Source organism: Salinimicrobium sp. WS361 (assembly GCF_050750585.1).
Taxonomy (GTDB): domain Bacteria; phylum Bacteroidota; class Bacteroidia; order Flavobacteriales; family Flavobacteriaceae; genus Salinimicrobium.
Window position 1 is genome coordinate 57,672 of sequence record NZ_JBOJLM010000007.1, and the last position, 53,683, is coordinate 111,354.

Consider the following 53,683-nt stretch of genomic DNA (forward strand, 5'->3'; position numbering starts at 1 on the left):
ACCTGAATTACTGGAAATAAAAAAAGTCATGAAAAAGATCATTTTTGGAATACTGGTACTGACCGTTGCGGGCGTTGGTTATTTCTCTTTTAAAGAAAAACCTTCTGGAGAATACAGTGAAGAAAATTACACGATACTTCAAAAGTGGGATCTGCCCGAAGTTCTTAATGAAATTTCCGGCATAGCATGGATTGGAAATAACCGTGTAGCCTGTGTGCAGGATGAAGATGGTATTATCTTCATTTACAATCTTAAAACTTCAGAAATAGAAGGTCAAACCTCTTTTGGCAATGGGGGAGATTATGAGGGTATAGCCGTGATCAAAGACGATGCTTATGTACTGCGAAGTGACGGGGTGCTTTTTGAGGTCAATGGTTTTACAGGAAAAAATCCACAGGTGCAGAAGCATGTGACCGAAGTCAATAACTTCAGCAAAATTAACCTGGAAGGTTTGTGTGCCGATCCCGAAAATAATCGTCTTCTACTGGCCGTAAAAGAAGGTAAAGACTTTGATGAACAAAAAGGCGTTTACGTGTTCGACCTGCACAAAAAAGATTCAGGTAAAGATCCATTGTTTATGCTTCGGCTTTCAGATCCTGTTTTTAAAACGGTAAAGACAAAGCTGAAGGAAAAATTCTCTCCCGGGGAGATTGGGCTACACCCCAAAACGGGCGAATATTACATTCTTGACGGCACCAGGCCCAAGCTTCTCATCACCGAAAAAGACGGTACTCCAAAAAAACTGTTCTTGTTCCAGCCACGGGATTTCGGCAATCCTGAAGGGCTGACATTTAGCCCCGACGGAGATCTTTATATCTCAAATGAAGCGGAAGATGCTCCTGCCAATATTCTTCAAGTTTCCCTTAACCACAAAAATAAATAAGAGACTAATGGTAACCTTCCTGTAAAACAGGACGACCAGAGTCTTTAATGAAATAAGCCTCCCCAACACTATGGAAAACCAATCAATTAAAACTTCATCGGTAAAGCAGAGTAAATTACCGCTTTACATTTCGGCTGCTATCGTAATATCTTTTGTTCTTGCTTATTTTTTTATTCCGGGCGTGCAGTCCTGGCTTTCTGAAGCCTGGAATGTGCTTACCAGCGACGATAATGAGAGGATAAAGGCCTGGGTGGGGAATTTTCGCTGGTTTGGCCCGGTGGTTTTGGTCTTAACGATGATCGCGCAAATGTTTCTCCTGGTGATTCCCACTATTGCTTTGATGGTAGTTTCCGTTTTAGCTTACGGCCCTATTTGGGGAAGCGCGATTATACTTGTTTCGGTATTTTCGGCCTCGTCGGTAGGTTATTTTATTGGAAGGTACTTTGGTCCTGTGATCGTGGAAAAACTCATTGGGCACAAAAATGAAAAAAAGATAAGGGACTTCATTGATGATTACGGGTTTTGGGCAGTGATCGTAACCCGTCTCAATCCATTTCTTTCCAATGATGCCATTAGCTTTGTAGCAGGTATTCTCAAAATGGGATACTGGAAATTCATTGGGGCCACTATGGTAGGGATTGCACCACTCACCCTTTTTATTGCCATTATTGGTAAAAGTACCGATGCTCTAAAATCGGGATTATTATATGGTTCAATTATCAGTTTAATCCTGTTTGGTTTGTATGTTTACTGGGACAAAAGAAAAAGAAATTCCACAAATAAATCTCACGCCTAAGCCATGAAAACACTAAGTGGAAGCAGAATAATCGCTCTTGTTCTTTTCTTTTTTTCAGGTTTAAACCTGATGTATGCGCAAGATCCTCAATCCTGGTTGTATGAAAATGAATTTGAAGTGTCTATTCCTGTACAGGAGAGATGGTCTATGGAAGTGGGCTTCGGAAACCGCGGGTTGCTTCAGGAGCGGGCCGATGGGAAAAAGACATCAGGCTATGCTCACCAGCATGTAGAACTGAATTATTTCAATAACTACAAGCTTCAGGAAGCTACTGTTCTAAGCCTTGGCCTGAGGTACCGCTTTAAAGAACTCTTTGATGCTGATGAAACAAATGAATTCCGAATTATTGAACAACTGGAGCTAAAGCCTCTTAATTCAGCCTTATCTCACCGGTTTCGGCTGGAGCAGCGGTTTAGGGAAGAAGTGACCCACAGGGCACGTTATAAAATGGAATTTTCACGAGCCCTGAATAATATTTTCTCTTTTGAAACCGCTACAGAAGCTATTTATGCAATTACTGTTCATGAAAAACCTGAAGCAGAACAGCGGTTCTCCATCGGGATTGAAAACAGCTCCTTCAACAATCTGGATCTTGGCCTTACCCTGGAATACAGAATGGAAGATTATGCAAGAAACCTGGCCCACGAATTCTTTATTGCCACAGGATTATCGCTGTCACTTTAATTTCCGGCGATTAAGTATACCTAAGTTATTCTGCTTCGTTCTTTTATAAAAACGAAATCCTATAGAAATACTAAACTTTCACGATCATTTCTTCACTTTAACAGCTATGCTTACATTAGTATAGCGGTCATATTTATTCAGGGAACGTATTGATCCTGTACCTTTTTGATTCCGCAGTAAAAAGATCCGGAAATGAAGGTAGACAAAGAAACCGAAGAAAAAGAGATAGAAGAAATTCTTGAAGATGAGAAGGTGCAAAAAGCCCTTTCTGAAACTGATAAGCCAACAAAAAAAACTCCGGGTCAGCGGAAGGAAATCTTCCTCCTAATTGGGTACACCATCCTGATAGTCGTTGTAGCAGGACTGCTTAACTTCCTGCTCGAAGCAGGTTACCTGCCAATTTCTGAGAAGTATTTTCCTTTGGTGAAAAAATTGATCTTAGGTACCATTCTGGTCACTGCTGTATTATTCCTGAATAGTCTTCTCCGAAAAATAGTAAACAGAAAAGTAGATGACAGGGCTAGCGCCTACAATTTTAAAAGCCTTATCAATTTTATAAGCTTTGCGCTTATCACTCTGGTGATCATCTCGCTGGTCTTTTCCAATTGGTACGCTACCTTAGTCTCTTTTGGAGTTGTATCATTGATTCTGGGTTTGGCTTTACAAAATCCGTTAACAAGCCTGTTTGGCTGGGTTTACCTTCTTCTGCGGAAACCTTATGAAGTTGGTGACAGGATAAAAATTGGCAATGTGTATGGCGATGTGATGAATGTGGGTTATTTTGACACAACCCTGTGGGAATTTAGAGGCGATTATCTCTCTGGCGATCACCCCAGCGGAAGGATAATTAAATATGCTAATTCCAAAATTTTTAGCGAATACGTGGTCAATTACTCCTGGCCACTATTCCCGTTTATATGGAATGAGGTTAAATTTTATGTTTCCTACGATAGTGATTTCGACTTTATATCTCGCATAGTGACCAATATTGCCGAAAATGAAATAGGAGAAGCAATGATGAGACGGGTGAAGAGACTGAAAAAAATCCTTGCAGATTCTATGATCCAGGAACTGGAAATCAAAGAGAGACCTTCAGTAATCTTTAATGCCCATACCAATACATGGATCGAAGTGACCGTGAGGTTCCTGGTGCAGCCAAAGCATTCGGGCCCCACTAAATCCTTGTTGTTCACACATATCATGAAGGAGTTAAAACAGCATCCGGAGAAAGTGATTTTTCCAAATACTAAAAGATAACCGGGAAAATACCTTTCAAAGATGGCATTTTTGACACCTTAGTTATGAAAGCGTTTAAAGCACATTCAGACCCCAAAGAAAACCGCTTTGCCGACTAAATTACCTTCCGTTTTTCTCCTTCCCTTCTCCTGCACAAAATTTTCTTTATCTTTTCTCTTCTAAACCTGTCTTTATGACCTTTGTTCAAATCGTCAGCATTCTGGGAATGATCCCGTTGTTCTCCATGAGGACTTTCCTCCCGGCATTTCTTGCTGCGCTTTTTCTAAGATATCCCGAATACTTTCCCGGCATGGGCGATATCGTAGCGCCTGCACAAGATGCCTATATCACCAAAGATTGGGTTCTATTTACTTTGGGAGGATTAAGTCTGCTTGAGATCGTAGGAGATAAAAGCACCGAAATAAGAAATTTTATAAAAGATGCTGAAACTTACCTTAAACCCCTCATCTTTTTTATCATTAACCTTAATTTACTGGACGAATCTTCTGTAGAAGTGCTTGAAGAAGTGCAGTGGGCCGCATTTGATCCCCTGTGGATTCTTTTACTTTTCGGAAGTCTTTCAGTTTACTGGCTTGCCGGATTAAGGCGCGATTTTATCACATTTTTGGAAGATATTGATGAAGATGACAATTTCTATCTAAGCCGCATAAGCAGCTGGCTGGAAGACAGCCTGGTGCTCTTCGGATTTTTACTGCTTATCTGGCTCGGCCTGGTCATGGTCGTAATTTATGTGGCAGCCATAGTGCTGTTCATTTTTGTGAAGAAAAGAACCGAACGCAAACTGGAAAAACAAAAACACCCCTGTCCTAATTGCGGAGAAATGAACCTGCCTTTTGCTGTAAAGTGCTACAACTGCAAAACGCCGCAGCCTAAGGTGCACAAAATTGGTATTTTTGGTCAGCGAAAAGAGGACCTGGTCTCCAACCTTGAAAAACATCGGCTCCACCTTGCTTCCCATCGCAAATGCCCAGATTGTGGCAACAAATTGAACAGCATCAAACTTTTTCAGGAATGCGAGAGCTGTGGTTCCACCCTGTTCGATTCTCCAACTCCGGCAGAATACATCAAATACCAGGATAAAAGTTTCTATAAACTCACGGGACTTTCCTTTCTCCTGGGATTTATTCCCATTATCGGTTTTGTGGTAAGCGCAGTGCTCGCAAATGTTTATTTATTCTCCCCATACAGGAGGTATATTCCAAAAAGCAAATCTTTTTTCACCAAACTCTGGATCAAGTTTCTCACTTTGCTGTTTTTTATCTTCGGAATTGCCCTGGGGTTCATTGCCGCACCAGTTTACATCATTTTGAGATACTTCATCTGGAAAAGGCGTTTTGTTGGGAGAACTTCCGAAAGTGCGAGGAGCTAAGGAAGAGATAAAATATTTACTTCAGAAATACCTTGGTCTGGTTCAGAAAAATTCAGATCCAAAATGCCATTTTTGACACCCTAACAAACCCTGTCTGTTTCCGAAGGAAACATTTGCTTCAATCTCTATTTTGAAGTATATTATGAACTTAAGAAACTGACTTAAATTTTAATCATTTATTCTCATGCAAAGAACTCTTACGATACTCTTATTTCTCATCACCCATGGCATGATTGCCCAGCAAAATGTGCTTACCCCAGAGGATGTAGCCAAACTGGAATACGTCACAAATGCGGTTATGGCTCCAAATGGCGACAAAATCATCTACCAAAAAGTTGTTCCCGAAGATCCTCTTCAAAAGAACGCGGCAGCCAGCACACATCTATACGTTTATAACGTAAAATCGGAAACTTCTACGCCTTTGGTGACAGAATACAGCACCTCAAATTTGAGGTACAGGCCGGGACAGAACAGCATTACTTTTTTGACCCGTCAAAAAGGGGATTCTGCCTCCTCCCTTTACGAGATCCCGGTTGGAGGCGGAACACCACAAAAGATCTTTGAATTTGAATCTTCTATTTCATCATACGACTGGCACCCACAGGGGCAAAAAATGGTTTTTACATCCCGGGTTTCGGGAGATGATAATACCTCAAAACTACCTTATCAACCCGAGATATACGAAACCAATCTCACTAATTCTTCTGCTTTTGTAGCCGATGTAACCGGGGGAAGCCCAAATAAACTGGAAGTAGAAGGAAATGTAACCGGTGCACAATGGAGCCCCGACGGAAAGCATCTGGCCGTTAGTGCAGCTCCGTCTTCGCTGGTAGACGATTTTTATACAAGCCAAAAGATCTATATAGTAAATCCGCAAACGCTAAAAGTCTCTGCTGAGGTTACCCATAAGGCCAAATTAGGCGGACTCAAATGGAGCCCGAATTCAGAAAAAATCGCATTTATTGCCGGAAAGGACGAGAACGATCCAATTGACGGGCGAATTTTTGTTGTTGACGCTACAGGCGGCACTCCGCAGATCCTGCAACAGGATTTTGAAGGCATGTTTCACGACTTACACTGGATCGACAATAAAATCCTTGGTTTTCTTGCCAGTGAAGGCGTTTACAGCAGCATTGGTACGCTAAAACTAGACGGTAAAATGAAGAAGGTTTACAGTGACAACAACGTAAATATCACCACCTTTTCACAGAATGAGAAAAATGAGATAGCTTTTGTTGGGAATACAGCTCAACACCCCGGAGAACTCTTTCTTCTGAAAAAAGGGAATTCTGATGCCAAAAAACTTACTGATTCAAATCCGTGGTTAAAAGATGAAACATTTGGAGCGCAGGAGGTTGTTACTTACCGCGCCTCTGATGGTTTGGAAATACAGGGAATTCTTATTCATCCTGTAAATAATTCTGAAAAAAATCCCTTGATCACTGTGGTTCACGGTGGGCCCGAAGCTCATTATGACAATGGCTGGCTTACCAATTACAGCATGCCGGGGCAGGTAGGTGCCGGTGAGGGCTATGCAGTATTTTATCCTAACTACAGAGGAAGTACCGGCCGCGGAGTAGATTTTGCTATTTCCAGCCAGGGAGACCCAGGCGGAAAAGAATTTGATGATATTATTGATGGAATAGATTACCTCATTGAAAATAAAAATGTAGATGGAGACAGAGTTGGCGTCACCGGCGGATCGTACGGTGGATACGCTACGGCCTGGATGTCTACCCGTCATACCGACAGGTTTGCTGCAGGCGTAATGTCGGTAGGAATAAGTAACAATATTTCAAAGTGGGGCACCAGTGATATTCCGGAAGAGATGTTTTTGGTGCACAGCCGAAAAAGGATTTGGGATGACTACCAGTTCTTTTTAGAACGCAGCCCTATCTTTTATGCAGACCAGGCCCACACTCCTCTTTTGATCCTGCACGGGAAAGAAGATACGCGTGTAGACCCGGGGCAGTCTTATGAGCTGTATCGCCACATCAAGACCAGGACCGACACTCCCGTAAGGCTTGTACTTTACCCCGGAGAAGGTCATGGAAACCGAAAAGCTACCGCGAGGTATGACTTCAATCTCAGAATGATGCGTTGGTTTGAGACATTTTTGAAAGAGAAGGGCAACGAAATGCCTGACACACAACTGGATCCGTCCAACAGATAGGGATAAAAGCATTGGAAGGTGGTGTAAAAAAAGAACCTGCTTAAATGCCGGGACTTTATGCCTAATGTGTCAAAAATGGCATTTTCAGCAAATGTTTTTGACTGGGATCTTCGCTTCCCCTCCAGTCTTTCAACTAAAAAAGAGGCTGTCTAAAATGTACATTTTAGACAGCCTCTTTTTTATATCGCCGTTTCAGTGATATTAACCTGTAAGAAAGCCTGGCTTTTGATATTTCAATAACCTCCTCCCACATCACATAAATTTAAAATTACCAACTTAACTCAAAAGGCATCTTTATCTTTGGATAAAATTGTGCCCGTGGAGCTTGTGAAGAAAATAGAGAGTAATAGAACCCTGCAGTACACTATTGGCCTGGGGTGCATTTTTCTTGTTTCCCTGGTCTGCTTTTTATTTATCAACATCATTGGTTATCATGTTGTAGCTCTTATTTTACTTTTGGCGGTTTCAGTTCTCGCAATGTTCCTGGAGACTTTCCCCATAGTGATCGTAGCTGTTGTGAGTGCATTGATTTGGAATTTCCTGTTTATTCAGCCCCGATCTACCTTCAGCATTACCACTCCCGAAGATGCCCTGCTCTTTCTTATGTATTTTGTTATTGCGGTGATGAATGGCGTATTTACATCCAGAATAAGAAAGGTTGAAGCTGTGGCAAGGCAGCGAAAGGAAAAAGAAAAGACGCTACAGCTTTACAGTACCATGCTAAATTCTTTATCGCATGAATTGAAGACTCCCATCGCAACAGTTATTGGCGCTGTGGATACTCTGAAAATGAATTCCGGCGAAATTTCGGAAGACAGTAAAACCGAATTGTACAGCGAAATTGACGTAGCCGGTAACAGGCTTCACAGGCAGGTAAACAACCTTCTAAGCATGAGCCGCCTGGAATCGGACATTTTCAGGCTTCAGCTGGACTGGTACGACATTCAGGATATAATTCACACCGTAATGCTCAATAACCGGAAAGACACTCATGAAATTAACCTGTTAGCTTCCGAAGAAATTCCTTTATTCAAGATTGACGGCCCATTAATTGAACAGGTGGCACACAATATTGTTCACAATGCACTGGAGTACACCCCTGCCGGCTCTGTAATAAATATTTCAGTTACTTTTGAAGGTGGACATTTAATCATTAAAATTTGCGATAATGGCCCCGGATTCCCCGAAGATAAACTCGAGCAGGTGTTCGAGAAGTTTTACAGGCTTCCAAAGACCGCAACGGGAGGTACAGGGTTAGGGCTTTCTATTGCAAAAGGTTTTACTAAGGCGCATAACGGAACAATAAAACTGGAAAATTTACCTTCGGGCGGTGCAAAATTCACCATTACGATACCTGCTGAAACTTCGAGATTAACAACGATGCATGATGAATAAAAGCGAAATCCTGATTATTGATGATGAGCCGCAAATACGGAAGCTGCTTAAAATTATTCTTGAAAGTAACGATTACAAAGTCATACAGGCAGCAGATGGAATGGAAGGTCTGCATCTGGCTGCTAATCATTCTCCAGGACTTATCATCTTGGACCTTGGCCTTCCCGACAGGAGCGGTCATGAAATTTTACAGGATCTAAGAAATTGGTACGAAAAACCTGTGATCATTCTTTCTGTGCTAGATTCTGAAGAAGATATTGTTAAAGCCCTGGATAATGGTGCGACAGACTATCTTACCAAGCCTTTTAGAACGGGTGAACTCTTAGCGAGAATAAGGTCTTCTTTGCGACTTAACCAAAATATTGAACTGCAACAGAAAATTTGTGCCGACGATTTGGAAATTGATTTAACTACACGAAATGTTTATAAAGACCGGGAGATGGTGAAGCTTACATCTACCGAATACAATCTTTTAACGCTGCTGGCAAAAAACCAGGGCAGGGTACTTACTCACCAGTACCTGCTAAAAAGTATTTGGGGACCAGGAGCTCAAACAGAAACCCAGTATTTGCGGGTGTTTATAGCACAATTGCGAAAAAAACTTGAAAAGAACCCCAATCTCCCCAAACACTTTATCACCGAAAGTGGCGTAGGCTACAGGTTTTTATAATCTTTATAAAATCTTTATACCTATCTCTTAATCTTTACACTCTCCTTATAATATCCAATTTACCTTTGTTGTCTTTTATGGACAACAGAACCCCGGCATATCCAAACAGTAAGATCAACATTCTTCATAGAACACAAGTGACCATGGTTAATCTCGATTTTCAAGGCGATACTACGGGTGACATTGAGGAATTAGTCCATCAAAACCGGAAAAACCTAACACGTTAGATTTGAATTTTTCAAACCTTCAAAAACGGGACAATATTGAAAGACGACTCGGAGTTTTAAAGAAGTTCTCCTTCGCATTAAGTCTCTTCACTGTCTGCTTAATTGTGTTTGACCTGGGTTTCACCCATAGATCTGAAACAGAGCTTTATCTTACCGATTTTTATCTGGTAGCCCTGCTCATTGGAAGTACAACAATTCTGGTGAGGTATGGAATTTCACGAAAGAAATTTCCTCTAAAGGTTCGGTTTTTTGATGGCGCAATCTTCTTGCTAAACATTTTCCTGATCTTTGTGAAGTTCGATCTTTCCCTAAGGCTTCTTCCGTTCCTGGAGTTCTTCAATAACATGGGCTGGCTATATCTTGCCCTGTTCATTTACTTTATTAGGGAATTTTCAGCTATCAGTATAAACTTCAACCGAAAGTTACTCAACCCGGCGCAGCTGTTCATGGCAAGTTTCCTGGGTATGATATTCCTGGGGACTTTACTCTTAATGCTCCCCAAAGCTACCTATGAAGGAATTTCGGCTGTAGACGCTCTTTTTACAGCTACGAGTGCAGTTTGTGTTACCGGTTTGATTGTAGTTGACACCGGCACCTATTTCACCAGCCTGGGGCAAACCATTATTCTTATCCTAATCCAGTTCGGGGGCCTGGGCATTATGACCTTCGCAAGTTATTTCTCCTATTTTTTCCGCGGAAAAAGTTCCTATGAGCACCAGATCATGCTGAAGGATATGACTAATTCTGAAAAGATCGGGGAGGTTTTTAGTGTCTTGAAAAAAATTGTTCTGCTCACCCTGGCTATTGAAGCTATTGGGGCGCTACTGGTTTTTATAAATCTAGACCCAAACACTGTAAAGGGATTTGTAGATCAGGTTTTCTTTTCCATATTCCACAGTATTTCAGCTTTTTGTAACGCCGGATTTTCAACACTGGAGAACAGCCTGTATGAACCTGAATTTAAATTTAATTACTCGCTTCAGCTAGTAATGGTTACGCTGTTCATTTTAGGAGGAATAGGATTTCCTATTCTTTTTAATTTGTATAAATATTTTATCTATTATTTCAAGAACCAGTACGTCAAAATTCAACATCCGGCTAACTCAGTTTATGTTCCCTGGGTAATTAATATTAATACCCGCATCGTGCTTGTCACTACTTCAGTATTGCTGGTGGCAGGAACTGTTTTATTTTACTTTTTTGAATACGATAACACCCTCGAGGAACATTCGGGATTTGGCAAACTGGTAGTTTCCTTTTTTGGAGCCGCTACTCCCAGAACAGCCGGGTTTAATTCGGTGGACATGACTGCTCTCAACTTCTCTACACTAATGATCATTCTTATTCTCATGTGGATAGGGGCATCTCCAAGTTCTACCGGGGGTGGAATTAAAACCAGCACTTTTGCGCTTGCTACGCTCAACTTTATGAGCCTGGCACGAGGCAAGGACAGGGTAGAAGTTTTTAGAAGGCAGATATCGGACATATCTATAAGACGGGCTTTTGCTATTATTTCCCTTTCCCATTTGGTCATAGGAACAGCCATTTTTCTAATTGCATCTTTTGATCAGGAAAAAACGCTGTTAAGCATTGCCTTTGAGTGTTTCTCGGCGTACAGTACTGTGGGTTTAAGCATTGGAATAACCTCGCAGTTGAGCGAGGCCTCAAAAATGGTAATAATTGCTACCATGTTTATTGGGCGGGTGAGTATGTTAACCATCTTAATTGCCCTTTTAAGAAGGGTGAAATATCTAAATTATAAATATCCGCAGGAGGATATACTAATGAACTAAACTTATGAAGTATATAATAGTTGGATTGGGAAATTTTGGAGCCTCCCTTGCCGAAAAGCTTACCAAAATGGGCAATGAGGTAATTGGTGTAGACATGAACATGAGCAAGGTTGAAGCTATTAAAGACAAGATCACTCATGCTGTTAATCTGGACTCTACAGATATTACTGCAGTCTCGAGTCTACCCCTTAGTGATACTGATATTGTAATTGTAGGAATTGGTGAAGATAAAGGTTCAAATATCATGGCTACTGCCTTGATGAAGCAATTACGTGTGAAAAGATTAATAAGCAGGGCAGTCTCCCCGCTTCAGGAAATGGTGCTCGAAGCTATGGGCGTAGATGAAATCATACACCCCGAAGAAGAAACCGCTGAAAGGTGGGCAAAAAAACTCAATCTACATGGGGTGGTAGATTCATTTGAAGTCAACCGCGACTACAGTATTATAGAAACTGAGATCCCTGCCGAATTTGATGGAAGAACTCTCGAGGAAATAGGCCTTAAGAGAAAATATGATATTATTGTTCTAACTACAATCAAAATCACCCGAGAGAAGAACGAGATAGGAACAAACCGGGATGTCTCGAATGTACAGGGAGTAGCTTCGGCAAAAACTGTTTTGCACAAACACGATATCATGGTGCTCTACGGACACAATAAGAATTTGAAAAAATTACTTAAAGACCAGGAAAAGTACTAATAAAAACAGTAAGGCCGGAAACTCTGTGTTCCCGGCATTCCTGTTTAAAGCATTTTATTTACTCTATTATTCCCAATCTGGCATAGCCGCGTTTTCTATAAGCACCTCCCTATCGTCATCATCCCCTGTACTACTACCAGTATTTACAGGCATGGTGTATATATCTTTGGGTGATAAATCATCGTTTGAGGTATTTACAAAAATTACTTCAGCTTCATTAGGAGAAAATCTTGGATCAAGGTCATTAGTTCCATCGGGTTTTTCTACTGAAAGATTTTGAAATTGCCTGGTGGAAAAATCATATATAAACAAGTCTGAATCAAGTCTCCGGTAGGAATCGTTTCTATAACCTGAACTGTCATAGGTATATAGTAACTTATTCCCCTGCAAAGAAAGATCCAAACCTCCCAGAGCCCCTTCAACATTATTCAAGATCATCTCCTGAATTTCCCCTTCGAAATTAATAGTAAATAGATCTGCATCATAGCCATTACTTTTGTTGGTAATCAAGGCTATCGTTCCATTATCTTCACTTACATCTACTTCTGTTATAAAATCGCCATTTTGTGTTTCATATATTAAAGTGGTACCTCCACCCGCAGAATTTATCTTGTAGAGCTTTCCAAAATTTGGGTAAACCAGTGCTGCTCCATCATCGGCCCAGGAGAAATCAATCAGATTTAGATTAAAACCATTCACCGGAATATTTGAAGTGATACGTTTTTGTTGAGAACCATCGGGATTCATGGTAAATAGATGGGTCTGCCCGTTAACAACCCTTAAAAAGGCAATTTTATTCACGGAATTATTTTTACGAGGTCTAAAGCTGTTTTGATCTGATGAAGTTAAACGAAATTCCTCTCCTTCAGAATTCAAGGAAAAGATCACGTTATTACCATTGATAAGGCGTGTAAACAGAACCCTGCTTTCAGGTACATTTCTGGTTTTAAAGGAATACAATGAACTTAGAACTGGGTCGTTTATACTATCAGAAACTTTTACCTGCCAAAAATACCTGTAGCCAGAATTAAGGCCTTCCACGGTATAGGTAGTATCTTTAATATTTGAATATGTCAACACTTCATCATTCACGTTATTCCACAACTCCAGCTCGTAAGTCAATTCATCATCTTCAGGGTCTGAGGAGTTCCACACAAATTCTGCGGTCATGTCAACTTCTTCAGCATTATCTTCGGGAGAAAGCAGTTGTGGCGTGGATGGTTGTTTATTATTTGCACCCGATTTCAATAATTCGAAAGCTACATTTGAAGTAGCACCTTCGGTTACCGTAACTGCTTCAAAAGTAGTAGTGTAATCTTCAACTTCAGCCTTGACAGAATATTGATCAACAAGAACATCTTCAATAACAAATTCTCCATTTTCATCTGTAAAGACTGTACTTGAAGCAGGGCTGGTCGTAATTTTGACATTTTCGAGAGGTTCATTACTAATACGTTCAACTACTTTCCCAGATATACTACCTGTTAAAGATTCCCCGACTGTATCTTCAGAACAACCTATTAGGAAGAATAAACCTGCAATTGTAATATATTTTAAGAATGTCTTCATAAGTTCTACAAGTTCAAATCAATTAAAAGTAAATATTTAGGCCTAAACCAAAATTGAAGTAGTGATCATCTCTTTTTCCATGGACAAAATTATCCAGCTTATCATTTGTAATAAGATTATGTTCAGCAAAAATTTGTGCACCCAACCTGGAATTAAATAAGTATCGCAATCCGCCCCCATATTGAAATTTAAAAAAGTTGGATTCAAGGTTCTCCTCATCAGTGGCTAGATCCGGATTCCCCAGCTCCATAAGAAATCCGGGGCCTCCGTATACAAAAGGAGCAAAATCATCTTTTGGCAAAAAGTTAAATCTCGCATTAATATCTACTCCCGCAAACTCTCCTTTAAATTGCCTGCCATTATCGAGGCTGATGTAATTTAAATTTCCACCTATACTTAGGTTCGGAAAAAGCCTTTTTTGATACCCAATCCGTGCAAAATAACCAGGTTCTTTATTTGAATAGTCGCCATCCATTAAAGATAAACCACCTGAAAAACTTAAGTTATTCTCTGGCACATCTTCAATAAGTAACCTGTCATACAAGCCCATGTCTTCCTCTGCCTTTTTTTCGGCCACGTAATTATCTACCAGTTGCTGGTTTACCTCCCTACCTCCCTGGGCAGCCCACAAGCGATCTTTAACCCCTTCAAGAATAAGATCTCTTACAGCTTTTTCTATTGCGTCCTGTACTGCTAATTGTACTGGCTCGTTCTGAGTTATTCCTGTTTCTGCTTCAAGCAATCTCTGGAACTTCACAAATCTAAAGAAACTACCATCCAGGCCTTGAGAAAGTATGGTCTTTGAAACATATACAGTTTTGAGGATTTCTCCTGTATTTGTTGAAACAGCTCTTAAGTAAACTGTAATTCTATCCTGCCTGTATTTAGCTGAACCTCCCAGACCAAAATATCTTGCTCCTATTCCACCGGTAAGAATGTTTGTATCATAGGAAATGATACCTCCTTCAAGAATAAGACCTGCATAAAGTAAAGCTGGTAAAGGTGGTTCATTAGGATTCAGGTTTTTAATATATTCCTGCTTGGTATTTCTTATAATATTTCTTTCGGTAGAAAGGTTACTTAAATTCTCTCTCTCAATAGGAATAAACCATCCGGAATCTTCCAGAGCTTTGATTAAAATAGTAGTCGCGCCCTGGGTTACGGCTGTACTAAAAGTAGAGCCATTTTCTACGGCTTTGTATTGCCCCGTTTGGTCACTAAAGTTATAAACAGCTACTTCAACAGGATCATTAGCCGGAGGCAGGCTGGTTAAAAGATGTGAATTTGTAGATTTCTCCCCCGGTCGGGCCGGGTCATTATTAAATGGTTGATTGAAGTATGCCCCGCAAGAGCTTAGAGTGCTAATTGCAAGAAATAGCACTACCTGGTAGGTCTTGTTCATAAAGCTTAATTATTTGGGATAACTATTTGTGATTCTTCCCCCGTCGAGGTGTCTAAAATATTTATTACCAACCCCTCCAGGGTTTCATATATTTCGATACTTAAAGATCCATAAGTAAAGGTTCCCTCCTCATCAAACTGAAACCCGTCTAACTGTTCCCGTAAGAGGGATCGTGAAATTTGTGTTAGGATCTGTCGGTTTATATCTTTTCCTAACCTGTCGAGTTCAGATTCCTGTTGAGCCTGATTTCCGGGAGCTTTTAATTGATTTTGCGCGGTAGCAGATGCCAGCATCCAACTATAGTTAAGATAATTACCCCCAAACGCAGGATTGGTAGGTTGATAAGTGAGTTGTTGACATTGAACGTTTAAGCCGAAAAAAAATAAACAGCTGAGTAAAAGTAATTTTTTCATCAAATTTAATAGTGTTTAAAATTATTGGCCTGCTGTTCCAGTCTCTGTATTTGAGCTAATACACGAGCCAGTGTTACGTTGGCCATTTGCTTGAGGTATTCTTTTTTAGGTTGGGCGAAGAACCGCATCACAAGTTGATCTCCCACATTCACAGAAATACGCGTCATTCTACCCCTTCCCGGCACTTCTTCAATTTCAATATTCTGGGGACTCACAATTTCCCGGTTATAGTATTCTGAATAAAAATAACGGTAAAAGTCGCGTCCTGCCTTAGTAATTGTATTTTCTATCACAAGGCCGTTAATAATTACTCCGTCCTGTGGTTTGGCCTGATCTTTTGGAAGCGCTATTACCTGCTTTTCCTGTTCCTTTATCTCCTGAATAGATTCTTCTGTTATTTTAAACTCCAGCCTGTCTTTCCCAACTGGTTTATCATCCTGATCGTAAATCATAAGAAGAAGAATAATTCCCCCTTCATCACTCCTGTTGACTTGTGTTGAGGAAAGAATAACTTTTTGATTTGGCTCTAAATAGAAGCGGTTTCCCTGGTTGGATTTCGTAACGTTTCCAGCCCCATCCTTTTTGAAGAGCGTGAAATCATACCTTAAATTATGTCCCGCAGGAGTCACATTCTCGGCAGTTGCACTAAAATTTAAAAATTCACCTCTGTCTTCTACTTTAATTTTAGCTACAATCTCTTTATTGTAAAACTGCGAAAAACAACTACCGGAAAGAAGAAGCGCCACAGACACTATAAACATCTTTACAATATTTGTTTTCCTAATTCTCATATTAATTATAGCTTCTAATTATTAGTGAAGGCGTGGCATCGGTTTGTATGAACTTTAAGGATTGGGTAAGATCGTTAGCCCCATTTCTCTCAAAAACCTTGTCGTCACCCCTTTGCTCAAGTTCAAGTGAGATATTTGTTCCTGCATCGTTCACATAATCCCTAATTTGATTATTATCACCTTCCTGAAGAAGCTTAGCTATAGCTGTATTAGCTATATAATCAAGTTTAGTATAATTATACCTGCCATTCTGAGTTAGTGTAATTTCACTTGAAGTTGTTTGAGTTCGAATCTCAGCTTGATTATACTCCCCTATTTGTTTTAAAGCTACCGCATTTCCCTGTACCGTACTAAAATTAGGTTGAGTTATAGATATCCCGCCTATCAAACCATTTAAATTGGCCTCCAGTACCTTCTGATCGACTTCTTCTTCATTAATGTAAGTCTGCGCTAAAACTCCAGAGCTCATAGACAGCAGAAAGCAGGACAAAATCATTTTTATAAAAACATGAACTCTCATAATAATAAATTTATCAAATTTTATGAAAAAAGTAAACAGAAGGAATGTTTTTCCTTCTGTTTACATATAAAACACAATTATTAGTTACAGTTTCCTGTTGCACAAGGATCACTAACAGTGATAGGATCAACATAATCAGGGTTAGGAATATCCAATTGAGGTCCAAAAGAACAACCAAGGAAAGAACCTCCACCTGGACCAGCCTGGAATATATTTGCAGAGTTACCATTACCATTTTGGTAAAGATCAGCATACTGACCGTCAGTTTGGTTGATTAACCCATGGTTCTCACTTCCTGTTTGTTGAGTGATAGCATAGTTATCATCTCCCCATTGGTAGGCAGCTAAATTGTTGCTATGACCATCCTGTTCCGAAGTTATATAGTTATCATTACCCCATTGCTTCTGGTAAGCTTTATTCCCTTCTCCATCCTGGTCTATAATGGCTTCGTTGCCGTCACCATTTTGATATTGCTTAGCATAGTTATCTGACTCTGCAGGAGGCCAAGGACCATTATTACTATCAAAATCTTGTGTGATGGAAGCTGTATTGTTATCTCCATCCTGCCATTGTTCAGCATAGTTAGAATCATAATCAGGATACCATTCACCTCCTTCTTGTGAAATAGTAGCATTATTGCCTTCACCATCCTGGGATTGATAGGCGTCTGCATTATAAGAATCCAATTGCTCAATGGTTGCTACGTTAACAGCACTGCCAGCACCTTCTGCAGTTTGAGTTTGGTAAGCATCGTTATATGCTCCTTCCTGGGTAGTATAGGCCTCATTACTTCCACCATCACCATTTTGTTCAACTTTAGCCTCATTGGCATACCCATCTTGCTCTACATCAGCTAGATGACCATCTGCCGCAAATAACCTATTAGAAGTTTGAGTAATTTGTACTGCGTTTTCATCACCATCTTGATCAGAATCCGCTTCATTTTTGTCATGATCCTGGCTAATCATTGCACTGTTGTCATCACCATTTTGTAATGCATAAGCAAAATTGTCAGAACTTAAAGAACCTACAGGTGGAAATTCTAGAAGAAAATCTCCTGCTCCCTGAGTGATATTAACCCTGTTCCCTTCAGAATTTCCAGAACCTGTGCCCTGCTCACTCATGGCATTGTTACGTAAACCACTTTGAATTAAGCTAGTCTCATTTTGCCGTCCTTGTTGAATTGCCTCTGCGACATTATCGTCGGCATAACTCTGACCAAACCAATATCCATTTGGTCCCGCCTGCTGGATAAAAGCTTCATTATTGTCGTATCCCAGATCATTATACTGGGTAGCTCTAGCTGAGTTTCTTTCACCCACCTGTATAATTTGAAGTCTTTGATCTGTTCCCCACTGATCAGATTCCGCTACGTTAGCATTCACCGGTGAACCTGTTACCGGTGTAACTGCTGATGCCGCCGGCCCGGTTTGTGCAAATCCAATTGCCCCAATCATTAGCGCTGCTGCGCTTAACATAACTTTTTTCATAATAAAAATAATTTAAGGTTAAAAATTTAGTTTACACATCCTTGTTTGGGGCAAAGACATTTTCGGCACCATCAATACAGCATCTAATAATAAAAGGGGGAAATGATTGGAACTCAAAAATTGAATTCCCCTGAAAGAAGTAGTAGGGTAAATTTTTTTAATCTTTATCTCTTTCACTATGCTAATTTACTTAAAATGAATTCCCTGCCAACAGTCAGATCGACGAATCGATGAACTACAATACCTACTTCTAGGTAGTTTCAATTCAAAACAACCATTCTCCCAAGAATATCTTAAAAAGTTAAACTTATGTTAAAGAGGAAAGCGTAATTTGTTATGAGGAAAAAACTTACAAATATATAAGGTTATTAATATCTTATTCCACAAAAAGAGGCTGATTTCCACACTTTTATTGAAAAAATCCTCAGTTATCATCATACCAAAGTGAAATTTATTATTCCTCACACAGGAGAAGCAGCAAGTCAATTTTATAAATTTTAAGAAGTTATATCAAAAAGAACTATTAAAAAGATAAACAGCTATTTATCAGCACAATATAACTTTTGAAGAAGAATCGACATCTCTACATTTGATCTGTTAATCTGTATAAGAGAGAACAACATAAAAAAAGCCTGTAGAATTCATCTACAGGCTTTTACAATATTTAAAAGTGACCCCGGAGGGATTCAGCACAGCTAGTAAACACGGGGTTTAGCGGCGGCTTTGTGTCATTTTTGTGCCAAAAGCGCCTTCAATTCTTTTAAATCTCCTTCAATATTGGAGATGACGGTCTCCGGAGTTTTGGGTACCGAGTACACCGGTTTTTCTTCATGCGAGGGGTGAAGGCCCGAAGCATCATCCCTAAAGAGCCAGTTCAAATCGGCTTCAGGAAAAAAGTCAATTAGCTTCCAAATGAATTCTACCCTGGGCTTCCGGTTTCCATTGAGGTAGCTGGTCACCGAAGTAGGATTTTCTTCCATTTGCGCAGCCATCTCCTTAATCTTAAGGTTACGCTGCTTCATTAATACTCTTACTCTCTCCCCGAAATTCATTATTTAGAACAATTATAAATTAATGCACTTTTGCATTAATTTCTTTTTTTAATGCAAATATGTATTTACATTTGAAAACACATTCAAACACGCATGAACACAAAAGTAAATAAGTTAACGCAGCTATACAAAATGCAATCGCACAAAGCAGAGCGGATTGTGGAATTAATTGAAAACCACATCCCCAGGCTTTACACAGATGTGATCATAGAACGCTGCAAAAAGAATGGAATCATTGTCTCAGACAATGTTGTGAAGGATGTAAAACTATTCCGAACAAAAAACGTCCAGGTCCTTAACGTGATTCTCGAATTCGCACGCGAGAATCGAAAAGCGCAAAGGAAGCTGGAGCAACTGGCAACAGGAAATTAAATCAAATCATTATGACTTCAACAACCACATCAACAACCGCAGGCTTACGGGTGTACCCCGGCCTCCTCTGCAACTCGATCGAATTTTTTAACGGGCCCCACGGGAAATTTAAAGTGATGAGTGCCGGCAAGGTGAAGGAGTTCAAGGATGCTCCTTATTCTCACCACCTTATTCTTGACGAGGCTATTCAAAAAGAGCCCGAAACTTTTAAGATTCTCAATGAATGGTACCCGCATTCTGAACTCAAGCGGCGAATCCAATTTGGCAGCTGCAGGTTTGGTGGCCTGGACTTCACTCCAGATGTGACCGATTTCCAATTACAAGAAGGAGAATACAGTGAATGTGAGGCGCGGGATTATTGTCCCGGTGCAGGGATCTTGTGCCATGCCCCCCGGTACAAGAATGAGGAGATCTCCTTTTTTGAAGTGAAGATCCTCAAATTACTGGCCACTCATGACACCAATGAATATATCGCTTACCAGCTTAACATGCCACTGGGATCCTTTCACCTGGCAAAGAAAAACCTGTATCAAAAATTAGGAATACAAACAAAACCGGAAGCGGCCCTCATAAGCCGTGATCTCAACCTCATTTAGCCGCGGCTAAATACTACGTTCTTTCAATTACCATCACCTTTTAATAGGTGTTGTTGCTAACCTGGCCCGTTCCCCCTACGGCGGGCCTTTTTTTAAAGAGTATTAATTCAAAATCAAATATTATGACTTCAACAACTGTAAGAAAATCAACCCCTGTTTTCCCTGGAAAACCCATGGCCAAAGATGTACAGTTTCTACAGGATCTGGAGAAGATCCTTGAACCCGGCTTTGGTGCCAGGATCTATCCCGACTCTACCGGGAATGTGGTAGAAGCTAAAGTGAATACAGACCAGGCTCTTGACCAGGAGGTAATCAAAAAGCTAATCTCCCATACAGCCAAGTGGAACCTTCATATGGTACTGTCAAGATCTGGTGCCGGCCTAAAAGTTTTGTTCACCAAAGAAAATAATTAATCCCCCCGGCAATTGTTGCTGAATCCCCGTCTCCCCCTACGGCGGGGATTATAAAAAACTACAGATATGAATTTTTACAAATCAAACGTCAATCAAATTCCTAACGGCCCTGGTGGCAAGGATCTCAACTTCCTTTCAGGGGAAGAAGAAATCACCAAAGAAGAAGCTGAGAAGATCTTCAATGACTTCTTTAATAGTGACGCCGATAATTCAGCCAGGATGAAGGTAAAAGCCTGGAAGTATCTCGAGACAGGTGTTGACGTAACTCTTGGAGATGTTTGCATCTCTACAAAAAAGAAATAGTTCGAATGGTTTTGCTCCGGGTGCTTTTTGAGAAAGTAGATAAAGGGCAGGTTTGTAAGGTTAACTGTCCAAAAATGGGAAAACCACTGTAAGAAAAAGAAAAAACTCCGAACCCGGTCCACAGGAGTTTTTTACCAACAAAGGAAATTATAAAGCCAAATATATGTCAGTACAAATACGCTTACTGAAGTCCAAAATACACTTCCTGAATGCACAGATAGCGGGCTTTCATGATAGCGGCCTCTTTTCCCCCGAAGAGATTGCCGCCATGCAAGCCCCTATTCTCCCCCAAATTCAGGATCTGCAGGAAGAAATAATACGATTACAACAAAATGAAGATGAGAATGCCGGTGCCGAAGCTTTAACCCCCGAAAAGCAAGAATTATAAATGCCCTTTATCAAACCCGAAATAGTAGAAAAAGTTTTTGAAGCTTCCGATCTTGTTGAAGTGATCAAAGATTTTGTGGAGCTGAAGAAATCAGGCTCCACATGGAAAGGCCTAAGCCCCTTTGTGAGTGAAAACTCGGGTTCCTTTATGGTTTCCCCGGCCAAAAGTATCTGGAAGTGTTTCTCTTCAGGGAAGGGTGGTGGCCATGCAGTTTCTTTCTTAAAGGCAAAAGAAGGAATGTCTTATATCCAGGCAATTGAGTGGCTGGCAAAAAAGTATTCGATAGAAATTGAATATGATGACAGTCAGTATGCCAAAGAACACCTGGAGAAAGAAGAAAAGCGGGAAGAGCTGCGGCCTTTGCTGGAGTCGGTGATCAGGAAGTATGAAAAAGAATTTGAGAAGCTGCCGGCAGATCATCCTGCGAAGATCGAGGTATTTGAAAAAAGAAAGTACACGCCAGAGATTGTTGACCGGTACCGCATAGGCTACGCACCAGGGCGCAAGTTCATTTATGATTTGTGCGTCCAGAGCGGAAGGAAGGCAGACGCCATGGATCTCGGTCTTATAAGTGAGAACAATGACAAGTGGTATGACCGGGTGATCTATCCGCTTATTGATCGCAAAGGCAATTCACTTTTTCCTGTAGGTCTTGCCGGCAGGAGATTGTCTGAAGATAAGAAGTACGCCAAGTGGATGAACTCCGCCGACAGTGAGCTGTACAAAAAAGACCTTTTTTGGTACGGGATGGACAAAGCCCGTGACGAGATCTCGAAGCGTGGCGAAGCCTGGCTCGTGGAAGGTTATAATGATGTGATTGCATGGCAGGAGAATGGGATCCCCAATACCATAGCTTCCTGCGGAACTGCGATTGCCAGGAAACAAATGCGCATGCTCAAGAAGCTGTGTGATAAAATTGTTTTTTGCTTTGATCCCGACGGTGCCGGAAAGAAAGCCATGCTCAAGTACATTCCCGAATTTATTAGAATGGGCTTCCGGGTGCAAATGGTATTCTTATCCCCTAGCCTTGATCCCGATGATTTCGTTCGGTTTTGGGCTGCTTCCGTAGAAAAATATACGCTGGCAGATCTTGGTACCAATGCAGATTACCGTGACGATGGTTTTAAATTCCTGATGCAGGAGAACTTTAAAGGCAAGGATGAAGTTGACGTAGCCAAGGAAGCAAAAGAACTGGCAGGAGTTATAGCCAGGATTGAAGATGAAGCCATGCGATGGTTATATACTGAATGGCTGGCGAAAGAAAGTGGCGTAAAGATCACCCAGGTAAAGTCGTACCTGAAGATGAGTGCCGAATCAACTAAAAAAATAGTTCTTTCCCCCGAAGAGGATGAATTTTACCGTCTCCCCCCGACGGTAAAAGAACCTCTGGACAAATTACGCCCAACAATTGAAAAATATCAGCTGTTCATGGCGAACAACCAGATATGGATCCAGGGCAAAGACGGTCCGCCGTATTCCTTCAAATCGGTCAGCAATTTTTCCATAGAGATCATTCAGCACATGCAGGACGAAAAGTTTCCCATGAAGCTCGTCCGCATAAAGAATGTTCACGGCCTGCAGCGCATTTTTGACATGCAGTCCAGCGACATGAACTCTCCTATGGCTTTTGAGAATGCTGTTACCGCCCACGGAAACTTCCGCTGGAAAGGTGGCCGTAATGAACATGAATTACTGAAGACTTTTTTATTCGACGGAATGGGCACCGGTCGTAAGATCGATGTATTAGGCTGGCAGCCTGAAGGTTTTTGGGTTTGGAACAACAAGATCTCGGTTCCTTCTGGAGAAGTGATCAAGCTGGACGAGAATGGTGTATTTGAAAAAGATGAAGTGTCATACTACATCCCTTCGGCCAACACGATTTACAGATCCAACCTTTACAAGTACGAAGCGCAGAAGAAAGTAGTGAGCCTGGAGCCGAAGGTTAATTTCGAAAATTACACTTCCCAGGTATTAAAGGTTCACCGTAAGCACGGGATGACGGGAATTCTCTTTGCAGTGGCCTCTATGTTCCAGGACATCGTGGTGAGCGAGCTCAATTTCTTCCCTATGCTGTTCCTGTTTGGACCGGCATCATCAGGAAAGGATCAGCTGGCCGATGTATGCCAGAGCTTTTTCGGATTTCCGCAAACGGCGATCAACCTTGAAGGAGGTGTGAGTACCATCAAAGCCCAGGTGCGGGAATTTGCACAGTTCAGCAATACGATTTCGCAGCTTTCAGAATATAAGAACGGTGATCCAAAGCTCGACGGTGTTCTCAAAGGACTTTGGGACAGGAGGGGATATAAGCGCGGAAACATCGACAGCCACGTAGGAACCGAATCTATTCCGATTCTTTCTGCAGTACTCATGACAGGAAACTATGCGCCCGACCAGGAAGCATTGATCACCCGGTTCATTTGGGAATTCATGGACAAGACTACGTTCAATGACGAGGAGATCAAGGACTACGAGAAGTTGAGCGACATGACGAAGAAAGGGATCTCTGCTTTTACAGATGAATTTTTGAAGCACAGGGCGGCCGTAAAAAATAATTTCAAATATAAATTCCGGGAATTTAAAGCTACGCTGGGGCAAAGACGGCCAGATGCAGTGAGCAGGATGGTGGCCAACCTCTCTGTACTGGGAACATTCTACCAAATGTTTGCCAACATCATGCCCTTCACCTTTACTCACCAGGATATGATGGTGCATTTTGAGAAGACCATCGACATGCAAATGAATAAGATGGACAGCGCGAGCACGATCAACCGCTGGTGGGATTGCTTCCTTGCTTCTATGCGTGGAACTCTAGCCGATCAAATTCGGGTGGGGCGTGACTTTAAGATCTCGGGCGATAAGCTGTATTTCAATTTCACCAGCTGCTATAACAGGGTATCGAGACAGTGGTATACGCAGTACAGGGATAACGCACCGGCAAAAGGAGTGATGATGGATAGCCTCAAGAAAGACAGCTCCTGGATAGAAGATGTAAAAGGTACCAGGATGGCACCAGGGAAAGATTCGAAGAGCACCAGCGCCTATGTGGTGAACATACAGGAGATCCCAATTAAGGACGAGATCAAGTTCGCAATTGACTTCCAGCTCAACGAGAATAGCCTTTTCGCTAACCCTCAGGATGAAGATCAAGAGAAAATGTCTTTCTCCCCTGCCACCCCTGGAAACAAAAATATTAATAAGGATGGTGACGAATTGCCCTTTTGAGTTTCAAACGTTTCAACACCTTTTGTAAAGTATTAAGAATGAAAAAGTTAAGTATTAAAAAAGGGTGTTGAAAAGGTGTTGGAAGTGTTTGAACCTGTTTGAACCTGTTTTGAGTTTCAAACACAATCAACACCTTTTTCGAGATAAAACACTGAAAATCAACGCTGTTGAAGTGTTGAAACACAAAACACGATTTCACTATAACGCGCGAGCACTTAAAAAAAAATCCATGGCAGTATTAAAACTGGTTGAATTTAGAAAAGCGGTACCGGCAGATCTTAAAAGCGACAGCCGAAACCTGAAGATTGGGCAAACCTACGCGGTTACCCAGGACAACGGCCAAACCGTTGACGGCATTTTCTCAATAAGAGGAGATGAAGATCCATTCATTCTTAAACATTACCTGGAGAATGAAATGCTGCTGGTTCCAATGAACGATCCCAGCTTTTCTGAATGGATCAATAATAAGCAGGAGCAGGAATCTGTGGACAATGAACATTTTTCAACTAGCAAATAACAGTAACAATGAAAAGAAAATTTACAAGAAACGGCGAAACTCCATCCAAATTCCAATGCACAAAAAGGAAATGTAAGTGGGAAGGCAAAGAGGAAGAAAAAGGAAAGAAGCAAGATGGCGACTGGACGGTAATGGTCTGTCCAAAATGCGGTAACGAAGAATTTTACGGCCTTATCTAAATACTCAATTCTAAAATCTAATATCTATTAATTATGAAAAAAATCTTCACCCTCGTTTCCCGCATTGAAGTCGGCGCCCTTGGAACCCTTTTACTTGGTCTCATCTTCCTGGCTGTTCACGTGATCTACTTTGCCTTTAAAGTGTATGGCCTCCTGCCAATGTTCTACGGAATTATTTTCCTGGTGATCATCGCCAACATGGTTTTAAGTTGGCGTGCCAGGCACCGGTGAAGGAACTGCCGGCAGCATGAATAATAATCTAACAACCAACTAATGAAGCAGCATAACGTGACGCCTGCAGGCGGAAACGTATCACATGAAGACAATATGAGAATGATGAAGAGATACATCCGGGAACAAAAAGCCATGAAAGAACCGGCGCCGGAAAAACTTAAAAAAGCAGTTTAATCATGAAATACAACCCAATAGAAATCGCACTTATCATTGGATCGTGTCACACCCGGGAGGAAGTTTGGGAAGCCTGTTCCCGTTTTTGTTATCTCATTCTTAATGCAGGTCAAAAACACATGTACCTAATCTCTAAACTGGCCAAAAAGAGAGAGCAGCAATTAAATGAAAAACTCAATTGATATGATAGAACTTTTTACAGAAAGATACTTTGAGATCTTAATAGGAATTGGGGTTGGAGCTACAATTTATGGCGCCATGTACTATGTGGCCAGCCGCTGCTTCGATGACGATGATCCTGATATGCACTGGAGGGATGGCCAACAATAAATAATTATTAATAATCAAATTTTAAAACTATGACTACATCAAATTCAATGCGAGAAATTGGCAGGCAGATAAAGAAGCTTCTGCCTCCAGATCATCAATTCACAGTGGTGATATTTCCAAAATCAGGGAAAGGTTTTGGCACATACATCTCCTCGGCCCCCATGGAAGAATCTGCCATGGCCATGAGGGAAACAGCCGGCAAGCTTGAGCGCCGGGAACTATTACCAACTCTTGAAAATAACTAATCTATGGCAATCAAACCTATATTATTCAGCACTCCTATGGTACAGGCCATAATGGAAGATCGAAAAACTCAAACCAGAAGAATTAAAGGTTTGGAATCCAAAAATGAATTTCCGGATGCATGGAACCGAAAGGGAGATCCCAGGAAAACCACAAACAGATTTTGGGATCATACTAAAGAAAAAAATCCAAACCCTATTGCAGTGGAATTTGGATTTCATCATAATGATTTTCCAGAAGGTGATATTGCTTATATGAAGGCAAAAGTTAAACCTGGAGATATCCTTTGGGTTAGGGAAACGTGGGTTCCAACCAGGTTCGACTATATGGATATGCTTAAGCGAGGCATTACTCATTTTATCAAGTATAAAGCTGACAATGATTTTGATCCTAAAAAAGAATTGGTTGGCCGTCCCTGGAAGCCTTCCATCCACATGCCTAAAGCCGCCTGCAGGATCTTTCTGGAAGTTACAAATGTGAGAGTGGAAAGACTGCAGGATATTTCTGAAGTGGATGCTATTGCTGAAGGATTAGAAAGGCATAGTACAGCTTTCAAGAATTATATGGTTGATCTGAAAGACGAATTTCCCATTTACAATTTTCACGATCCCGTAAATTCATTTAACTCCCTCTGGCAATCCATCAACGGAAAAGATTCCTGGAAATCAAACCCGTGGGTATGGGTCTACGATTTCAAGCGAACCGAGAAACCCGCAAATTTCCTGAAATGAGAAAGACCCTTTTGATATTGATATTGTTACCGGGTTTCTGTTTTGCCCAGGTGAACTGGTTTGAAAAGGAAACTTTCTTTTTTGCCTCCACAGAAATAGATGTCAAAAATGCCTTTTTTGAAGGGACAGTAAATCCCCGGGCATACGATGGCATGTTCAATTTTGGATATAGAAATCGCAGTTTCCAGGCACAGGCCACTTATGAGAATTTCAAGGCTATAGATTTTTATTCTTTCGGGATCAAAGTTGGTCATGTTTTTAATCATGAGCGGGTTTGGAACTACCTCCTGCTTGGCGGCTTTGAATTGATACAGCGCAATGTTCCCTGGTTACATGAGGTGCTGCACTTCTCTGCAAGTGTCTCTGGCCAGCTGGAGTACCACTACAAGAACTTTTTTGTCCTCCTGCGGCTGGAAGGCCGCCTAAGATCAGATATCGATAAGCTTAAGGGATCGGGATCTGGAGGAATAGGATATAAATTTTAATCACCTAAAAAATTAAATCATGAAAAAACTGACTTCAAAATGTTGTGGTACCGCGGTGACATCTGTTGGGCGCACAACGCAGCATGCTGTTTGCCTTAACTGCCATAAGCCTTGTGATGTGGTTGTGTCAATTGACAGTGGCGGCGGTTCCATTGGCGGTACAGATCCTAACCTTAATATCCATTAGCCATGCCTAAAATTCAAAGCCATACCGTAATAGATGTTACTCCGGAGAAATTCCTCAATGCCTGTGACAGTACAGAGCTTCATGAAGTGGAGCTCCTGTTGTTTTCTCCCAGGTATCGGGATAAAATGGATAAGTGGGATAGTGGAGATCCAGGCGAGGAGTATGATGAACAATCAGGTCTGCCCATGGCCGGCCCGATTCCCCGGGAGTTGATCGATAGTTTTAAAGAGCGAACCTGTCACCAGTGCGGCTGTACAGATGATAACTGCCTGCAGTGTATGGAGAAGACCGGCGAACCCTGTCACTGGGTTGCCGAGAACCTATGCAGCGCCTGCGCTGAAAATGCTAATCCTGTAAAAGAGTAATTATGGCGTATTTCTCAAATGGTTCAGAAGGGATGGTATTCGATGGAGAATGCAGTTCCTGTAAATACGGTGACAAGGCTTGCCCCATAGCTCTTGTGCAAATGGTGCACAATTATTCAGCGTGCAACAATGAGGAGGCTAGTAAGATTTTGGACAGTTTAGTTTCCAATGATGGTAAATGCTCTATGAAGCAAGAGTTTAAAGAGGATTTTGAAGTAGTAGAGGATCCTAATCAACTTAAATTATTTGAAGTATAAATTTAAAACCTTCCAAAAATGCCAAAAAAGTATATGACCTCAGGAAATTTAATGCGTAAGATGATGGGAAAATGCAAAGCCATTCTTCCTCCGGGATTTGGTTGTACAATCCTGGTTTATCCTCATTATGATAAAGGGATTGCCAATTACATCAGTGATTCTGAAAGAAGCGACATGATCAAGCATTTGCGCAGTACAGCCGATAGGCTTGAAAAGAATCAGGATTTCCCAACTCCGGAAAATAATTAGAAGACATGAGCTCACCATTACACGTAGTACTCTCCACAGGATCTGCTGAAGCGAAATTATTCTTCGGTGTTGCTCAGCACGCTGCAGAATTCGTGGAAAGCAACTATGAACGCCGCCGTCGCTTTAGGCCCAGCTTTATCATATACCAGGAAACTTTATACACTCATCCCCTGGTTAGGTTTAAGGTAGGTGATGCGGAGGACTGTTTTTTTCGCTGCTATGAAGAATTAAGTAATGAAGAATTCGACTGCCTCTTCTACATGATCCTGGAGGAGAACGAGGCATTTGAAAAAACAAAGGACCTGGCAAAAAAAGCTGCTGATTCTTCAGATCATATGGCAGATGCTATGGCTTATACTATTCGCGCACACATGCAAAATCCTCTTGCAGTGAGTGGTCTCGAGAAGCGGCTTATCGATAATCTAAATATTCCAGGACTGGAGACTGCTTTACGGGAAGCCGTAAAAAGGGAAAATTTTGAAGCTGCAGCGTATATAAGAGATCGGGTTATGGAACAGGGACATATCATCTTTGATGATGGTGGCCGGCTGATTGTTCGGCTACCACAGAGCGCCGCACGCCAGACTCATTAAATTTTAGTAAAAGATGTATTATTTAGCCAATCAAAAATACAGTTATGGGATTATTCAGTAACCCAAAATGCCCGCGATGCGGAGGTAAAACAGTAAAAACAAACGCGTCCTTTCCTTATCCTCAATACAGATGTAATAGTTGTGTTCGAGAAAACAACCAGAAACGAAAGGATGAAAAAAGAATTAAAGAACTCGAAGATCGCCTGAGGCGTTTAGAAGGTAATTTGCGCTAACGAACGTCTGTAAATGTCCGTTTTAATGGCATTTACAAGATGTTAGCAAATCGGTTTAACTATAACTTAGAAAAAATATGAAAATACATTTAAGAAAAAATAGATTACCCGCTTGTTCCTCACCAAACTTTGAAGGTGTGGATTATAGGCCGATTTATACTGAATATGAATTTTCGAAGATAAATGAAACCTTGAGGTGTAAAAAATGTACAAAAATATTCAAAAGTAAAAACCTTATGACTAGATATAAGAAAATAGAAAATCCTGACGGAACTTGGTCTTTATACAACCAAACCGACAAGATTTTTCACTTAGAGAACAAAAGCAAAAAAGAGGTTGATGAATTGAAAGATTTCATTGACAAAAAAAAGAAGAAGCGAAAATGCACTTAAAAACGGTAATCGCTAACTGTTTGCTAACATACAAATAAACGTACCACCTCGATCCAATACCGCCCCTCCAGGCGGTTTTTTTATGGCCAAAGCTGAGATACTTCCTGTTAGATTTTCCACAAAAATAACCTGTCACACGAATCCCAGATTTCCCCACTTATGTTTGGAGGGTAATTAATACCCCAAATTGTGAATACCTTAAAAATCTTTACTCTAAAGATTTACTGCAACCTAATCCTACTAGGTTACAGGGAGCTCTCCTGGACAGAAAGGTTCTTGAGTGCTGTTAAATCTTTTCTAGCATTTTCTCCCATAGCTTTTATACTTGGCGCAGTACACGCCTGGTACATTGCAAATGAACATTTCTTCTATGCGGTTATCGTCCTGGTGATCATCAATATGATCTTTGGAGGCCGCATGCACTGGAAGAAAAAGAATTTTGATATCAGGCTATTCCTCAATAAAACTTCAGAAATGATCATAAGCCTCACGCTCATTTACCTGGGCCTTGAGATGATCATAAGCCATGGCGGTGAGAATGCTGTGACTTCGGGTTTTAGAGCTGCACTCCAAATGACTTCCCTTCTTTACCCTTTCAGCAAAATTGCCAAGAACGTGCATATCCTTTCTAAAGGGAAATACCCGCCGGAATGGATCATGAAAAAACTTTTTGATTTTGAAAAGACCGGTGATCTCAAAGATTTTTTAGACGCTCCAAAATCCCCACAGCCATGAATCCATACTTCAAAAAAGCATTTATCGAGTTAATAGGAATTGAAGGCGGCTACGTCAATGATCCTACAGATCGTGGAGGAGAAACCAAATACGGAATCTCCAAAAGATCCTATCCTCACCTGGATATCAAGAACCTTACGCTTCAGCAAGCAGAGGAGATCTACTACAGGGATTTCTGGAAGGCTAATGGCCTGGACAATATTATTAAATACGAATTAGCCCTGGAGCTGTTCGACACCGGTGTTAACATGGGCGTTGGTGTTGCTCCGCGGTTCCTCCAGGAGGCACTGAACCTCATGAACAGGAATCAGCGGGATTTTCCAGATCTCGTTGTGGACGGAAAAATAGGTCCGGTTTCCATTGCAGCCTATAAAAAAGTAGATGACAGGATCCTGCTTAAGGTTTTGAACGGACTTCAATTCAGGAGGTATGTAGAAATCTGTGAAAAGAGACCCGACCAGGAGAAGTATTTCAATGGTTGGATGAAAAGAGTTTGAAAAAAATGAAAGGGCTTACCCGATTATGAATCCTTAGTTATCGCTAATGTAGGCCGCTGTAATGCGTTGAGTCAAAGGGGTGCGGGTAAGCAGATACAGTCATATTCACCCCAAATTACGGCAAGATTGACGGCCCGGAAAGACGGGCTTTTAAAACATCATGATATGTTAAAACGATTCTATTTTCATATAGCTATAGTGGTCATTGCTCTGATGGTTTTTGCCTATGCTTTTTTCTCTATGTACCAAATATGTCAAAAATGAAAACAGCTAACACAATTCCCGGGATCTGTTCAATTACCTGTCCTCCCTCGCAGCCTTGCCCCTGCGGAAACCGGAAGTATCCAATTGTAAAACCTTCAAGCAAAAAAGATGAAGATTAATCTGCAGCTCATTCTAATTGTGGCCGTGATCCTGCTCACAGCAGCTACCGGTTACATGGCATTTGAACTTGTCCAGGAGAAAACAGAACGTAAATCTCTTGAGGCTTCCCAAAAAATCCTTGAGGCCGATTTTGCTTCACAGCAAAAAGCTATTGAAAATAAGCTGGATTCCTTAAAGACTGAAGATCACTACCTCAATGAACATATCGCAGATGTGAAGTTTGAGCTGGCAGATCTTGATAAAAAACTCACCATTGAAAAATCCAAGAGAGATGAAAAAGACGCTCGTGTTCATCGTACTAATAATGCTGACAGCCTCCGAAGTATGGTCACAAGACGATACGAAAGATAAGAGGCCAATAGTTTTCCCTTTTTGGATGGTGCAGGAAATAGAATTGGATCTCAATGAGCTGGACTACCTGAGGGCAGAAAGTACAGTGAACACTTTAAAACTGAAAAAGCACCAGGAGTTGGTTGAATCTTATGAAACCAGGATTGGGAAGAAGGATGTTCAAATTGAGCTACTCGAAAGGCTGGCTAACAATTATAAGGTGCAATATGAAGCCAAGAAAGCCCAGAAGAATCCCCGTTACAGTATTGAAGATCTGGGCCTTGATATGCTAAAGTTTGGCGCCGGTGCCCTGGCTATGTTACTCTTCCTGGTTACCCGTTAAAAACCTGTCACACGCTAAACCGCACCCTCAGTATACTTTAGCTCAAAACCAAGAATTATGAAGGTTAATGCCCTTTTACAGGATCTATTTCGCGCACAGTGGCTCATTGATGTTCACAGCATTGCAGGCTTTGCGCCTATAGTGCAAAAGATCATCAATGGAGAAGAGCTCGTCCTGGGCAATAATGGAGTTCATAAGACTCTAATCGCCAGTGATGGGAGTGTGATTGTCAATACAAATGCAATCCTCACCCTCGTAGATAAGAATGGCCGCCGGGTGGCCAGGAATGAAGAAGGCGGTTATGAAGGCATTCCAAAAGGAACTGTGGCCCATGTGTACATGATGGGAGCCGTAATGAAATACGGCGACTGGTGTACTTACGGTGCAGATGAGATCGTAAATGCAATGCGGTTCGCAAATGAAAACGAGAACATTAAGGGAATCGTCTTTCATGTTGATGGTCCCGGAGGGGCTGTATCTGCAATTGGACCATTCCTTCAGTTTGCCAAAGAGAAGAAAAAGCCGGTGATAGGTTTGGCCGATGCCGCCATGAGTTTACACTACTGGGCACTTGTAGTTGTGTGCGACTGGATCATTGCAGATAACGACGTTTCTGCCAGGTTTGGCAGTGTAGGAGTTGTCTCCAGCTTCGTAGATACCAAAGAGGTTTATGAAAAGCTTGGCTACAAGTTTCACGAGATCTACCCTGTAGAAAGTCCTCATAAGAATGAAGCCTTTCGCCTGGCGCTGGAAGGTAAGTACGACATGATAAGGGAGGAACATCTCGCGCCAACAGCTAAAAAATTTCAGGCTGCTGTGAGACTTGGAAGACCGGGACTTATAGAGGAAGTTGGAGTACTTACCGGGAAAACCTTTGATGCAGATAAATCCCTTGAATATAAAATGATCGATGCTATTGGTAGCCTCCAGGATGCCCTGGCGTATATCGATATCATGCTTGATCTTAAAAATTTTACCCAATCTAAATACTAATTAAAAACCCCAAACACCATGTGGAAAAAGATGGCGACTACCGTCGCATTTTTAATGAGTTACCTAGGCATTTCGGAAATCCCGACAGCTGAAGGTAAGGTCAACTTTAAAGATGACCAGCACGCCCAGCTAAAAAAAGTACTGGGAGATGAAAAAGCCCAGCAAGTTGTTGACGCCCTCAACAAAGAACTGGCAGATGTTGCTAAGGAGAATGCCGATAATAAGGATCTCCAGGCTCGTGAAGCCGAGCTCAAAAAAGTAAGAGCTGAAGTCGAGGCTATGTTAAATGAAACTTCCCTCTCTAATGAAGAAAAGGAGAAGCTTCTGGACGGCAGCGAAAAATCTGCAGATGGAGACATCAATGCAAGCCTTAATGCTTTAAAGGCTGCTCAAAAGAAGCAGAATGAAATGATCAAAAAATTGATGGCAGATCCTGAAGGAGACTCTCCGGCGGCTGTTGTAAAAAAGAACATCCTAGATATGAAGCACAGTTCTACCCACTTGTTTGGGACAGGAAAACAATGGGATGCGTTTGACAAGCGTCCATGGAATGCCAGGTTAAAAGACGGTGGCATGAAAGCCACAGATTTTAATGATTCTGGTACTATTCCATTACTTCAGGATGACATGGATCATTTTGTTCGTGAGAATCCGCAGGTTATAGAAAGCCTGTTCAATGATTTCGCTGAGCTTCCATCCCAGTGGTCCAGAAGAACCGGAGTACTTGACAGAACTTCTTCAGGAAGAATCATCGCAGATGAGATCGTACAGGGTAGAAAGAAAGGTTGGGCTCCTAAGAACAACTTTAAAATCGCTGCCGAAGAAGGAAGAGTTTTCCGTAAGAAAATCGACATCACCTTTGACGGGTACGAACTTCAGGAAATTGAAAATACCTGGGTTGGACAGATCTACAACAAAGATGGATCTCACCCCTGGAAAATGTCATTTATCGGCTTCCTTCTTACAGAGCTTGTTAAACAACAGAAGCTGGACGATAGAATTGCACAGATCAACGGGATCTATGCCAAGACTCCAGATGGAGAAGGTAAAGCCGGTGCTGCTGTAAACTCTCAAAACGGTCTTTTATACCTGTACTGGATGTATCGTGACGTATTGAAGAAATACCGTCCATTCCATTTAGGAGAAGTTACTGAGGCTAATATTGTGGATTATGTTGATACCCTTATCAAGTCTATCCCAGAGGTTGACAGGAAGCGTCCAGGACTGGAGCTGCAGATCTCTACAGAGAAACTTGGATGGTACCGTAAGAAAGCGGGGATTCTTTATCAAATGCACTTGAGCGATGATGAAGGAAGAACGATTTACAACAAAAATCACCCTGTGAATTTCCCTAACATCATCTTCCAGGAGATCATAGACATGACCAACACTTCCTTTATGGCTGTTACCCAGTCTAAGAACGTGGAGATCATGGACTACAAGACTTCCGAAAAGACAAGGTTCACGCTTACTCACGAGAAGAGAGAAACTAACATTTTTGCCGACTACAGGCTGGGGATCCGTCTTCAGTTCGTTGGAACAAAATTGTTGCCTGGTGAACCTGCAGGTTTTGAGAAGCAGGTGGTTTGGAGTAATGATGTGCCAATCTTTGACTCATCTGTTACCGTTCCCGGGTTCGATCTTGGAAATGGAATCCTTGAAGTGAACTACACCAATGTGAAGATCGATGAAGATTTCAAAACAGATATCGCTGCGATTGAAGGAGCCAAGCAGGGACAGGTATTGAGAATTACCGGCAACACCAAACTGGCCGCTGTCAACAACATTAAGAATAATGAAAATATTCTTCTTGCTGGTGGTGCAGATTTCAACATGAAATCTGGTGGAACTCTTACCCTTTATGTGCAGCCTGATGGCAAGCTTAAAGAATTGAAGAGAACTACAGAACCTGAAGTTTCTTCTGCCCAGGCTGAAGGTCAATTTGCAGATACTATTATAGATGCAAAATCTTCCAGTGAGTTCTACTACGTAGGTGCTGCAAGTGCATCTCTTGATGAGATCATCAATGGTGTAGATAACAAGATGATCAAGATCCACGGTAGCGATGCCGCTGGTGTGAGCTTTACTGTTGCAAACGTGGCAGGAAATGTAAGTGTTACTGCAAATGCGGTACTGGCCACTAAAACCGATGTCATAGAGTTGGTAAGACTTGACGGCGTATGGACCGAGGTAAGCAGAACCATAGCTGCAGTTTAATTAAAACTCTAAAAGAAATATGAGAGCAATAAAAAGTGTGCCCGCACCGCAGAGAAGATCTGCGGGGGCACCTACCCCCAAAGATCCCGATCTGGTACTTATCAAGACCAGTGACATTTTAGCCTGGCCTGCGCCAGATGCCGGCGGCGTTAACCTGCTTGGAAACTACGTGACCAAGCCTGGTGCCACAATGCACAAATTGTATTCTACTCCTTCAAAAATCGGCTCTGGTTTTGAATCTGAAGGAGATGAGGATGCAGTAGGCGTAATGCAAAAAGTTGATGCCAGCCACCCTGGTAACAGCGTGGAAATCCGTGAATTCATTCTTGCCGCTTTGGGTGAAAGCTTTATCATACTGCAGGGAACCTGCAGGGATGATAATAAAACGGTATATGGAACCAAATGTTCGCCAATGAAGCTGAAGCCAACATTTGCAGATAATTCAGACGGCACTACGCACACCTTTGTTTTTGAGCAGTATATGAGGACCGACCAGGTTCCTTATAACTATACAGGTGCCATGACCTTTGATGCTCCTTTTGCGGTGGCAGATGAAAATCTACCATTACTTGAGGCTAATGGTACTGCCTACCAGCTTCCTGCCTTTGCAGATGAGCTTGGTACTGCCCTTGATGTTGCATCCCTTGATCTTGCTCATGGAAGTGTGGTGAGTATCATTGGAGGCGGTGGAGCTGAACCTGCGGTACTTTCCGGAGGTCCTGCTACAGGAGCTGCGAATGTAGAAGTCATCCTTAAAGAAGGAACTGACTGGACTGCACTACAAAATGCTACAATTTCCCTCGAGGTATTTGTGGCCGGTGCAACAACCTACTTGATAGAGAGATCCCGAAGCTAGGACTTTCATTTATGTGTTGGCAACCCTGCTTTCCTGCCCCGGAAAGCAGGGTTTTTTGTTTGTCACACCATAAGAAAGTTGCAATTGCAATATTTACCATTCACAGTAAATAACTAACACTTATTAAAATGAAAGAAAAAGTCACAGAATTCCTGGGGAATCTTCCAAAAACAGGCTCCGAGCAGTTCAACAAAGCCCTGGAACTTTACCGCAAATCGAAAAATCATACTGCCTCAAATGTGAGGTTTATGAATGAAATGGGTTTCTCCCCCGAGCGCCTGGAGATACTTCTCTATGAACTCAAGAAGCTTCATAACATCACAGATCTTGAAGTGGCGAAAGCAAGGAGGAGAGAGAAAGTGGTAAAGCTGGAGCATAAAAATGACAGTAATGAAGTCTTTGCAAAAACTGTCATGGAATTCGAAATCGAAAAGGAATCTGAGGAGCTAGTAGAAGAACTTGCTGAAAATATTAGGGCTTTTTTTGGAGTTGAGAAAGAGGATTCAGGTGTACCCAGCAAGGATTTAATTCAAAATTTTCAGGAATTCCTAAAGAAGGAAAAAGAAGTTAACCCATCTGAATTTTCCCAATTACTGGTAGATCTTAAATCTTCGATAGCAGACGCAACACAGCCTGATGATTCCGAAGAAATTGGCGCTGCGCTGGATGCTGCTGATGCTGAGTTAACTGCTGATATAAACCCTGGTGCTCAAGAAACTTCAGAAGCAACTAATGACAGTAAGGCTGTCACCCTTGAAAATACTAATGAAGTTCCTTCACCAGAACCATTGCCAAATTCAGAAGAGGATCCAGTTGAGCACAAAATGTCTCCGGAAGAGATCGACGAGCAGGCTAAAGGTGCCGCTGCTGAAAAGGAAAAATTCCTGAAACAAGATCTTGCCGATTTTGATGTGGAAGCTGAAAAATACAATGGTATCAAATCTTTTGCTGCTGTACTTTCAGATTACATCAATGAGGATCCTAAGGATCAAAAAAGCGAAACGCTGAAGGCTTTTATCCTGGACGCAAAAAAAAAGTATCTGGAGAGCTAGTAAGAAACTCCTCCTTTAGGGAGGAATTTCCATTTCTGGACAAAGAGGATTGCCCCGATGAATTCAAGATCCTGGTAGCCGATAAACTTTCGGCCCACAGGAAATTCGAGAAACTTCATGAAGAGCTCACAGAGCGGGTGAAAAACGGGCAGCCAATTACCCAGAAGGATTTTCCGCAGATCGAAGCAGCGGCAAAAAGTTTTCAGCTTAACCAGGCAATTTTTGATGAGCTGAACTACTACGGTGAGTTTGGAGAAGTACTGGGGAAGCATCCTAAACTGTGGAAGTTGAAGCTGGAACAAGATGTAAGTCTTTATGATGAACTCGAGGCATTTAGCCGTAGAGCCACACTTAGGGCTAATATCTCCAGGGACAATAAGAAGCTTGAGAAAATGAAGCCGGGCCCCGGGAAAGATGAATTTGCGAAAAAGATAGAGCGCTATGTGCTGGAGCGGGATCTTATAGATTCCAAATTTGATTTTAAACGAAGGAAAAAATAATGGCAAAAAACAGGTTTTTTGATCTTTCGGCTATTAAGGATCCTACCCCTGTGGAAGATCCTGAACGTCATTACAAATCGAAATTTTTGCTGGCTCATTTTGAGAATGTGAATAAGCTGGAGGGAAATCTCAAGCGACTCCCCAGTGAGGAGGAGTTTTTCTTCCTGCAAACAAACAATTCGTTTAATGCTTTCACTTTTATCCCCTTCGTCTGTAAATACGTGACAGTGCGCCGGCTTTTTGCCAGCACGTACAGTATTAGCCGAAAGGTGATAGAAGCATTAATGGAATTGCAGCGCACGGGCCTTGTGGGTGAAATAACTCTTTTGATTTCAGATTCCATGGTAAAGCGTAATCCAATGACCATTGATGTGTTATTGGCTGTAGCGGCCACGAATGGAAATCTTAAAGTGTTATTCGGCTGGAACCATTCCAAAGTCTGTCTCCTGGAAGCCTCCCCCAGCCCCTCCAAAGGAGGAGAGTCTCAATACTTTGTCATTGAGGGATCGGGTAACTGGGCAGACAATGCACAAATGGAGCAGTACACCTTTGCAAACTGCAAGGGACTCTATGATTTCAGGATGGATCTTTTTGCCCCGGAGAAAGCCAGGCAAATTGCTGCCGGTGGACATTTGGAAAAAGTGATCAGTAGGCAGTGATCAGTAGGCAGTAACAATTAAAAAATTAAAGCTATGCACACAGTTATTTTGGTTTCAATCATTGGTACCCTCGCCCTTTTGATGTTCAGGTTCTACTCGGGCGCAGAGCTAATTTGCTTTTTCATCTTCCTGGTCTGCACAATTGTGGTCCTGGTGAGTTTGATCTCGCTTGGAGAATACAAATTAGCCTTATTTCCTGCTGCAGCTTTAAGCGCAGCTGTAATTAGAATGTGGCAGTCATACAAACGATTTCAAGAATGATCACACAGATAGCTATAATGATATTTGGAGCTTCGGCCATTTGGTTCGTAAGCAGAAAGGAAGAATGGAAGCGATGGGGATATATCCTCGGGCTTCTTGGTCAACCGTTTTGGATACATGAATCCTCCACCAATGAGCAATGGGGAATTTTTATCATGACGATCTTTTACACTTATTCGTGGAGTCAAGGGGTTATTAACTACTGGATTCTACCGTGGATCAAAAGATCCACTGAAAAAAGAATTAAGAAAGAAGCTCTAGGAGTATGTAAAAAAAGGAGCTGGTAATGCCTGAAGATGTAAGACTTTCCCAGGAGGAATTTGAACAAATAGAAGATCTGGCCGCATGCAATTACTCTCCCGAGCAAATTGCAAAGTACCTGGATATTCCTAAGGCTGATTTTATGGCCGCCTGGTACAATCACCGGCACCCGGTGAGACATCATTACGATCGTGGCCAGCTGGTAGCAGATGCAGAGATCAATCAAAAATCCCTGGAGACTGCAAAAGCCGGGAATCTTACGGCGATGCAGCAATACCAGAAAAACAGGGAGACTGTTCACGTAGAGAATCTAAAGAAACAGATCCTTTTTGCGGGTGAAAATCTTGATGACTACGAATGAAAAAGGCACTGCAGAAATATAAAGATATTCAGGACATCGACCTGGACGCAATCTATGATTTTATAGATAATGGGGACCGGAGCCGGGCTCCCCAGGAGGTTGTAGATTATCTGGATCTCATGGACAAAATTAGGGCGATGCATCTACGCATTGACCGTTACGGCAGTAAAGATGCGATCGTAAACCACTTGATGAAAGTGGAAGGCCTTTCCCGGTACCTGGCAGGCAAGGCTTATAACCAGTCCATGGAATATTTTTATGCAGATAATGATATTTCCAAGGAAGCCTGGAGAAATATCCTGGCGCAGCGCATGGAGAAAAATATTTCTATAGCACAGCAGCTGGTGAAAGATGTTGCAGATACATCAAAGGTAAACAAGATGTATATCGAAATGGCGCAGGCGCTTGGTCTTCACCTTCCGGATCCTGAGCCGGTACCCGAGGGAGCATATGCGCGGCCAACAAAGATCTATACCCTTTCCATGGAAGATCTTGGCCGGGTACCACAGCCAAAGAAAGAGCTGCGTGATTTCATTATGCAGCTGCCCGAAGTTTCTGAGAAAGTAAAACAAATGGCATTGCAGGAAGCACTCCTGGAACCGATGCAAATATTCCCCGACGAGAATGAGGATCCCCGAAAGTCTTAAGCAAGCCAAAGATGCCGAATTGCGGTACGGAAGCTGGGCAAAACAGACCATTGATATAGTTTCCCCTAAGATCCTTATCGCCCTGGCCGGACGTGGTACTGCAAAAACCACAGATATTGTTGCTGAGCGCGCCATAGATGTTGTTCATGACATGCCCAGGGCTTATTCTGCTTTTGTAGCCAATACCTATGATGATGCCGTGAGGAACATTGCTCCCTCCATGATCGAGGGATGGATAAGAAAAGGCTGGAAAGAAGGGCTGCATTACGTGACCGATGAGCGGCCTCCAAAGAAATGGGACCAGCCATTTAAGCCGCCAATGACTTACAAGCATACCATTTCTACTTTTAATGGCCATTTCTTCAACATAGGCAGTTTGGCGCAGCCTTCATCCCTTGCCGGTAACTCCTATCAGCATTTATTCGTCGATGAAGCCAAGAACTGCAACTTTGATAAGCTAAAGAAATTATTTCCTGCCTTGCGTGGTGATTTTACGGTTTTTGGTCATTCTCCTTATTTCCTGGGCATGACAATCACCAGTGACATGCCCCGCGTGGGAGATGGGGAGCACGACTGGATCCTCAATTACGAGAAGGAAATGGATAAGGAGCGGGTTCTTGCTGCCCTGCAGGCGGGAATGGAGCTCAACCAGATCAAAATTAAACTGATCAAGGCCCGTAAGCAGAGGAATAAAGCCAGGATAAAAAGCCTTTCGAATCAATACATGATGTGGTATGAGCTATGGGTGAGATCCCGAATGGATCTTACCATGTTCATGACTGTTTCCACATTTGCCAATGCAGAGATCCTCCGGAAGGTTTATTTTGAAAATGCGCTGCTTTCCCTGGGCATTGAAGAATTTAAAAGTGCAATCCTTTCTTTAAAAGCAGAGCTGCGTGCCGGCGAAAAATTCTATCTCAACCTGGGCGAACATCATTTTTATGATGATGGCCTTTTAATCGAATATTACCAGGACAATTATAAGCTCACAGATAAAATTGGAATAGGAAGTTCTCAGGGACTTCGATATATCCAGCACAACAAACCATTGGAGTGCGGGGTGGACTTCGGAAACCAGTGTTCTATGGTTCTGGGACAGCCAGAGGGGCGCTATTACAATCTTTTGAAGGATATGCATACCATTGCCCCGGAATCGAGTAAGGAGCTGGCAAAACAGTTCCTGGACTTCTTCAAAGGCCACAAAAAGAAAGTGCTCGATATGTATTACGACCGCTCAGGGAATCAATACCAGCAGGTAAAGAGAGACTGGGCTACAGAAATTAAGGATCATATCGAGAAATACGATGGATTTTCTACCGGCTGGACGGTAAATCTTAAATCCCGGAACCAGAAGACCATCACCCAGGAACAGGAATATTCCTTTGCCAAAAAACTGCTGGGCGAATATTACCTTCCGCTTCCAATTATTAGAATAGATAAGTACCAGTGCAAGCATTTAAAAAGTTCCCTGGAGCTAACTAAGATCAAAATGTCCAAGGACAGGAATGGATCCAGTAAGCTTGAAAAGGATAAGAGCTCCGAAAAGAAACTCCAGCTGAAGAATCTCCCCATGTTCTCCACAAACTTCAGCGACGCCTTTAAATACTTGATCTATCGCCCTGACTGGGTTCGCATTGCCGATAAAAAAGACGGAGGCGCGCTGGTGCTTCCGGAAGTGGTATAATTTCGGTGAGCAGTGATCAGTGATCAGTAGGTAGGAATTTGTTTATATTTGGGTATGGGAAAAGTAACTTTTAAAAACGGCACTTCATTGGAGTTTCCTCCTTCTCTTGAAAGTTTTCAGGGATCAAGAGATTTTGAGCCGCATGAGTGTCAAGTGGAAGAATTTGCAGCCAGTAAAATGACCAAAGAGGCTATTAAATCAACTCAAATAAGGGAAATGACAGACCTGGAGAAATTTTTAGATCTATACAAATCAGTAGGTGTTGAACCTGAAGTTGAAGCTCATGGGGCTGGTACCACTTTGAATCTTGATAATTGCCTGGAGGGGATTGATGGTTATCACGGTTTTTATACGAAGATTTATTTCGACCAAAATGGAAAATTCTTAAGCCAGGGAATATGGGAGTAATGGAAGAAAAATTTAAACCAGGTGATGAAGTGCTTTACCAGGGAAAGGAAAATTTTATCGAAGAAATTTATCCTGACGGAGAAGCTAAGATAAAGAATCCCTCTTGGGATTGGGATGAAGAAGGAGAATATGTTGAAGCTGATGAAACTTATGATGAGCCTTTCTGGATATATGTTCCATTGAGTGAACTAAAGAAAAAATAATGGCAAAGAAAACAGTTACCATTCCTACAGGTCCTGAGGAACTGGAGAAAATACAGAAGTCCTGGGATGATTATTTTAGGGAGAATCCACCAGCTCCACTTCCTGATTACCTAACTGAATACATTTCTATAATGCGTGAAGAAAAGGATTTCTACTATTTGTTGTGTGGTACTTGGATAGTAGAAGAAGAAAATAAAAAAAAACTTACTGGAGAAGTAAGTTACAGGCCATCGCCCGAAGGGCGATTTTTATTTCAAAATCACCATTCAGGGAAAATTCGTACAATTATATTATTCCTTCATCTGCAAAGCTGAAATAGCTTTCGGATGTTATTATCACGTGGTCTAAAAGTTTTATATCCAGTGTTTCGGCTGCCTTCTTTGCTTTTGCTGTCAGGCTTTTATCAGCTTCAGAAGGTCTTAGGGTTCCGCTTGGGTGGTTGTGCAGCATAATAAAAGCGGTGGCGTTAGATTTAATGATGTTCTGAAACATTATGCGCATATCTACCAAAGTGCCGGTAATACCTCCCTGTGAAAGTTTTGAGACACCTAGCACCTGGTTACTGTTGTTAAGCATCATTATATAAAAGCACTCATGGTGCTCAATGTGGTCTTTTGCTACTTCCCTGCCAATTTCAAAAACACAGGAGGAAGAACAAATTTTGTTTCTGTCTGCGGTGTATCTCCCGAACTTGTAAGAGATCGAAACTTCCGCAATTTCAAAAAGTGCATTTGTATTTATCATTTTTGGGAGGTTTTAAAATTCGTATTCTAATAAATCGCTTTCGTTCTGGTATTCCTCAATAAACATTTTCGCAACTGCCTGCGCTTTGTTAAATGCTCTTTTGGCTCTTGCTCTGAATAGCCTGTATTCATTGTAATTAAAAACCTTTGAAAGTCCTTGCTCCTGTAGGATTAATTTTACTTGGTCGCTTGTCTTTAAAGAATTACTTTTGCTTGTGTTGAGTTGTTTAGTCATAGCTCAAAGATTTGATTTATACCCCTGTTCCGTGCGATGGTTCAGGGGTATTTTGATTAGTTAAATTTGGAAATCGATAATTTCCTTTTCGGTCTGCCCTTTAAGCTCCCTTAGTTCCTGCTCTACCTGCCCCAAAAGTTTACCGATTGTTACGGGGTTGCTAATGGTGAACCTGTAGGAGCTATCCCCTGTAAATTCCATTCTTGAAAGTGAATTGTCATTACTGGCGTTAAAGTTTACCAGTTCATCTAATTTCCTGTCAATCTTGGTTTTCTTCTCCGCAAGGCGGTTCAGGGTTTCCAGTTTTTTGATTCTTCCGTCTGCGGAAGGGTTCAAAATTTCGTCTACCGTGGTAGATGCTTTTTGTACTTCGGTGCTTTTTTTCTCTTGCACCTTTTCATTTTTAGCAGCTTCTTTTTTTGCTGCAATTTTTAAGTCTTTCATAACTCAAAGATTTGATTGTTAAACATACTTAAAGATACAAAAAAGTCGCATAATATGCGAGTTTTTAACCTGTTATTTAGCAGATTTCACCTACAAAAACCACTTTTTTTTACCTCAAAAGAGAAAAAAATGACCTCAAAACGGCCTTTGTTTAAAAGCTGAATTTTTAAAATACTGTGAATCAGTCAACAAACCCTTTGCACTGGAAGTGCAAAAGGGTTTGTATGACGATTGACCCCGTCCCGCTCTCTCCCGTGAGGGCAGTTGCAGACCCCTCGAAGGGTGAGAGATATGACCCCCTCGACCCCTCCGCAGCCCGCGCCTTGTGGGTGTTTTAGGTCATTTCAGCACCTTATTTGATGATTTGATGACCTGTGTCCATGGAAGAGATCTCCTCTTAGACAGCCTCTAATGGCCTGTGGTGGCATGCCCAACCAATAGCCTGCCACCACCAGTGTTTACAGGTGGTTTCCTTTGTCACACCTTCAACCACTTGCTATGGTTACACTTGTAATATGAAAGCAACCAGAACTGCCCAGCTCTATGCTGTCCTTAAGAGAATGAGGGAACTAACCAAGGCAGGTGTACCCTTTGAACTGGAGTACATCTCGTACCAGGAGAAGGCAGGTATCACCGAGGGGGTGAAGAAAGTACAGGGTGTCCAGTTGCGCACCGGTATGAGCAAAGCCTACAGTGATAAAGCCGATGTCCTTGTAGGATACATCAAGGACGGTAAGAACAGATGGTTCTACCTACCACTACTAATCAAGTTTAATAACAAGTTTATCGATGAATATTGAATTCTTTGGACAGAATGCCCTAGTTGAGGCAGAAGACAATGTCTTTTCATTTGAGGTGGCAGAGAGCCCACGAGACCTGCATGAAAGCAAGGTTAAGAATGGGGAATCCCTTGACTGGAACAACTCAATAGTTAATCATCATATTGATGGTTGGGGAATACATCCTTACGGTAATAATGATAACATACCCACGGTTATCAAGAACACTATCCAGAACAACCCCAAGGTGCCAGGCATCATGAATAAGAAGGTGGGTATGCTGTGGGGAGAAGGCCCTAAGCTGTACACCGAGAAGTTTGAAGAGAATGTCCTGGTACGTAACTGGCAGGATGATGCCGAGGCACTGGCATGGCTGGAGAGTTGGGATCATGAGAAGTACATTCAGAAGTGTGTTACCGATGTTTCCCACATCCAGGGTGCTTTCACCAAGTACTATCGAAGTAAAGGTGCCCGCCTTGGGGCGCCTAAAGTGGCAAAATTGGAGCATGTTTCTTCAGAAAAAGCCCGACTTGCATACAGGATTGACAGTGGTAGCCCAGATCCTACTCACGTGATCTATAATGATTTTAGCCTTACCCACCTTGATCATCTTACGAACTTCAAGGTGTACGACCTGTTTGAGTTCATGGATCCTTTCAAATTCCCAAACAGCATCTACTATTCGAACATGTACAGCTTTTGTACAGATTACTATACGGTTCCCGATATCTACGGATCCCTGGAGTGGATAAGAAGATCTACAGCTGTGCCACTCATCCTCAAGGCGCTTTCCAAGAACTCGATCAATGCCAAGTATCATATCACCTCGCCTCAGAGTTTCTGGGATAAGGTTCAACGTGATTTGGAGAGACAGTGTACAGATAAGGGTAAAGACTACGAGGAGTCAATGCTTACTGAATACCGCACAAAATTCCTCCGGAAGATATCCAAGGTACTCTCCGGGGAGATCCAGAGCGGGAAGTACTGGCACACTGTTAAGACCATCAACCACGACGGAAGCAATCTTCTTGAGGAGGGATGGGAGATTAAAGCAATCGACCAGAACATTAAGGAATTTGTAGAGACTCAAATCAAAATAGGCGAAACTGCAGATCAAAATGCATCTGCCAGTGTTGGAGTGCATACCTCAATTGGAGGTACCGGTGCCTCCGGTAGATCAGATTCCGGGAGTGAACAACTTTATGCCCTGGTGAACTACTTAAAAACGGGAGTCAACATTGCCGAAATGATCGTGATGAAGCCTATCAATTACGCCTTAAAGGCAAATTTCCCCGATAAAAAACTAAAACTCGGCTTCTATCGTACTCCTATGGAAAGACAAGAGGATAAGAGTGAACGGGACCGTGAAAAAAACCAGATCTAAGCTATGAAACTACTATTTACAGACGGTAAGGGAGAGCCTAGAGAACTCCTGGGATTTTTGGATGCAGATATCGAGATCAATAAGATCAAAAGTCAGCTGTTCACGGCAACCAGGGAAATCATATCGATCATTGGCCAGCCTGCCTATGATTATTTCTACAGCCTATACGCCAAACCACAAGTCGAGGGGGAGGAAACCCCGCTAACCGAAGATGAAGCCTATCTGCTTTACAATGCCAGGTATGCCATTATGTTGGATGCAGTTCGTCATTATGCTCCTTCAGGAGATGTAAACTTCACAACCAACGGGCGCAAGATGCGGAATGAGAATAACCAGACCGCAGCCTGGGAGTGGATGATCAACCGCAGCGATGAAGCCCTGGAGAAAGATTACTATAGAGCTGTTGATGCTTTACTGGCTGTCCTGGATGAACTTGATCCTACGGTAAAAACGGAAGGAGAGGTAAAATGGAAAGCTACAGATGCATACCTGGAAAGCCATCGCCTGTATGTGCGCAGCACTTCTGACTTTGATCAATACTTTCCCATTAATTCCCGTCTTCTGTTGTTAAAGCTTCAACCGGGCCTTTCACAATGCGAGCGGCTTCACATTGTACCAAGAATAGGCAAAACCAGGGATGCAGCACTCAAAACGGCTCTAAAGTCAAATTCTGAAGAAGGCCTGGATAAAGATCTACTTGAGCTTATTAAAGAAGCTTGCGTATTCTTCGCTCTCGCGTGGGCAGTACGCAGGCTTCGCGTGTCGCTCCTGCCTGAAGGTATTTTGCAGCGTTACAGCGGGGAACGGGTCAACTCGAAGAATACCAAGGTTCCCGAAAAAATGGAGGCAGAACTTACCGCTCAATCTTTTGAAGGCGACGCGGAAAAAGTGCTTCAGGCTATTGAGAGCCACATCAAAGCACTTAACACCATAGACGAACCGGCAACAGAATTCACCACAGATCCGAACTTCGAATTTGATGATGATGACAATTTTGTATCAACATAATACCACCACATAAATGAAAGCTTTAAAACAAATCGGGCAATTCTTACTTAACCTCTGGCCATGGAGCAGGGAGCGTAAAATCAAAAAAATCAATGAGACGCTTAAGGATGCGGTAGTCAACCAGGAAAAGGAGCGTATGGAGTTCCTCCAGGAGTTCAGGTTCTACCTTCGCAAATACCTGCGGAAAGATGCCTCGGGGAAATACATTCCCATCAAGGGAAAGAACAAGGCCGAGATCTACGAAACGGTGATGGCTGTTCACGGGGAACGGCTTCGTGAGCTGAATATCAAGTTTTCCAAAAACCTACGCATCAGCTTATGATCACTCTTGAGATCCAGGAAACCAACAGGTTTTTGAAACTTCCTGAAGAGTTGGGGGAATGTGATCCCCGGCAGTACAGGGAGGCTTGCAATCTTATTTACCGGTACCAGCAAAATGAGCTGTCCTATGAAGATTTCAGAATAGAAATGCTCTATAAGCTTCTCGATCTTGAAAAGGGTTCTGCAAAAGATCTTCTTGATGCCGAGAGGATGGAGATGTACAGCAACCTCTTTAGCTTGTCTTGTTATGTAGATGCTTTTTTTGAAAAGGATGAGCATGAGGAAGTTGATAAGTTAAACCTGAAGCTCTACTACATAGACAATAAGATCAAAAAGGTCAGGTCAGGCGATTATGATCTTGTAGGCCCTGCAGATGAATTTGAAAATATTACCTGGGGCCAATACATGGATGCGCTGGAGATCTATTACCTAATCGAGAACCAGCCAAGCAAAGAACTGTTTTACGAGCTTATGGCCATCTTCTACCTGCCAAAGGGAAAGAAGTACGATCGTGAGAAAGCCGGGCGGTACCTAAAGCACATCCAAAAATGCCATTTTGGAGAGGTTTATGGCTTCTTCCTGCTGTTTGCCAGTTTCCAGAGCTATTTATTTTCGGCTACCATTTTTTACCAGGGCAATGAGCTCGATCTTTCTATTTTATTTCAGGATCCTGAGGATAGGAAGAAGGAAACCGAACCAAAAAGTAAGATCCCGGGCATAGGAATGAAGAGCATCGAATTTCAGCTTGCCGGCAGCGGTGTCTTCGGCCCGCTCAAAGAGATGCGGAAAACCAATTTTTGGGAAACCATCCTAAGGATCTACGATATTAGGAAAAGTGATCTGGATGCGCAGGCCGAGCGTGAGAGGCAGGAAGAAATAGCTAAAACCAAGAATAGATGATATTAGTTTCAGAACTCAGGCGATACGTCAAGGAGAAAGAAGAGCAATTGGCCGGGGTGAAGTCCTCTTTTGTTGTTGTTGAGAAAGACGGACTGGTCAATTACCTCAATAAACTTTCAAATAAAGATAACCAGATCCTGATTGCCGTAATGCCCGATGCCCGCAGCTCAGGGAATGAGGACAATGTGAAAATGAATAATTCCCTGGGCTTTTTCTTCCTGGAGAAAACAGAATACAGTGAATCTGTCCAGGATAAATGGCTCGACATTTTTGAACGTACCCAGGAGACCGCGATTGAATTCACCAGGATGCTCATTGATGAAAAGATCTATGGCGCATGTGATTTTAACCAGTACCTCGATCCCCAGAACATGAGCATTCAGCCAGAAACCGGTTTGGCCGGGTGCAATGGCTGGAGCGTTGAATTTTTCTTTAATACTCCGCTGTAAAGCTCGTGAAAAACTCGTATCTTATGCGAGTATTTAGAGCCAAACAAAATGGAAGAAAAAGAAATAAGGGAGCTGTTCTTAAAAGAAATTCACAAGCGCAGCGCAGGTCGTGAGGCAGGTCTCACTAAAGATCAGTTATACCATTACCGCCACGGTTTTGAACCCAGTGTGGGGCAAATGCTGGAGATCTTGTGGAAGCTGGACAAACTTGAATTTAAACTCGAATGAATACATTAGATCGTCGTAGTGAGCATTCCGAAGCCATTCTAAAAGGCCGTTTCGTAGAGGAGCAACTAAGGGAGGAAGCAACAGACATTAAAGCTGCACAAACCAGCCTCATGAGCCGCCGGGGTTTTCGCAGTGCCGACTGGTACGATAAGAGAACCTTCACGATCTCCGGCAACCAGATGCATTATGATCATATGCCGCGGCACCGTTTTGTGGATATGAAGACCAGGAACACAAAATCCAAAGGCAAGATTCGTAAAAAGAGTCATCCCAACCACAACCGTATTTTGTATGGCCATGCCAATAATCTTATCAAAAGGCTTCACTTTGGATTTACCGAAGCCGTCAAGGAACAATTAGCAGGAGACATAGACAATTCTTTGTAGTAAATTTTAGGTTCGATTTTTTTAACCTTAAAACTTAATTACATGGAAAAATTGTTACGTGAACTGGATGAGATTGATTCCCGGGAAAACCATTTGGAAACCCTGGACAACCTGTTAATGGTTTACCTCTCAAGTAAAGATGCAGATTGTCATGAAGAACGGGTAGGTGTCTTACTACTCGCCAGCAGACTTCGCAGGCTCTTTATGTAATTGCACAGCAGTGTACCCTACCACTGCTTTTTTTTGTAAGTTTATTCCAGCAACAACCTTATTGAAAATGGATATTAACCAACTCACCCAAAAACCACTGGAAGAGCGAAGCGATCGTGAATTGATCTACACCAGGATCATACTTCAACGAGAAGCTAATTCGAGCCTTCGCAGTATTAAAAACACCCTCCAATTCTTTTTATGGATTACTATAATTTGCATTGCATTGGCCATTCTCATTTATATCATTAACGAATCTTCCTAATCTTTTTAGTACCTTTCATCTGTCGAATAACTCAAGCAGATGTTTAAAAAAGGAATAATAACATGGAAGGTGTCCGGTGTCCGTAAGGCCCGGGGGTCAATTAATGCAGTTTTCTGCTTGAGTAGCCCGACAGCGCCTTCCACCTTTTTTAAAGTATCATGTCAAATACTCAAGCAAAGTTTTACCGAAACAACTCCGACCTGGAGAGCCGTGAAGGCATCGAGGTGGAAGCCGGAAGTCTCTGGAAATTAAATCCCGGGACAAAAGATCTTATCCTGGTCGACGACGACCAGTACGCCAGCTGTGAGCTGGACGAAGAAAATTTCTATAAAGAAATTGACGAGTAATGCGGTTCGACTCCGCTCGCTGACTGAGATTGGGTAATTAAGATTACAGGTTCGAATCCTGTCACCTTTTATGGTCCTAATAGCCACATGGAGTGGTCAGTTACTAAAGCCCCGATTGGGGCTTTTTTCTTTCCCCTCACCCTTAATAATGCACCCGTGCATTTTGTCACACGTTATTTAACACCTGTGCAAACTTTTTAATATATATTTGGCAAAAGGTTTCCTACAATGATCTTAAGCCAAAAGGTTCCAAATCTGTCAAATATATGTGGAATTGCCCTGGATTTTTCTGCGGTACCTGTTCCTTCCTATGCCGATTATGGACAGCCTTTTTACGATTCCTATTTACTGGAGAGCAATGCACAATCTGTCTATTTTGGAAAACGCACCGTTAGCTTTTCTGAAGATCTTATGGAATCGCCTGCAGGTGACTACTACCAGATCAAGGTAAGTATCCAGTTTCCCAGCAATGATAAGGAAAGAGCCAAACGTATTGAAGAATTTCGGAAAGCGAAATTTGTAATGGTGCAGCTCAACGGCGGGCGTGTTTTACTCATTGGCCGTAACGACTTTTTCCAGAACGCAAAGCCCCGGGTGAAGATCAAAAGCAATGAACAACTAACTGCGGTGGAGTTCATTACCACCTCCATTTCTCCCACCGGATTTTTACCAGATTATAACGCCGGACTTTTCCCACACTCTATTCCTATTAATTTCTTAAACGCTTCTTAAAAATGTCACTCAATTTTAACATAGAACTAAAGCAGGATGATCCCCAAAGGGTGATCGAGCTTAACGGCGTGCCTACCAGGTTCTATGCCACAGCCGAAGAGTTCAACTTGCTGGTTATGGTGATCAACCATTTGCTGGGCAAAGAAAGCGCGTTGTACAAAGGCGAATTCGATTTTATTGAAGAGCTGGAGGAAGAGCATCCTCTCCCCGAACCGGGGTCTTACGCTCATTTAAGAGTAGTTGATGGCGATGATATTTTTTGCCGTTGGGACAATACCAATAAAAAATGGATACAGGATGGCCTGGTTAAAGACCAGCCCGAAGTTAATGTAGGAGTAGCCGAAAACATTCGTGCCGTGCTGGAAGCCACCGGCACCAAGTACTACGGCACAAAAGACGGTGTTGCCGGCGTTTGGGCTTTTCCTCAAGGCACTGGCGGTGGCACCCCTGAAACTTTCAACGGCTTTATAGTAAACAACTTCACCAACGGTTACCAGGGCGGACTCACATGGAAGCCTTTTTCAAACTTTGAGTTTGGCGGAAATTCATTTTCGGCCACTGCAACTTTAACTCCTACAACTGCCGATATTCCTGCAGGGGAAAAGAAGTTTGCAGCTATTGTGCTTAATTCAAATGGAACAATTACCCTGGCGCAGGGGCAACCGGCGGTCAATCCTTCTGCTCCAAACATTGATACAGCTACTCAGCTTATCCCCGATGGCGGATTGATCCTCTTATCCTCCGGTGCCGCAACTCCCGAAGGTGTCACCCTGCAAAAGATTTACACTAATAACTCAGGTATTGTAGGGGGAGAGGCCGATGCTACTATTATTCGTGGTGGTGTAAGATGGAATTTAACTTCTAATGAAGGTGAAGACGGTGTTTGCATAAAAGGAACAAATTTACTAGCTGATGATCTTCTGCATTTTACTCCGGAAGCAGCAATTCCTATAGGCAACTTCACCGAGCTTACATTTAAGATAAAGAACCTGGTCGATACAGGATTGCCGGCGGGTAGTTCTGGCGGATTTCGCTTTTTCCTTACCGGGAGCGTTCTTGTTAACGGCAATGTGCAAACCACCACTATTTTACTGCCACAGTTTCAAAACTTCGGCTATGATGTAACCAACACTACCGACTGGCAGTTTATTTCCATTAAGATCCCTGCAGTTAGCCTCATAGATGTTACCGGCGTATCATTCCTTTTTGATCATGGAGATCCTGCGGTGGTTCCCACCATTCTCCTGGACGAAATAAAATACAACGACGGTTCGGCTCCGGCGGCAGAGAATTTTGCAACCGTGGGATTTGTAGAGCGGGTGATTGCAGAGCTGAAGGCTTATTCTGAAAACACTTTTGCAGATAGAAGCCTCTCCAATCTCTTCAATAATTTAACTGAAGCTCAAAAAACAGCGATTAAAGATAAGTTAGGTATTACTGAAGTAGATGGAGTCACCGAAGCCGAATTGAATGCTGCCCTTCTAGCCCTGGAAAATGATCTTCTTCTGCAAATAGATGCTGTTGAAGAAGATGTACTGGTGCATGAGAACAGGTTGACGGCTTTGGAGAGCGTCGGCGGAGTAGTTCCTATTGCTGCAAATACAGTCTTATCCCGTGCAGCACATCATAAGAAGAAGCTTTTTGTTACTGCCAATGTCACCATTACCTATCCCGCTGCGGGCCTTGGAGGTGATTTTGAATGTAACACAGCGACTTCTGAAGCCGGCCAAGTGCAATTTATAGATGAAGCAGCGACTCCGGGAGATGATCTGGATGCTCCGGATGGAACTCTTTTAGAAGCCCGAAAAATGGCTCACCTTTTTGAGCGGCCAGATGATGGTAGATTATCAATTTATGGAGATGTGACGGCATGATAGCAACGGATTACATACACGGAAAAAAAAGAAGTGAGGTAATTGATACCCCTAAAATAAGTACCTATAATTTCGCGGAAACTTCAGGTAATACCCTAGTTGATTCCACAGGAGGAATTAATGGATATACTGTTGGAACCTTGGTTAATTGCTTAGGTAAAAAACACAGAAGCCAAATTTTTTTAAACAACCCGCAAACAACAAAAGGAAGTTATGCGATAATTCCGCATCATGGAAATTTCAATATTTCTGAAAAGTTTACAGTGGAGGGATTTTTGAAATTTCATTCAGTGTCCGAATTGAACCAAACTAACCAAGGAGCAGTCTTAATAGAAAAAAGAAACGATGCAAGTAGTAATGGTGATTGGGCTATTACCTACTACGAAGGAAAACTAAGGGGATTTGCTTTTGGAGATGATGGAACATCATTCATAACTGAAACCACAATAGCATTAGAAATTGACAAGAATTATCATTTCGCTTTAGTTATTGATAAAAATTGGCCCGATTGTGTAAAATTATATGTTGATGGTGTTCTACTGATTTCAGAAATTCCTATTGGAAACCCAATAAATAATTTTAATAATACCACTGCTACTGTAGCCATCAATACAATTGGTTGGAGTTCTAATTACGGTTTTCATGGTTTTTCTCAATACGAAGGCTGGACGATTCGCAAAAATGTCGCCTTAACACAAGCCGAAATTCAAGCTAAGATTGACGACTATAACATCGCTCCTGCACCTATTGCACAACCTTTGACTACCGATTTACTTTTTCACTGGAATTTTAATGAGTTAGCGGCTCCAACAGTAGAAAGTATTAATGGATTCAGCGCGACTCCTACGGGCTCTCATACCTATGGGGTGCAAGGAGTCTTTGATAAGGCTCTAAGTTTTTCAGGGGGGAAATTAACCTATCCGCACAATTCAGCCTTCAACTATTTTGATGGAGTTACCAACTTTGATTTTATGGCTTCCTGCTATGTAAAGTTTAATTCTTTCAAAGATGGATGGATTTTTAATAAAAGAGATGGCACTTCTACTGGGTTAGAATATCAACTATCTATTTATAGTAATCAATTGAGATTTCAGATTTGGCATTCTGGAGGAGCTCAACAGCAGATAAGCATAGATACAGCTACTCTAACTACTGGATCATGGATTAAAATTTCGGTTTTTACCATAAGGAAATTTGGTGTAATCGCCTTAGCTATAAATAATAAAATAGTTAAAAACACTTTTTCTACTGAATGGACTGGTAACTGGGCAACGGGTTCAAAAGATTTTGCTATAGGCTGCGCCACTTGGGATAACATTTTTTGGCTGGATGGAGCTATT

At 42.0% G+C, this 53,683-nt stretch carries 75 protein-coding genes (2 of these 75 only partly in view); 65 read left to right on the plus strand and 10 right to left on the minus strand.

Features of this window, described 5'->3' with window-relative positions; translation table 11 throughout:
• From ACQ93I_RS08735 to ACQ93I_RS08790, 12 genes are all read left to right on the plus strand, one after another.
• Positions 1-20, plus strand: partial view of a PepSY-like domain-containing protein gene (locus ACQ93I_RS08735; protein ID WP_431698156.1) — the end only. Its footprint begins 427 nt before the window's first position; 20 of the gene's 447 nt are visible here — the last part of the coding sequence; the start codon falls outside the window, past its left edge; the stop codon is at positions 18-20.
• A gap of 8 nt (positions 21-28) precedes the next feature.
• Positions 29-883 (plus strand): SdiA-regulated domain-containing protein, encoded by an 855-nt coding sequence (locus ACQ93I_RS08740; RefSeq protein WP_431698157.1) that lies wholly within the window; start codon positions 29-31, stop codon positions 881-883.
• Positions 884-953: 70 nt separating this feature from the next.
• Entirely contained in the window at positions 954-1,679 is a 726-nt protein-coding gene (locus tag ACQ93I_RS08745) for a TVP38/TMEM64 family protein (RefSeq protein ID WP_431698158.1), read from the plus strand.
• Positions 1,680-1,682: 3 nt separating this feature from the next.
• Positions 1,683-2,363 (plus strand): DUF2490 domain-containing protein, encoded by a 681-nt coding sequence (locus tag ACQ93I_RS08750; protein WP_431698159.1) that lies wholly within the window; start codon positions 1,683-1,685, stop codon positions 2,361-2,363.
• Between the two features lie 192 nt (positions 2,364-2,555).
• On the plus strand, positions 2,556-3,620 hold the full coding sequence (locus ACQ93I_RS08755) for a mechanosensitive ion channel family protein (RefSeq protein ID WP_431698160.1): 1,065 nt from the start codon (positions 2,556-2,558) through the stop codon (positions 3,618-3,620).
• A 172-nt stretch (positions 3,621-3,792) separates the two neighbouring features.
• The gene (locus tag ACQ93I_RS08760) at positions 3,793-4,989 is read left to right on the plus strand and encodes a hypothetical protein (protein WP_431698161.1); all 1,197 of its coding nucleotides are present in this window, start codon (positions 3,793-3,795) and stop codon (positions 4,987-4,989) included.
• Positions 4,990-5,173: 184 nt separating this feature from the next.
• Positions 5,174-7,162, plus strand: a complete 1,989-nt coding sequence (locus ACQ93I_RS08765; protein ID WP_431698162.1) for a S9 family peptidase — start codon at positions 5,174-5,176, stop codon at positions 7,160-7,162.
• Between the two features lie 318 nt (positions 7,163-7,480).
• Positions 7,481-8,557, plus strand: a complete 1,077-nt coding sequence (locus tag ACQ93I_RS08770; RefSeq protein ID WP_431698163.1) for a sensor histidine kinase — start codon at positions 7,481-7,483, stop codon at positions 8,555-8,557.
• Positions 8,550-9,227 carry a response regulator gene (locus ACQ93I_RS08775; RefSeq protein WP_431698330.1) on the plus strand — a complete coding sequence of 226 codons (678 nt, stop codon included), beginning with the start codon at positions 8,550-8,552 and terminating at the stop codon, positions 9,225-9,227. Before ACQ93I_RS08770 ends, ACQ93I_RS08775 begins: the two co-directional genes overlap by 8 nt.
• A 77-nt stretch (positions 9,228-9,304) precedes the next feature.
• The gene (locus ACQ93I_RS08780; RefSeq protein WP_431698164.1) at positions 9,305-9,454 is read left to right on the plus strand and encodes a hypothetical protein; all 150 of its coding nucleotides are present in this window, start codon (positions 9,305-9,307) and stop codon (positions 9,452-9,454) included.
• Positions 9,455-9,456: 2 nt separating this feature from the next.
• Complete coding sequence (locus ACQ93I_RS08785) at positions 9,457-11,247, plus strand: TrkH family potassium uptake protein (RefSeq protein ID WP_431698165.1); 1,791 nt, start codon at positions 9,457-9,459, stop codon at positions 11,245-11,247.
• Between the two features lie 4 nt (positions 11,248-11,251).
• Positions 11,252-11,947, plus strand: a complete 696-nt coding sequence (locus tag ACQ93I_RS08790; protein ID WP_266069231.1) for a potassium channel family protein — start codon at positions 11,252-11,254, stop codon at positions 11,945-11,947.
• Between the two features lie 66 nt (positions 11,948-12,013).
• Here the strand turns inward: ACQ93I_RS08790 and ACQ93I_RS08795 are convergent, their stop codons facing one another.
• From ACQ93I_RS08795 to ACQ93I_RS08825, 7 genes are all read right to left on the minus strand, one after another.
• A complete protein-coding gene (locus tag ACQ93I_RS08795) occupies positions 12,014-13,516 on the minus strand; it encodes a carboxypeptidase regulatory-like domain-containing protein (protein WP_431698166.1) in 1,503 nt (500 codons plus the stop codon).
• A gap of 22 nt (positions 13,517-13,538) precedes the next feature.
• Positions 13,539-14,918 carry a CsgG/HfaB family protein gene (locus ACQ93I_RS08800; RefSeq protein WP_431698167.1) on the minus strand — a complete coding sequence of 460 codons (1,380 nt, stop codon included), beginning with the start codon at positions 14,916-14,918 and terminating at the stop codon, positions 13,539-13,541.
• Between the two features lie 5 nt (positions 14,919-14,923).
• Positions 14,924-15,331: a curli assembly protein CsgF gene (locus tag ACQ93I_RS08805; RefSeq protein WP_345599232.1), complete on the minus strand. Its 408-nt coding sequence runs from the start codon at positions 15,329-15,331 to the stop codon at positions 14,924-14,926.
• 5 nt (positions 15,332-15,336) lie between these two features.
• Entirely contained in the window at positions 15,337-16,092 is a 756-nt protein-coding gene (locus ACQ93I_RS08810) for a CsgE family curli-type amyloid fiber assembly protein (RefSeq protein ID WP_431698168.1), read from the minus strand.
• Between the two features lie 31 nt (positions 16,093-16,123).
• On the minus strand, positions 16,124-16,642 hold the full coding sequence (locus ACQ93I_RS08815; protein ID WP_345599236.1) for a hypothetical protein: 519 nt from the start codon (positions 16,640-16,642) through the stop codon (positions 16,124-16,126).
• Positions 16,643-16,722: 80 nt separating this feature from the next.
• Positions 16,723-18,132, minus strand: coding sequence for a hypothetical protein (locus tag ACQ93I_RS08820; protein ID WP_431698169.1), 1,410 nt, complete (start codon positions 18,130-18,132; stop codon positions 16,723-16,725).
• A 728-nt stretch (positions 18,133-18,860) separates the two neighbouring features.
• Entirely contained in the window at positions 18,861-19,154 is a 294-nt protein-coding gene (locus ACQ93I_RS08825) for a helix-turn-helix domain-containing protein (RefSeq protein WP_431698170.1), read from the minus strand.
• A 123-nt stretch (positions 19,155-19,277) separates the two neighbouring features.
• Here ACQ93I_RS08825 and ACQ93I_RS08830 point away from each other — a divergent pair, with 123 nt between their 5' ends.
• From ACQ93I_RS08830 to ACQ93I_RS09020, 39 genes are all read left to right on the plus strand, one after another.
• On the plus strand, positions 19,278-19,556 hold the full coding sequence (locus tag ACQ93I_RS08830; protein ID WP_431698171.1) for a hypothetical protein: 279 nt from the start codon (positions 19,278-19,280) through the stop codon (positions 19,554-19,556).
• An 11-nt stretch (positions 19,557-19,567) separates the two neighbouring features.
• A complete protein-coding gene (locus tag ACQ93I_RS08835) occupies positions 19,568-20,152 on the plus strand; it encodes a hypothetical protein (RefSeq protein WP_431698172.1) in 585 nt (194 codons plus the stop codon).
• 122 nt (positions 20,153-20,274) lie between these two features.
• Positions 20,275-20,565, plus strand: coding sequence for a hypothetical protein (locus ACQ93I_RS08840; RefSeq protein WP_431698173.1), 291 nt, complete (start codon positions 20,275-20,277; stop codon positions 20,563-20,565).
• A 66-nt stretch (positions 20,566-20,631) separates the two neighbouring features.
• A complete protein-coding gene (locus ACQ93I_RS08845) occupies positions 20,632-20,868 on the plus strand; it encodes a hypothetical protein (RefSeq protein WP_431698174.1) in 237 nt (78 codons plus the stop codon).
• Positions 20,869-21,031: 163 nt separating this feature from the next.
• A complete protein-coding gene (locus ACQ93I_RS08850) occupies positions 21,032-21,256 on the plus strand; it encodes a FlxA-like family protein (RefSeq protein ID WP_431698175.1) in 225 nt (74 codons plus the stop codon).
• Positions 21,257-24,478: a DNA primase gene (dnaG, locus tag ACQ93I_RS08855; RefSeq protein WP_431698176.1), complete on the plus strand. Its 3,222-nt coding sequence runs from the start codon at positions 21,257-21,259 to the stop codon at positions 24,476-24,478.
• A 229-nt stretch (positions 24,479-24,707) separates the two neighbouring features.
• Entirely contained in the window at positions 24,708-24,995 is a 288-nt protein-coding gene (locus tag ACQ93I_RS08860; protein WP_431698177.1) for a hypothetical protein, read from the plus strand.
• An 8-nt stretch (positions 24,996-25,003) separates the two neighbouring features.
• On the plus strand, positions 25,004-25,174 hold the full coding sequence (locus tag ACQ93I_RS08865) for a hypothetical protein (RefSeq protein WP_431698178.1): 171 nt from the start codon (positions 25,004-25,006) through the stop codon (positions 25,172-25,174).
• A 33-nt stretch (positions 25,175-25,207) separates the two neighbouring features.
• The gene (locus ACQ93I_RS08870; protein ID WP_431698179.1) at positions 25,208-25,405 is read left to right on the plus strand and encodes a hypothetical protein; all 198 of its coding nucleotides are present in this window, start codon (positions 25,208-25,210) and stop codon (positions 25,403-25,405) included.
• A 42-nt stretch (positions 25,406-25,447) separates the two neighbouring features.
• Positions 25,448-25,582 carry a hypothetical protein gene (locus tag ACQ93I_RS08875; protein ID WP_431698180.1) on the plus strand — a complete coding sequence of 45 codons (135 nt, stop codon included), beginning with the start codon at positions 25,448-25,450 and terminating at the stop codon, positions 25,580-25,582.
• A 2-nt stretch (positions 25,583-25,584) separates the two neighbouring features.
• Complete coding sequence (locus ACQ93I_RS08880; RefSeq protein WP_431698181.1) at positions 25,585-25,764, plus strand: hypothetical protein; 180 nt, start codon at positions 25,585-25,587, stop codon at positions 25,762-25,764.
• Position 25,765: 1 nt separating this feature from the next.
• Positions 25,766-25,912 carry a hypothetical protein gene (locus ACQ93I_RS08885; protein WP_431698182.1) on the plus strand — a complete coding sequence of 49 codons (147 nt, stop codon included), beginning with the start codon at positions 25,766-25,768 and terminating at the stop codon, positions 25,910-25,912.
• A 29-nt stretch (positions 25,913-25,941) separates the two neighbouring features.
• Positions 25,942-26,157 (plus strand): hypothetical protein, encoded by a 216-nt coding sequence (locus ACQ93I_RS08890; protein WP_431698183.1) that lies wholly within the window; start codon positions 25,942-25,944, stop codon positions 26,155-26,157.
• Positions 26,158-26,160: 3 nt separating this feature from the next.
• A complete protein-coding gene (locus ACQ93I_RS08895) occupies positions 26,161-26,886 on the plus strand; it encodes a hypothetical protein (protein ID WP_431698184.1) in 726 nt (241 codons plus the stop codon).
• Positions 26,883-27,371 (plus strand): hypothetical protein, encoded by a 489-nt coding sequence (locus ACQ93I_RS08900; RefSeq protein WP_431698185.1) that lies wholly within the window; start codon positions 26,883-26,885, stop codon positions 27,369-27,371. Before ACQ93I_RS08895 ends, ACQ93I_RS08900 begins: the two co-directional genes overlap by 4 nt.
• A gap of 19 nt (positions 27,372-27,390) precedes the next feature.
• Positions 27,391-27,558: a hypothetical protein gene (locus ACQ93I_RS08905; protein ID WP_431698186.1), complete on the plus strand. Its 168-nt coding sequence runs from the start codon at positions 27,391-27,393 to the stop codon at positions 27,556-27,558.
• A gap of 2 nt (positions 27,559-27,560) precedes the next feature.
• Positions 27,561-27,923: a hypothetical protein gene (locus ACQ93I_RS08910; RefSeq protein WP_431698187.1), complete on the plus strand. Its 363-nt coding sequence runs from the start codon at positions 27,561-27,563 to the stop codon at positions 27,921-27,923.
• 2 nt (positions 27,924-27,925) lie between these two features.
• The gene (locus ACQ93I_RS08915) at positions 27,926-28,180 is read left to right on the plus strand and encodes a hypothetical protein (protein ID WP_431698188.1); all 255 of its coding nucleotides are present in this window, start codon (positions 27,926-27,928) and stop codon (positions 28,178-28,180) included.
• Between the two features lie 18 nt (positions 28,181-28,198).
• Entirely contained in the window at positions 28,199-28,429 is a 231-nt protein-coding gene (locus tag ACQ93I_RS08920) for a hypothetical protein (RefSeq protein ID WP_431698189.1), read from the plus strand.
• 5 nt (positions 28,430-28,434) lie between these two features.
• Positions 28,435-29,022, plus strand: coding sequence for a UvrB/UvrC motif-containing protein (locus ACQ93I_RS08925; RefSeq protein ID WP_431698190.1), 588 nt, complete (start codon positions 28,435-28,437; stop codon positions 29,020-29,022).
• A gap of 310 nt (positions 29,023-29,332) precedes the next feature.
• On the plus strand, positions 29,333-29,647 hold the full coding sequence (locus ACQ93I_RS08930; RefSeq protein ID WP_431698191.1) for a hypothetical protein: 315 nt from the start codon (positions 29,333-29,335) through the stop codon (positions 29,645-29,647).
• 189 nt (positions 29,648-29,836) lie between these two features.
• Entirely contained in the window at positions 29,837-30,382 is a 546-nt protein-coding gene (locus ACQ93I_RS08935) for a hypothetical protein (RefSeq protein WP_431698192.1), read from the plus strand.
• A complete protein-coding gene (locus tag ACQ93I_RS08940) occupies positions 30,379-30,879 on the plus strand; it encodes a glycoside hydrolase family 108 protein (protein ID WP_431698193.1) in 501 nt (166 codons plus the stop codon). Before ACQ93I_RS08935 ends, ACQ93I_RS08940 begins: the two co-directional genes overlap by 4 nt.
• A gap of 372 nt (positions 30,880-31,251) precedes the next feature.
• Entirely contained in the window at positions 31,252-31,614 is a 363-nt protein-coding gene (locus ACQ93I_RS08945; RefSeq protein WP_431698194.1) for a hypothetical protein, read from the plus strand.
• Positions 31,535-31,936: a hypothetical protein gene (locus ACQ93I_RS08950; RefSeq protein ID WP_431698195.1), complete on the plus strand. Its 402-nt coding sequence runs from the start codon at positions 31,535-31,537 to the stop codon at positions 31,934-31,936. The genes ACQ93I_RS08945 and ACQ93I_RS08950 overlap by 80 nt, the downstream gene beginning before the upstream one ends.
• A gap of 57 nt (positions 31,937-31,993) precedes the next feature.
• A complete protein-coding gene (locus tag ACQ93I_RS08955) occupies positions 31,994-32,929 on the plus strand; it encodes a S49 family peptidase (RefSeq protein WP_431698196.1) in 936 nt (311 codons plus the stop codon).
• Between the two features lie 18 nt (positions 32,930-32,947).
• On the plus strand, positions 32,948-35,146 hold the full coding sequence (locus ACQ93I_RS08960) for a hypothetical protein (protein ID WP_431698197.1): 2,199 nt from the start codon (positions 32,948-32,950) through the stop codon (positions 35,144-35,146).
• A gap of 19 nt (positions 35,147-35,165) precedes the next feature.
• Positions 35,166-36,002 carry a hypothetical protein gene (locus tag ACQ93I_RS08965; RefSeq protein WP_431698198.1) on the plus strand — a complete coding sequence of 279 codons (837 nt, stop codon included), beginning with the start codon at positions 35,166-35,168 and terminating at the stop codon, positions 36,000-36,002.
• A gap of 128 nt (positions 36,003-36,130) precedes the next feature.
• Positions 36,131-37,054 (plus strand): hypothetical protein, encoded by a 924-nt coding sequence (locus ACQ93I_RS08970; RefSeq protein WP_431698199.1) that lies wholly within the window; start codon positions 36,131-36,133, stop codon positions 37,052-37,054.
• 137 nt (positions 37,055-37,191) lie between these two features.
• Positions 37,192-37,554 carry a hypothetical protein gene (locus tag ACQ93I_RS08975; RefSeq protein ID WP_431698200.1) on the plus strand — a complete coding sequence of 121 codons (363 nt, stop codon included), beginning with the start codon at positions 37,192-37,194 and terminating at the stop codon, positions 37,552-37,554.
• Positions 37,554-38,213 carry a hypothetical protein gene (locus tag ACQ93I_RS08980; RefSeq protein ID WP_431698201.1) on the plus strand — a complete coding sequence of 220 codons (660 nt, stop codon included), beginning with the start codon at positions 37,554-37,556 and terminating at the stop codon, positions 38,211-38,213. The genes ACQ93I_RS08975 and ACQ93I_RS08980 overlap by 1 nt, the downstream gene beginning before the upstream one ends.
• A 33-nt stretch (positions 38,214-38,246) precedes the next feature.
• Entirely contained in the window at positions 38,247-38,474 is a 228-nt protein-coding gene (locus tag ACQ93I_RS08985) for a hypothetical protein (protein WP_431698202.1), read from the plus strand.
• The gene (locus ACQ93I_RS08990; protein WP_431698203.1) at positions 38,471-38,761 is read left to right on the plus strand and encodes a hypothetical protein; all 291 of its coding nucleotides are present in this window, start codon (positions 38,471-38,473) and stop codon (positions 38,759-38,761) included. Before ACQ93I_RS08985 ends, ACQ93I_RS08990 begins: the two co-directional genes overlap by 4 nt.
• Positions 38,761-39,096, plus strand: coding sequence for a hypothetical protein (locus tag ACQ93I_RS08995; protein ID WP_431698204.1), 336 nt, complete (start codon positions 38,761-38,763; stop codon positions 39,094-39,096). The genes ACQ93I_RS08990 and ACQ93I_RS08995 overlap by 1 nt, the downstream gene beginning before the upstream one ends.
• The gene (locus ACQ93I_RS09000) at positions 39,093-39,743 is read left to right on the plus strand and encodes a hypothetical protein (protein WP_431698205.1); all 651 of its coding nucleotides are present in this window, start codon (positions 39,093-39,095) and stop codon (positions 39,741-39,743) included. Before ACQ93I_RS08995 ends, ACQ93I_RS09000 begins: the two co-directional genes overlap by 4 nt.
• Complete coding sequence (locus tag ACQ93I_RS09005; protein WP_431698206.1) at positions 39,721-41,427, plus strand: hypothetical protein; 1,707 nt, start codon at positions 39,721-39,723, stop codon at positions 41,425-41,427. The genes ACQ93I_RS09000 and ACQ93I_RS09005 overlap by 23 nt, the downstream gene beginning before the upstream one ends.
• Positions 41,428-41,481: 54 nt before the next feature.
• Positions 41,482-41,835, plus strand: coding sequence for a hypothetical protein (locus ACQ93I_RS09010; protein ID WP_431698207.1), 354 nt, complete (start codon positions 41,482-41,484; stop codon positions 41,833-41,835).
• Entirely contained in the window at positions 41,826-42,038 is a 213-nt protein-coding gene (locus ACQ93I_RS09015; protein ID WP_431698208.1) for a hypothetical protein, read from the plus strand. The genes ACQ93I_RS09010 and ACQ93I_RS09015 overlap by 10 nt, the downstream gene beginning before the upstream one ends.
• Entirely contained in the window at positions 42,038-42,352 is a 315-nt protein-coding gene (locus tag ACQ93I_RS09020) for a hypothetical protein (RefSeq protein WP_431698209.1), read from the plus strand. The genes ACQ93I_RS09015 and ACQ93I_RS09020 overlap by 1 nt, the downstream gene beginning before the upstream one ends.
• Here ACQ93I_RS09020 and ACQ93I_RS09025 read toward each other — a convergent pair.
• Genes ACQ93I_RS09025 through ACQ93I_RS09035 form a run of 3 tightly spaced genes read right to left on the minus strand, consistent with a single transcriptional unit; the run spans position 42,324 to position 43,460 of the window.
• Positions 42,324-42,782: a JAB domain-containing protein gene (locus ACQ93I_RS09025; RefSeq protein ID WP_431698210.1), complete on the minus strand. Its 459-nt coding sequence runs from the start codon at positions 42,780-42,782 to the stop codon at positions 42,324-42,326. The genes ACQ93I_RS09020 and ACQ93I_RS09025 overlap by 29 nt on opposite strands.
• A gap of 12 nt (positions 42,783-42,794) precedes the next feature.
• Positions 42,795-43,016 (minus strand): hypothetical protein, encoded by a 222-nt coding sequence (locus ACQ93I_RS09030; RefSeq protein ID WP_431698211.1) that lies wholly within the window; start codon positions 43,014-43,016, stop codon positions 42,795-42,797.
• 60 nt (positions 43,017-43,076) lie between these two features.
• Positions 43,077-43,460 (minus strand): hypothetical protein, encoded by a 384-nt coding sequence (locus tag ACQ93I_RS09035; protein WP_431698212.1) that lies wholly within the window; start codon positions 43,458-43,460, stop codon positions 43,077-43,079.
• Between the two features lie 560 nt (positions 43,461-44,020).
• On the opposite strand from ACQ93I_RS09035, the gene ACQ93I_RS09040 reads away from it, so the two are divergent.
• The 14 genes from ACQ93I_RS09040 to ACQ93I_RS09105 form a co-directional block, all read left to right on the plus strand.
• Positions 44,021-44,260, plus strand: a complete 240-nt coding sequence (locus ACQ93I_RS09040; protein WP_431698213.1) for a hypothetical protein — start codon at positions 44,021-44,023, stop codon at positions 44,258-44,260.
• Positions 44,250-45,623, plus strand: coding sequence for a hypothetical protein (locus tag ACQ93I_RS09045; RefSeq protein ID WP_431698214.1), 1,374 nt, complete (start codon positions 44,250-44,252; stop codon positions 45,621-45,623). The genes ACQ93I_RS09040 and ACQ93I_RS09045 overlap by 11 nt, the downstream gene beginning before the upstream one ends.
• Before the next feature lie 3 nt (positions 45,624-45,626).
• Positions 45,627-46,631, plus strand: coding sequence for a DUF6712 family protein (locus tag ACQ93I_RS09050; protein ID WP_431698215.1), 1,005 nt, complete (start codon positions 45,627-45,629; stop codon positions 46,629-46,631).
• A gap of 13 nt (positions 46,632-46,644) precedes the next feature.
• Positions 46,645-46,953, plus strand: a complete 309-nt coding sequence (locus ACQ93I_RS09055) for a hypothetical protein (protein WP_431698216.1) — start codon at positions 46,645-46,647, stop codon at positions 46,951-46,953.
• Positions 46,950-47,852, plus strand: coding sequence for a hypothetical protein (locus ACQ93I_RS09060; protein WP_431698217.1), 903 nt, complete (start codon positions 46,950-46,952; stop codon positions 47,850-47,852). Before ACQ93I_RS09055 ends, ACQ93I_RS09060 begins: the two co-directional genes overlap by 4 nt.
• The gene (locus ACQ93I_RS09065; protein ID WP_431698218.1) at positions 47,849-48,301 is read left to right on the plus strand and encodes a hypothetical protein; all 453 of its coding nucleotides are present in this window, start codon (positions 47,849-47,851) and stop codon (positions 48,299-48,301) included. Before ACQ93I_RS09060 ends, ACQ93I_RS09065 begins: the two co-directional genes overlap by 4 nt.
• A 48-nt stretch (positions 48,302-48,349) precedes the next feature.
• Complete coding sequence (locus tag ACQ93I_RS09070) at positions 48,350-48,529, plus strand: hypothetical protein (protein ID WP_431698219.1); 180 nt, start codon at positions 48,350-48,352, stop codon at positions 48,527-48,529.
• A complete protein-coding gene (locus tag ACQ93I_RS09075) occupies positions 48,526-48,915 on the plus strand; it encodes a hypothetical protein (RefSeq protein ID WP_431698220.1) in 390 nt (129 codons plus the stop codon). The genes ACQ93I_RS09070 and ACQ93I_RS09075 overlap by 4 nt, the downstream gene beginning before the upstream one ends.
• Before the next feature lie 42 nt (positions 48,916-48,957).
• Positions 48,958-49,125, plus strand: a complete 168-nt coding sequence (locus ACQ93I_RS09080) for a hypothetical protein (RefSeq protein ID WP_431698221.1) — start codon at positions 48,958-48,960, stop codon at positions 49,123-49,125.
• Positions 49,126-49,192: 67 nt separating this feature from the next.
• Entirely contained in the window at positions 49,193-49,390 is a 198-nt protein-coding gene (locus ACQ93I_RS09085; RefSeq protein ID WP_431698222.1) for a hypothetical protein, read from the plus strand.
• 158 nt (positions 49,391-49,548) lie between these two features.
• Positions 49,549-49,737 (plus strand): hypothetical protein, encoded by a 189-nt coding sequence (locus ACQ93I_RS09090; protein ID WP_431698223.1) that lies wholly within the window; start codon positions 49,549-49,551, stop codon positions 49,735-49,737.
• Positions 49,738-49,965: 228 nt separating this feature from the next.
• Positions 49,966-50,469 (plus strand): hypothetical protein, encoded by a 504-nt coding sequence (locus ACQ93I_RS09095; protein WP_431698224.1) that lies wholly within the window; start codon positions 49,966-49,968, stop codon positions 50,467-50,469.
• A 2-nt stretch (positions 50,470-50,471) separates the two neighbouring features.
• Positions 50,472-52,343, plus strand: coding sequence for a hypothetical protein (locus ACQ93I_RS09100; protein ID WP_431698225.1), 1,872 nt, complete (start codon positions 50,472-50,474; stop codon positions 52,341-52,343).
• Positions 52,340-53,683: the 5' portion of a hypothetical protein gene (locus ACQ93I_RS09105; RefSeq protein ID WP_431698226.1), read on the plus strand. 60 nt of this gene lie beyond the right edge of the window; the window shows 1,344 of its 1,404 coding nt (coding positions 1-1,344); it begins with the start codon at positions 52,340-52,342; its stop codon lies beyond the right edge, outside the window. Before ACQ93I_RS09100 ends, ACQ93I_RS09105 begins: the two co-directional genes overlap by 4 nt.

Coding starts and splice junctions, on each gene's coding strand:
- ACQ93I_RS08850 (WP_431698175.1), top strand. CDS start 21,032: ATGTCAGTACAAATACGCTTACTGAAGTCCAAAATACACTTCCTGAAT.
- ACQ93I_RS08880 (WP_431698181.1), top strand. CDS start 25,585: ATGAAATACAACCCAATAGAAATCGCACTTATCATTGGATCGTGTCAC.
- ACQ93I_RS08965 (WP_431698198.1), top strand. CDS start 35,166: ATGAGAGCAATAAAAAGTGTGCCCGCACCGCAGAGAAGATCTGCGGGG.
- ACQ93I_RS09020 (WP_431698209.1), top strand. CDS start 42,038: ATGGCAAAGAAAACAGTTACCATTCCTACAGGTCCTGAGGAACTGGAG.
- ACQ93I_RS08925 (WP_431698190.1), top strand. CDS start 28,435: ATGAGCTCACCATTACACGTAGTACTCTCCACAGGATCTGCTGAAGCG.
- ACQ93I_RS09005 (WP_431698206.1), top strand. CDS start 39,721: ATGAGGATCCCCGAAAGTCTTAAGCAAGCCAAAGATGCCGAATTGCGG.
- ACQ93I_RS09030 (WP_431698211.1), bottom strand. CDS start 43,016: ATGACTAAACAACTCAACACAAGCAAAAGTAATTCTTTAAAGACAAGC.
- ACQ93I_RS08805 (WP_345599232.1), bottom strand. CDS start 15,331: ATGAAAAAATTACTTTTACTCAGCTGTTTATTTTTTTTCGGCTTAAAC.
- ACQ93I_RS08860 (WP_431698177.1), top strand. CDS start 24,708: ATGGCAGTATTAAAACTGGTTGAATTTAGAAAAGCGGTACCGGCAGAT.
- ACQ93I_RS08980 (WP_431698201.1), top strand. CDS start 37,554: ATGGCAAAAAACAGGTTTTTTGATCTTTCGGCTATTAAGGATCCTACC.
- ACQ93I_RS08930 (WP_431698191.1), top strand. CDS start 29,333: ATGAAAATACATTTAAGAAAAAATAGATTACCCGCTTGTTCCTCACCA.
- ACQ93I_RS08840 (WP_431698173.1), top strand. CDS start 20,275: ATGACTTCAACAACTGTAAGAAAATCAACCCCTGTTTTCCCTGGAAAA.
- ACQ93I_RS08890 (WP_431698183.1), top strand. CDS start 25,942: ATGACTACATCAAATTCAATGCGAGAAATTGGCAGGCAGATAAAGAAG.
- ACQ93I_RS08755 (WP_431698160.1), top strand. CDS start 2,556: ATGAAGGTAGACAAAGAAACCGAAGAAAAAGAGATAGAAGAAATTCTT.
- ACQ93I_RS08875 (WP_431698180.1), top strand. CDS start 25,448: ATGAAGCAGCATAACGTGACGCCTGCAGGCGGAAACGTATCACATGAA.
- ACQ93I_RS09090 (WP_431698223.1), top strand. CDS start 49,549: ATGTCAAATACTCAAGCAAAGTTTTACCGAAACAACTCCGACCTGGAG.
- ACQ93I_RS08865 (WP_431698178.1), top strand. CDS start 25,004: ATGAAAAGAAAATTTACAAGAAACGGCGAAACTCCATCCAAATTCCAA.
- ACQ93I_RS08745 (WP_431698158.1), top strand. CDS start 954: ATGGAAAACCAATCAATTAAAACTTCATCGGTAAAGCAGAGTAAATTA.
- ACQ93I_RS08820 (WP_431698169.1), bottom strand. CDS start 18,132: ATGAAAAAAGTTATGTTAAGCGCAGCAGCGCTAATGATTGGGGCAATT.
- ACQ93I_RS08995 (WP_431698204.1), top strand. CDS start 38,761: ATGCCTGAAGATGTAAGACTTTCCCAGGAGGAATTTGAACAAATAGAA.
- ACQ93I_RS08885 (WP_431698182.1), top strand. CDS start 25,766: ATGATAGAACTTTTTACAGAAAGATACTTTGAGATCTTAATAGGAATT.
- ACQ93I_RS09035 (WP_431698212.1), bottom strand. CDS start 43,460: ATGAAAGACTTAAAAATTGCAGCAAAAAAAGAAGCTGCTAAAAATGAA.
- ACQ93I_RS09065 (WP_431698218.1), top strand. CDS start 47,849: ATGATATTAGTTTCAGAACTCAGGCGATACGTCAAGGAGAAAGAAGAG.
- ACQ93I_RS08740 (WP_431698157.1), top strand. CDS start 29: ATGAAAAAGATCATTTTTGGAATACTGGTACTGACCGTTGCGGGCGTT.
- ACQ93I_RS08970 (WP_431698199.1), top strand. CDS start 36,131: ATGAAAGAAAAAGTCACAGAATTCCTGGGGAATCTTCCAAAAACAGGC.
- ACQ93I_RS09040 (WP_431698213.1), top strand. CDS start 44,021: ATGAGGGAACTAACCAAGGCAGGTGTACCCTTTGAACTGGAGTACATC.
- ACQ93I_RS08795 (WP_431698166.1), bottom strand. CDS start 13,516: ATGAAGACATTCTTAAAATATATTACAATTGCAGGTTTATTCTTCCTA.
- ACQ93I_RS08830 (WP_431698171.1), top strand. CDS start 19,278: ATGAACACAAAAGTAAATAAGTTAACGCAGCTATACAAAATGCAATCG.
- ACQ93I_RS08960 (WP_431698197.1), top strand. CDS start 32,948: ATGTGGAAAAAGATGGCGACTACCGTCGCATTTTTAATGAGTTACCTA.
- ACQ93I_RS09045 (WP_431698214.1), top strand. CDS start 44,250: ATGAATATTGAATTCTTTGGACAGAATGCCCTAGTTGAGGCAGAAGAC.
- ACQ93I_RS09085 (WP_431698222.1), top strand. CDS start 49,193: ATGGATATTAACCAACTCACCCAAAAACCACTGGAAGAGCGAAGCGAT.
- ACQ93I_RS08945 (WP_431698194.1), top strand. CDS start 31,252: ATGAAGATTAATCTGCAGCTCATTCTAATTGTGGCCGTGATCCTGCTC.
- ACQ93I_RS08750 (WP_431698159.1), top strand. CDS start 1,683: ATGAAAACACTAAGTGGAAGCAGAATAATCGCTCTTGTTCTTTTCTTT.
- ACQ93I_RS09075 (WP_431698220.1), top strand. CDS start 48,526: ATGAATACATTAGATCGTCGTAGTGAGCATTCCGAAGCCATTCTAAAA.
- ACQ93I_RS08910 (WP_431698187.1), top strand. CDS start 27,561: ATGCCTAAAATTCAAAGCCATACCGTAATAGATGTTACTCCGGAGAAA.
- ACQ93I_RS08915 (WP_431698188.1), top strand. CDS start 27,926: ATGGCGTATTTCTCAAATGGTTCAGAAGGGATGGTATTCGATGGAGAA.
- ACQ93I_RS08800 (WP_431698167.1), bottom strand. CDS start 14,918: ATGAACAAGACCTACCAGGTAGTGCTATTTCTTGCAATTAGCACTCTA.
- ACQ93I_RS09010 (WP_431698207.1), top strand. CDS start 41,482: ATGGGAAAAGTAACTTTTAAAAACGGCACTTCATTGGAGTTTCCTCCT.
- ACQ93I_RS09050 (WP_431698215.1), top strand. CDS start 45,627: ATGAAACTACTATTTACAGACGGTAAGGGAGAGCCTAGAGAACTCCTG.
- ACQ93I_RS08775 (WP_431698330.1), top strand. CDS start 8,550: ATGAATAAAAGCGAAATCCTGATTATTGATGATGAGCCGCAAATACGG.
- ACQ93I_RS08940 (WP_431698193.1), top strand. CDS start 30,379: ATGAATCCATACTTCAAAAAAGCATTTATCGAGTTAATAGGAATTGAA.
- ACQ93I_RS08955 (WP_431698196.1), top strand. CDS start 31,994: ATGAAGGTTAATGCCCTTTTACAGGATCTATTTCGCGCACAGTGGCTC.
- ACQ93I_RS08905 (WP_431698186.1), top strand. CDS start 27,391: ATGAAAAAACTGACTTCAAAATGTTGTGGTACCGCGGTGACATCTGTT.
- ACQ93I_RS08895 (WP_431698184.1), top strand. CDS start 26,161: ATGGCAATCAAACCTATATTATTCAGCACTCCTATGGTACAGGCCATA.
- ACQ93I_RS08920 (WP_431698189.1), top strand. CDS start 28,199: ATGCCAAAAAAGTATATGACCTCAGGAAATTTAATGCGTAAGATGATG.
- ACQ93I_RS08900 (WP_431698185.1), top strand. CDS start 26,883: ATGAGAAAGACCCTTTTGATATTGATATTGTTACCGGGTTTCTGTTTT.
- ACQ93I_RS08870 (WP_431698179.1), top strand. CDS start 25,208: ATGAAAAAAATCTTCACCCTCGTTTCCCGCATTGAAGTCGGCGCCCTT.
- ACQ93I_RS09070 (WP_431698219.1), top strand. CDS start 48,350: ATGGAAGAAAAAGAAATAAGGGAGCTGTTCTTAAAAGAAATTCACAAG.
- ACQ93I_RS08780 (WP_431698164.1), top strand. CDS start 9,305: ATGGACAACAGAACCCCGGCATATCCAAACAGTAAGATCAACATTCTT.
- ACQ93I_RS09025 (WP_431698210.1), bottom strand. CDS start 42,782: ATGATAAATACAAATGCACTTTTTGAAATTGCGGAAGTTTCGATCTCT.
- ACQ93I_RS09015 (WP_431698208.1), top strand. CDS start 41,826: ATGGGAGTAATGGAAGAAAAATTTAAACCAGGTGATGAAGTGCTTTAC.
- ACQ93I_RS09055 (WP_431698216.1), top strand. CDS start 46,645: ATGAAAGCTTTAAAACAAATCGGGCAATTCTTACTTAACCTCTGGCCA.
- ACQ93I_RS08815 (WP_345599236.1), bottom strand. CDS start 16,642: ATGAGAGTTCATGTTTTTATAAAAATGATTTTGTCCTGCTTTCTGCTG.
- ACQ93I_RS08835 (WP_431698172.1), top strand. CDS start 19,568: ATGACTTCAACAACCACATCAACAACCGCAGGCTTACGGGTGTACCCC.
- dnaG (WP_431698176.1), top strand. CDS start 21,257: ATGCCCTTTATCAAACCCGAAATAGTAGAAAAAGTTTTTGAAGCTTCC.
- ACQ93I_RS08990 (WP_431698203.1), top strand. CDS start 38,471: ATGATCACACAGATAGCTATAATGATATTTGGAGCTTCGGCCATTTGG.
- ACQ93I_RS08845 (WP_431698174.1), top strand. CDS start 20,632: ATGAATTTTTACAAATCAAACGTCAATCAAATTCCTAACGGCCCTGGT.
- ACQ93I_RS08760 (WP_431698161.1), top strand. CDS start 3,793: ATGACCTTTGTTCAAATCGTCAGCATTCTGGGAATGATCCCGTTGTTC.
- ACQ93I_RS09080 (WP_431698221.1), top strand. CDS start 48,958: ATGGAAAAATTGTTACGTGAACTGGATGAGATTGATTCCCGGGAAAAC.
- ACQ93I_RS09000 (WP_431698205.1), top strand. CDS start 39,093: ATGAAAAAGGCACTGCAGAAATATAAAGATATTCAGGACATCGACCTG.
- ACQ93I_RS08810 (WP_431698168.1), bottom strand. CDS start 16,092: ATGTTTATAGTGTCTGTGGCGCTTCTTCTTTCCGGTAGTTGTTTTTCG.
- ACQ93I_RS08825 (WP_431698170.1), bottom strand. CDS start 19,154: ATGAAGCAGCGTAACCTTAAGATTAAGGAGATGGCTGCGCAAATGGAA.
- ACQ93I_RS08765 (WP_431698162.1), top strand. CDS start 5,174: ATGCAAAGAACTCTTACGATACTCTTATTTCTCATCACCCATGGCATG.
- ACQ93I_RS09060 (WP_431698217.1), top strand. CDS start 46,950: ATGATCACTCTTGAGATCCAGGAAACCAACAGGTTTTTGAAACTTCCT.
- ACQ93I_RS08790 (WP_266069231.1), top strand. CDS start 11,252: ATGAAGTATATAATAGTTGGATTGGGAAATTTTGGAGCCTCCCTTGCC.
- ACQ93I_RS09100 (WP_431698225.1), top strand. CDS start 50,472: ATGTCACTCAATTTTAACATAGAACTAAAGCAGGATGATCCCCAAAGG.
- ACQ93I_RS09095 (WP_431698224.1), top strand. CDS start 49,966: ATGATCTTAAGCCAAAAGGTTCCAAATCTGTCAAATATATGTGGAATT.
- ACQ93I_RS08950 (WP_431698195.1), top strand. CDS start 31,535: ATGAAAAAGACGCTCGTGTTCATCGTACTAATAATGCTGACAGCCTCC.
- ACQ93I_RS08985 (WP_431698202.1), top strand. CDS start 38,247: ATGCACACAGTTATTTTGGTTTCAATCATTGGTACCCTCGCCCTTTTG.